General features: G+C 60.3%; 52 protein-coding genes (2 of these 52 running past the window's edge). 16 read left to right on the top strand and 36 right to left on the bottom strand.

What is annotated here, in order from left to right; genetic code table 11:
• The 7 genes from ACVI1L_RS18920 to ACVI1L_RS18890 form a co-directional block, all read right to left on the bottom strand.
• Nucleotides 1-1,007: the 5' portion of a branched-chain amino acid ABC transporter permease gene (locus ACVI1L_RS18920; RefSeq protein ID WP_456783532.1), read on the bottom strand. It extends 13 nt beyond the left edge of the window; 1,007 of the gene's 1,020 nt are visible here — the first part of the coding sequence; the start codon lies at nucleotides 1,005-1,007; its stop codon lies off the left edge, out of view.
• A 2-nt stretch (nucleotides 1,008-1,009) separates the two neighbouring features.
• The gene (locus ACVI1L_RS18915; RefSeq protein ID WP_456783531.1) at nucleotides 1,010-1,888 is read right to left on the bottom strand and encodes a branched-chain amino acid ABC transporter permease; all 879 of its coding nucleotides are present in this window, start codon (nucleotides 1,886-1,888) and stop codon (nucleotides 1,010-1,012) included.
• Nucleotides 1,889-1,901: 13 nt separating this feature from the next.
• Nucleotides 1,902-2,615, bottom strand: a complete 714-nt coding sequence (locus ACVI1L_RS18910) for an ABC transporter ATP-binding protein (protein ID WP_456783530.1) — start codon at nucleotides 2,613-2,615, stop codon at nucleotides 1,902-1,904.
• Complete coding sequence (locus ACVI1L_RS18905; protein WP_456783529.1) at nucleotides 2,612-3,409, bottom strand: ABC transporter ATP-binding protein; 798 nt, start codon at nucleotides 3,407-3,409, stop codon at nucleotides 2,612-2,614. The genes ACVI1L_RS18910 and ACVI1L_RS18905 overlap by 4 nt, the downstream gene beginning before the upstream one ends.
• Nucleotides 3,410-3,931: 522 nt before the next feature.
• Complete coding sequence (locus tag ACVI1L_RS18900) at nucleotides 3,932-4,123, bottom strand: hypothetical protein (protein ID WP_456783528.1); 192 nt, start codon at nucleotides 4,121-4,123, stop codon at nucleotides 3,932-3,934.
• Between the two features lie 31 nt (nucleotides 4,124-4,154).
• Complete coding sequence (locus ACVI1L_RS18895; protein WP_456783527.1) at nucleotides 4,155-5,006, bottom strand: alpha/beta fold hydrolase; 852 nt, start codon at nucleotides 5,004-5,006, stop codon at nucleotides 4,155-4,157.
• 32 nt (nucleotides 5,007-5,038) lie between these two features.
• Complete coding sequence (locus ACVI1L_RS18890; RefSeq protein ID WP_456783526.1) at nucleotides 5,039-5,617, bottom strand: TetR/AcrR family transcriptional regulator; 579 nt, start codon at nucleotides 5,615-5,617, stop codon at nucleotides 5,039-5,041.
• A 204-nt stretch (nucleotides 5,618-5,821) separates the two neighbouring features.
• On the opposite strand from ACVI1L_RS18890, the gene ACVI1L_RS18885 reads away from it, so the two are divergent.
• The 5 genes from ACVI1L_RS18885 to ACVI1L_RS18865 all read left to right on the top strand — a co-directional run bounded on the left by ACVI1L_RS18885 (nucleotide 5,822) and on the right by ACVI1L_RS18865 (nucleotide 12,866).
• A complete protein-coding gene (locus ACVI1L_RS18885) occupies nucleotides 5,822-6,925 on the top strand; it encodes an efflux RND transporter periplasmic adaptor subunit (RefSeq protein WP_456783525.1) in 1,104 nt (367 codons plus the stop codon).
• The gene (locus tag ACVI1L_RS18880) at nucleotides 6,925-10,035 is read left to right on the top strand and encodes an efflux RND transporter permease subunit (protein ID WP_456783524.1); all 3,111 of its coding nucleotides are present in this window, start codon (nucleotides 6,925-6,927) and stop codon (nucleotides 10,033-10,035) included. The genes ACVI1L_RS18885 and ACVI1L_RS18880 overlap by 1 nt, the downstream gene beginning before the upstream one ends.
• Nucleotides 10,036-10,164: 129 nt before the next feature.
• Entirely contained in the window at nucleotides 10,165-10,422 is a 258-nt protein-coding gene (locus ACVI1L_RS18875; protein ID WP_456783523.1) for a DUF3551 domain-containing protein, read from the top strand.
• Between the two features lie 301 nt (nucleotides 10,423-10,723).
• The gene (locus ACVI1L_RS18870) at nucleotides 10,724-11,884 is read left to right on the top strand and encodes an iron-containing alcohol dehydrogenase (protein WP_456783522.1); all 1,161 of its coding nucleotides are present in this window, start codon (nucleotides 10,724-10,726) and stop codon (nucleotides 11,882-11,884) included.
• A gap of 103 nt (nucleotides 11,885-11,987) precedes the next feature.
• Nucleotides 11,988-12,866: an alpha/beta fold hydrolase gene (locus ACVI1L_RS18865; RefSeq protein WP_456783521.1), complete on the top strand. Its 879-nt coding sequence runs from the start codon at nucleotides 11,988-11,990 to the stop codon at nucleotides 12,864-12,866.
• Here the strand turns inward: ACVI1L_RS18865 and ACVI1L_RS18860 are convergent, their stop codons facing one another.
• The 10 genes from ACVI1L_RS18860 to ACVI1L_RS18815 form a co-directional block, all read right to left on the bottom strand.
• A complete protein-coding gene (locus ACVI1L_RS18860) occupies nucleotides 12,867-14,030 on the bottom strand; it encodes a lactate 2-monooxygenase (protein ID WP_456783520.1) in 1,164 nt (387 codons plus the stop codon).
• A gap of 19 nt (nucleotides 14,031-14,049) precedes the next feature.
• Complete coding sequence (locus ACVI1L_RS18855; protein ID WP_456783519.1) at nucleotides 14,050-14,994, bottom strand: ketopantoate reductase family protein; 945 nt, start codon at nucleotides 14,992-14,994, stop codon at nucleotides 14,050-14,052.
• 118 nt (nucleotides 14,995-15,112) lie between these two features.
• Nucleotides 15,113-16,324, bottom strand: a complete 1,212-nt coding sequence (locus ACVI1L_RS18850) for an ABC transporter substrate-binding protein (protein ID WP_456783518.1) — start codon at nucleotides 16,322-16,324, stop codon at nucleotides 15,113-15,115.
• Nucleotides 16,325-16,566: 242 nt separating this feature from the next.
• Nucleotides 16,567-17,358: a class II aldolase/adducin family protein gene (locus tag ACVI1L_RS18845; RefSeq protein ID WP_456783517.1), complete on the bottom strand. Its 792-nt coding sequence runs from the start codon at nucleotides 17,356-17,358 to the stop codon at nucleotides 16,567-16,569.
• 21 nt (nucleotides 17,359-17,379) lie between these two features.
• Nucleotides 17,380-18,201: a class II aldolase/adducin family protein gene (locus tag ACVI1L_RS18840; protein WP_456783516.1), complete on the bottom strand. Its 822-nt coding sequence runs from the start codon at nucleotides 18,199-18,201 to the stop codon at nucleotides 17,380-17,382.
• A 616-nt stretch (nucleotides 18,202-18,817) separates the two neighbouring features.
• Entirely contained in the window at nucleotides 18,818-19,774 is a 957-nt protein-coding gene (locus tag ACVI1L_RS18835) for a hypothetical protein (protein WP_456783515.1), read from the bottom strand.
• Nucleotides 19,775-19,876: 102 nt separating this feature from the next.
• Nucleotides 19,877-21,973, bottom strand: a complete 2,097-nt coding sequence (locus ACVI1L_RS18830) for a PQQ-dependent dehydrogenase, methanol/ethanol family (protein ID WP_456783514.1) — start codon at nucleotides 21,971-21,973, stop codon at nucleotides 19,877-19,879.
• 271 nt (nucleotides 21,974-22,244) lie between these two features.
• Entirely contained in the window at nucleotides 22,245-22,703 is a 459-nt protein-coding gene (locus tag ACVI1L_RS18825; RefSeq protein WP_456783513.1) for a DUF2141 domain-containing protein, read from the bottom strand.
• Nucleotides 22,704-22,771: 68 nt separating this feature from the next.
• On the bottom strand, nucleotides 22,772-24,913 hold the full coding sequence (locus ACVI1L_RS18820; protein WP_456783512.1) for a molybdopterin cofactor-binding domain-containing protein: 2,142 nt from the start codon (nucleotides 24,911-24,913) through the stop codon (nucleotides 22,772-22,774).
• A gap of 18 nt (nucleotides 24,914-24,931) precedes the next feature.
• Nucleotides 24,932-25,390, bottom strand: coding sequence for a (2Fe-2S)-binding protein (locus tag ACVI1L_RS18815; RefSeq protein WP_456783511.1), 459 nt, complete (start codon nucleotides 25,388-25,390; stop codon nucleotides 24,932-24,934).
• 206 nt (nucleotides 25,391-25,596) lie between these two features.
• Here ACVI1L_RS18815 and ACVI1L_RS18810 point away from each other — a divergent pair, with 206 nt between their 5' ends.
• The gene (locus ACVI1L_RS18810; protein ID WP_456783510.1) at nucleotides 25,597-26,529 is read left to right on the top strand and encodes a LysR substrate-binding domain-containing protein; all 933 of its coding nucleotides are present in this window, start codon (nucleotides 25,597-25,599) and stop codon (nucleotides 26,527-26,529) included.
• 122 nt (nucleotides 26,530-26,651) lie between these two features.
• Here ACVI1L_RS18810 and ACVI1L_RS18805 read toward each other — a convergent pair whose 3' ends face one another.
• Nucleotides 26,652-27,320 (bottom strand): TetR/AcrR family transcriptional regulator, encoded by a 669-nt coding sequence (locus ACVI1L_RS18805; protein ID WP_456783509.1) that lies wholly within the window; start codon nucleotides 27,318-27,320, stop codon nucleotides 26,652-26,654.
• Nucleotides 27,321-27,536: 216 nt separating this feature from the next.
• Here ACVI1L_RS18805 and ACVI1L_RS18800 point away from each other — a divergent pair, with 216 nt between their 5' ends.
• Both ACVI1L_RS18800 and ACVI1L_RS18795 read left to right on the top strand, forming a co-directional pair.
• On the top strand, nucleotides 27,537-28,478 hold the full coding sequence (locus tag ACVI1L_RS18800; RefSeq protein WP_456783508.1) for an alpha/beta fold hydrolase: 942 nt from the start codon (nucleotides 27,537-27,539) through the stop codon (nucleotides 28,476-28,478).
• Between the two features lie 75 nt (nucleotides 28,479-28,553).
• On the top strand, nucleotides 28,554-29,537 hold the full coding sequence (locus tag ACVI1L_RS18795; protein WP_456783507.1) for an NAD(P)H-binding protein: 984 nt from the start codon (nucleotides 28,554-28,556) through the stop codon (nucleotides 29,535-29,537).
• A gap of 57 nt (nucleotides 29,538-29,594) precedes the next feature.
• Here the strand turns inward: ACVI1L_RS18795 and ACVI1L_RS18790 are convergent, their stop codons facing one another.
• Together ACVI1L_RS18790 and ACVI1L_RS18785 are read right to left on the bottom strand one after the other, a co-directional pair.
• Complete coding sequence (locus ACVI1L_RS18790) at nucleotides 29,595-30,053, bottom strand: winged helix-turn-helix transcriptional regulator (RefSeq protein WP_456783506.1); 459 nt, start codon at nucleotides 30,051-30,053, stop codon at nucleotides 29,595-29,597.
• A 228-nt stretch (nucleotides 30,054-30,281) separates the two neighbouring features.
• The gene (locus ACVI1L_RS18785) at nucleotides 30,282-31,979 is read right to left on the bottom strand and encodes a long-chain-fatty-acid--CoA ligase (protein WP_456783505.1); all 1,698 of its coding nucleotides are present in this window, start codon (nucleotides 31,977-31,979) and stop codon (nucleotides 30,282-30,284) included.
• 399 nt (nucleotides 31,980-32,378) lie between these two features.
• Between ACVI1L_RS18785 and grxD the strand changes: the two genes are divergently transcribed.
• Nucleotides 32,379-32,708, top strand: coding sequence for a Grx4 family monothiol glutaredoxin (grxD, locus tag ACVI1L_RS18780; RefSeq protein WP_456783504.1), 330 nt, complete (start codon nucleotides 32,379-32,381; stop codon nucleotides 32,706-32,708).
• 189 nt (nucleotides 32,709-32,897) lie between these two features.
• On the opposite strand, the gene ACVI1L_RS18775 is transcribed toward grxD, so the two are convergent.
• Nucleotides 32,898-33,359 (bottom strand): winged helix-turn-helix transcriptional regulator, encoded by a 462-nt coding sequence (locus tag ACVI1L_RS18775; protein ID WP_456783503.1) that lies wholly within the window; start codon nucleotides 33,357-33,359, stop codon nucleotides 32,898-32,900.
• Nucleotides 33,360-33,541: 182 nt separating this feature from the next.
• On the opposite strand from ACVI1L_RS18775, the gene ACVI1L_RS18770 reads away from it, so the two are divergent.
• Genes ACVI1L_RS18770 through ACVI1L_RS18760 form a run of 3 tightly spaced genes read left to right on the top strand, consistent with a single transcriptional unit; the run spans nucleotide 33,542 to nucleotide 37,250 of the window.
• Nucleotides 33,542-34,030 carry a (2Fe-2S)-binding protein gene (locus ACVI1L_RS18770; protein WP_456783502.1) on the top strand — a complete coding sequence of 163 codons (489 nt, stop codon included), beginning with the start codon at nucleotides 33,542-33,544 and terminating at the stop codon, nucleotides 34,028-34,030.
• A complete protein-coding gene (locus tag ACVI1L_RS18765) occupies nucleotides 34,027-36,396 on the top strand; it encodes a xanthine dehydrogenase family protein molybdopterin-binding subunit (RefSeq protein ID WP_456783501.1) in 2,370 nt (789 codons plus the stop codon). The genes ACVI1L_RS18770 and ACVI1L_RS18765 overlap by 4 nt, the downstream gene beginning before the upstream one ends.
• On the top strand, nucleotides 36,396-37,250 hold the full coding sequence (locus ACVI1L_RS18760; protein ID WP_456783500.1) for an FAD binding domain-containing protein: 855 nt from the start codon (nucleotides 36,396-36,398) through the stop codon (nucleotides 37,248-37,250). The genes ACVI1L_RS18765 and ACVI1L_RS18760 overlap by 1 nt, the downstream gene beginning before the upstream one ends.
• Here ACVI1L_RS18760 and ACVI1L_RS18755 read toward each other — a convergent pair.
• The 4 genes from ACVI1L_RS18755 to ACVI1L_RS18740 all read right to left on the bottom strand — a co-directional run bounded on the left by ACVI1L_RS18755 (nucleotide 37,230) and on the right by ACVI1L_RS18740 (nucleotide 41,015).
• Nucleotides 37,230-37,778 (bottom strand): winged helix-turn-helix transcriptional regulator, encoded by a 549-nt coding sequence (locus ACVI1L_RS18755; RefSeq protein WP_456783499.1) that lies wholly within the window; start codon nucleotides 37,776-37,778, stop codon nucleotides 37,230-37,232. The two genes, ACVI1L_RS18760 and ACVI1L_RS18755, sit on opposite strands and share 21 nt — an antisense overlap.
• An 83-nt stretch (nucleotides 37,779-37,861) precedes the next feature.
• Nucleotides 37,862-39,127, bottom strand: coding sequence for a CaiB/BaiF CoA transferase family protein (locus ACVI1L_RS18750; protein ID WP_456783498.1), 1,266 nt, complete (start codon nucleotides 39,125-39,127; stop codon nucleotides 37,862-37,864).
• Nucleotide 39,128: 1 nt separating this feature from the next.
• Nucleotides 39,129-39,926, bottom strand: a complete 798-nt coding sequence (locus tag ACVI1L_RS18745) for an enoyl-CoA hydratase/isomerase family protein (protein WP_456783497.1) — start codon at nucleotides 39,924-39,926, stop codon at nucleotides 39,129-39,131.
• Nucleotides 39,927-39,974: 48 nt separating this feature from the next.
• Complete coding sequence (locus ACVI1L_RS18740; protein ID WP_456783496.1) at nucleotides 39,975-41,015, bottom strand: fumarylacetoacetate hydrolase family protein; 1,041 nt, start codon at nucleotides 41,013-41,015, stop codon at nucleotides 39,975-39,977.
• A 292-nt stretch (nucleotides 41,016-41,307) separates the two neighbouring features.
• On the opposite strand from ACVI1L_RS18740, the gene ACVI1L_RS18735 reads away from it, so the two are divergent.
• Both ACVI1L_RS18735 and ACVI1L_RS18730 read left to right on the top strand, forming a co-directional pair.
• Complete coding sequence (locus ACVI1L_RS18735; RefSeq protein WP_456783495.1) at nucleotides 41,308-42,210, top strand: SDR family NAD(P)-dependent oxidoreductase; 903 nt, start codon at nucleotides 41,308-41,310, stop codon at nucleotides 42,208-42,210.
• A 250-nt stretch (nucleotides 42,211-42,460) separates the two neighbouring features.
• Nucleotides 42,461-42,757 (top strand): YciI family protein, encoded by a 297-nt coding sequence (locus tag ACVI1L_RS18730; RefSeq protein WP_456783494.1) that lies wholly within the window; start codon nucleotides 42,461-42,463, stop codon nucleotides 42,755-42,757.
• A 213-nt stretch (nucleotides 42,758-42,970) separates the two neighbouring features.
• Here ACVI1L_RS18730 and ACVI1L_RS18725 read toward each other — a convergent pair whose 3' ends face one another.
• From ACVI1L_RS18725 to ACVI1L_RS18700, 6 genes are all read right to left on the bottom strand, one after another.
• Nucleotides 42,971-43,984 (bottom strand): NAD(P)H-dependent flavin oxidoreductase, encoded by a 1,014-nt coding sequence (locus ACVI1L_RS18725; RefSeq protein ID WP_456783493.1) that lies wholly within the window; start codon nucleotides 43,982-43,984, stop codon nucleotides 42,971-42,973.
• A gap of 21 nt (nucleotides 43,985-44,005) precedes the next feature.
• Complete coding sequence (locus tag ACVI1L_RS18720) at nucleotides 44,006-45,193, bottom strand: acetyl-CoA C-acyltransferase (RefSeq protein ID WP_456783492.1); 1,188 nt, start codon at nucleotides 45,191-45,193, stop codon at nucleotides 44,006-44,008.
• 14 nt (nucleotides 45,194-45,207) lie between these two features.
• Nucleotides 45,208-46,338 (bottom strand): acyl-CoA dehydrogenase family protein, encoded by a 1,131-nt coding sequence (locus tag ACVI1L_RS18715; RefSeq protein ID WP_456783491.1) that lies wholly within the window; start codon nucleotides 46,336-46,338, stop codon nucleotides 45,208-45,210.
• Nucleotides 46,339-46,359: 21 nt separating this feature from the next.
• Nucleotides 46,360-47,541 (bottom strand): acyl-CoA dehydrogenase family protein, encoded by a 1,182-nt coding sequence (locus ACVI1L_RS18710; RefSeq protein ID WP_456783490.1) that lies wholly within the window; start codon nucleotides 47,539-47,541, stop codon nucleotides 46,360-46,362.
• Between the two features lie 12 nt (nucleotides 47,542-47,553).
• Nucleotides 47,554-48,291 (bottom strand): SDR family oxidoreductase, encoded by a 738-nt coding sequence (locus tag ACVI1L_RS18705; protein ID WP_456783489.1) that lies wholly within the window; start codon nucleotides 48,289-48,291, stop codon nucleotides 47,554-47,556.
• Nucleotides 48,292-48,589: 298 nt separating this feature from the next.
• Nucleotides 48,590-49,222 (bottom strand): DsbA family protein, encoded by a 633-nt coding sequence (locus tag ACVI1L_RS18700; protein ID WP_456783488.1) that lies wholly within the window; start codon nucleotides 49,220-49,222, stop codon nucleotides 48,590-48,592.
• Nucleotides 49,223-49,438: 216 nt separating this feature from the next.
• Here ACVI1L_RS18700 and ACVI1L_RS18695 point away from each other — a divergent pair, with 216 nt between their 5' ends.
• Nucleotides 49,439-49,957 carry a winged helix-turn-helix transcriptional regulator gene (locus ACVI1L_RS18695; RefSeq protein WP_456783487.1) on the top strand — a complete coding sequence of 173 codons (519 nt, stop codon included), beginning with the start codon at nucleotides 49,439-49,441 and terminating at the stop codon, nucleotides 49,955-49,957.
• Nucleotides 49,958-50,075: 118 nt separating this feature from the next.
• On the opposite strand, the gene ACVI1L_RS18690 is transcribed toward ACVI1L_RS18695, so the two are convergent.
• From ACVI1L_RS18690 to ACVI1L_RS18675, 4 genes are all read right to left on the bottom strand, one after another.
• Nucleotides 50,076-51,881: an AMP-binding protein gene (locus ACVI1L_RS18690; protein WP_456783486.1), complete on the bottom strand. Its 1,806-nt coding sequence runs from the start codon at nucleotides 51,879-51,881 to the stop codon at nucleotides 50,076-50,078.
• 160 nt (nucleotides 51,882-52,041) lie between these two features.
• The gene (locus ACVI1L_RS18685) at nucleotides 52,042-53,241 is read right to left on the bottom strand and encodes an ABC transporter substrate-binding protein (protein ID WP_456783485.1); all 1,200 of its coding nucleotides are present in this window, start codon (nucleotides 53,239-53,241) and stop codon (nucleotides 52,042-52,044) included.
• 329 nt (nucleotides 53,242-53,570) lie between these two features.
• A complete protein-coding gene (locus ACVI1L_RS18680) occupies nucleotides 53,571-54,467 on the bottom strand; it encodes an alpha/beta fold hydrolase (protein ID WP_456783484.1) in 897 nt (298 codons plus the stop codon).
• Between the two features lie 61 nt (nucleotides 54,468-54,528).
• The gene (locus tag ACVI1L_RS18675; RefSeq protein ID WP_456783483.1) at nucleotides 54,529-55,320 is read right to left on the bottom strand and encodes a crotonase/enoyl-CoA hydratase family protein; all 792 of its coding nucleotides are present in this window, start codon (nucleotides 55,318-55,320) and stop codon (nucleotides 54,529-54,531) included.
• Nucleotides 55,321-55,573: 253 nt separating this feature from the next.
• Between ACVI1L_RS18675 and ACVI1L_RS18670 the strand changes: the two genes are divergently transcribed.
• On the top strand, nucleotides 55,574-56,770 hold the full coding sequence (locus ACVI1L_RS18670) for an acetyl-CoA C-acyltransferase (protein WP_456783482.1): 1,197 nt from the start codon (nucleotides 55,574-55,576) through the stop codon (nucleotides 56,768-56,770).
• A gap of 144 nt (nucleotides 56,771-56,914) precedes the next feature.
• Here ACVI1L_RS18670 and ACVI1L_RS18665 read toward each other — a convergent pair whose 3' ends face one another.
• Nucleotides 56,915-57,177, bottom strand: the 3' end of a protein-coding gene (locus ACVI1L_RS18665; protein ID WP_456783481.1) for a molybdopterin cofactor-binding domain-containing protein. The gene runs 1,987 nt beyond the window's last position; the window shows 263 of its 2,250 coding nt (coding positions 1,988-2,250); its start codon lies off the right edge, out of view; it ends in the stop codon at nucleotides 56,915-56,917.

The raw sequence follows: 57,177 nt of genomic DNA, 5'->3' as shown, positions 1-57,177 counted from the left end.
CATTTTGGGACCAGATTCTGAGCGAGGAGAGCCACCTGCCTCGCGCCATGCGGCACCAGGAAAATGACGAGGAACAGCAGAACGCCGAACACCGCGCCCGAGAGCCCCTTGGAGATGCCTTCGGCGACGTTGGGTACGAAGATGATGAAGGCGCTTCCCACGATCGAGCCGGGCAGCCAGCCGACGCCACCGACCACCATGCCGAGGAACAGCGAGATCGCGAGCTGAATGGTATAGCCATCGGGTGCAACGAACTGCACCGTGATGGCGCCAAGTCCCCCGGCAACCCCCGTGATGCCAGCCGAGACGCCAAATGCCAGCGTCTTGTAGAGCGCGACGTCGACGCCCATGGCGGAGGCCGCGGTCTCGTTGTCGCGGATCGCCATGAAGGCTCGGCCGGAGCGGCAGCGCAGCAGGTTCACCGATGCGACGTAGATCGCGATCGTGATCGCCAGCGTGAAGTAATACAGCCACATGTCTTGTGACATCGGGAGGCCGAACGGCGCATCGGGCTTGGTCACGACCAGGCCCTGAACGCCGCCGGTCCAGTCTTCGAAATAACCGAGCTTCAGCAGCTGCGGCATCGCCGTGGCAAGCGCAAACGTCGCGAGGGCCAGATAAACGCCTGACAGCCGGAGCGCGGGCTGGCCGAACAGGAAGCCGAAGCCGAAACAGATCACGCCGGCGATAGGGAGCGTGAGCGCATAGTTGATATTGAAATGTTCCATCAGGATCGCAGTGGTATAGGCGCCGACAGCGTAGAACGCGCTCTGGCCGAGCGAGAACTGGCCGCTTCCGCCGGTCAGAATGTTAAGTGCCAGCACCGCGAGCCCGTAGATCAGCAGCATCGTCATTTGGAAAATGACGAAGTTCTTCCCGAACAGCGGGATGATGATGAGCGCGGCGAGCACCACCAGCGAGGTGCCGGAGCCGAGCGTCATTGCCCGCTTCGGAACCGCCTCGATCGCCTGGTGACCTTCGGCAACTACTTCTTCTATAGCGCTCATGATCAAACTCGCTTGACGATGGGCCGGCCGAACAGACCAGCAGGTTTGACGACCAGGACGGAGATGATCAGCGCCAGCGCGATCGGAAGTTTCAGCTCATTGCCGACCCCAGGGATGTAGGTCCCGGCGAGGTTCTCGAATATGCCCACGAGGAAGCCGCCGGCCACAGCGCCGAACGGACTTGTCAGTCCGCCGAGCACGGCGGCCGAAAACCCGTAGATCAGCACGCCAAGCATCATGTTGGGCTCGAGGAACACGACCGGGGCGATCAGCATGCCGGCGATCGAACCGATCGCCGCCGCGATACCCCAGCCGAGCGCGATCATCCAACTCGTGTTGATGCCGACCAGCCGCGCCGATTCAGGCACCGACGCGGCAGCGCGCATCGCAAGACCGATCCGTGTGTACTGGAAGAAGAAGTAGAGTCCGATCAAAAGCAGCACGGTGACGCCGATCATGCCGGCCTGGTGGGTCGAGATGAGCTGACTACCGAGGAATGATGAGGAGCCGAACGGCGTGGGATACTGCTTGATGGTGAAGTCCCAGATCAGGCCGGCCGAGGAGTTGATGATCGCAAACAGCGCGATGAAGCCGGCGACGTTGGTCAGGATCGGCGCCTTCGCCAGCGGCCTGAACAGGATGCGCTCGATCGCGATACCGCCCACGAAGGAGAACGCCAGCGTGATTACGAAGGCGACCCAGTAAGGTACACCCCATTGCATCAATTGCCAGGAGATGAAGGTCGAGAACATCGCCATCTCGCCTTGCGCGAAGTTGAGGTGGTCGATCGCCTGGTAGATCATGACCACGGCCAGCGCCATGCAGGCGTAGATCGCGCCCGTGGCTATGCCGGCCAGGACCTGGTTGGTGAACAGCTCCATTGTCCCGGCTCCCTCAGCAACCCAGATAGGATTTGCGGATGTCTTCGTTGTTCGCGATGTCCTTAGCATTGCCCGACATCACGATGCGGCCGGTCTCGATCACATGGGCCTGGTCGGCGAGCTCGAGCGCGAGCTGCGCGTTCTGCTCGACCACCAGGATCGACACCTTGTCCTCGCGATTGATCTTGCCGAGGATCTTGAAGAGGTCGCGCACCACCAGCGGCGCAAGGCCGAACGACGGCTCGTCCAGCAGCATCAGCCGCGGCCGCAGCATCAGCGCACGGGCGACCGCCAGCATCTGCTGCTCGCCGCCCGACAGTGTGCCGGCCTGCTGGGTGTGCCGCTGCTTCAGCACCGGGAAATGCACATACATACGCTCAATGTCGGAGACGATGCCGGCGCTGTCCTTGCGGGTGATGGCGCCCAGCTGGAGGTTCTCCTCCACCGTCATTGTGGTGAAGGTGCCGCGGCCCTGCGGCACATGGGCGATGCCGAAGCGCACGATGGTTTCGGTCGAGCGATTGGTCAGAGGCGTGCCGTCGAACTCGATCGCGCCGGTCGAGCGCACCATGTTGCAGATCGCCCGCAGCGTGGTGGTCTTTCCGGCGCCGTTGGCGCCCAGCAGCGTCGTCAGCGACCCCTCGTTGAGCGAGAAGGACAGGCCGTGGAGCGCCTGGACCTGGCCGTAATAGGCGTGCAGGTCCTTGACGTTGAGCAGCGTCGTCATTGGTCCTTGCTCCCGAGATAGGCCTTGATGACGTCGGGATCGGCCTGCACCTGGGCGGGTGTGCCTTCCGCGAGCTTCTTGCCGAAATTCAGCGCGACGACGTGGTCGGCGATTGACATCACGAGACCCATGTGGTGCTCGACCAGCAGCACGGTCACGTGGCGCTCGTCGCGGATGCGGCGAATGAGGTCGCCGAGCACGTAGACTTCCTCGTGGTTGAGGCCGCCGGCCGGCTCGTCGAGCAGCAGTATCTTCGGATCGGCCGCCAGCGCCCGCGCCAGCTCGACGCGCTTCTGGGTGCCGAAGGGCAAGCCGGAAACGATGGTGTGGGCGACGCCCTCGAGGTCGAGATAAGCGAGGATCTCGTGCACCTTCTTGTTGACGTCGGTCTCGCTGCGCCGGACCCAGGCAAGCCTCAGGGAGTCGCTGATGATGTCGCTGGAGGTCCTCGAATGCGCGCCGATGCGGACGTTGTCCATCACCGACAGATTCGGAAACAGCGCCACGTTCTGGAAGGTGCGGCCGATGCCGATCTCGGCGATCCGGTGCGGCGGCCGCGACAGGATGCTCACGCCCTCCATCAGGATGTCGCCGGATGACGGCTGGTAGAGCCGCGACAGGCAGTTGAAGAGCGTGGTCTTGCCGGCGCCGTTGGGGCCGATCAGGCCGAGGATCTGTCCATGACGCATGTCGAACGACACGCCGTTCAATGCGATGATGCCGCCGAACACGACGCTGACGTCGCGAACCGCGAGCAGGGGCGATGTCCCCTGCGCGAGCTGTGCCCGCATCATCTCGTCTCGCCTTTGTCGTTCAGCAACTTGGTGGGCGACCACGCTCCGCAACGACAACGGCTATCAGAACCCCTCCGCTTCTCGCGCATTTTCCCTCCTGATTGTGTCATTTTTTTTGGGATAGCGAATTCTTGGAGCGCCTCGTTTTCTAAGGAGTTCTTCGAGACTCCTCATGAGTTCTGCTCTCAGCAATTCCAGCCGGAGTGAGCTCTACAGTTCTAAATAAGAACTGTCAACTGGATAGGATCATCTCTCGCATTTTGAGGATTTCGACCATAAAAAACTCTATAGTTCTATTTTAGAATGTATATGGTCCGAGCTCAACGATCTCTCCTGCGATGCGTGCGGTAAAGCACAGATCTCATCCTGGAGCACGGCAAGTCCTGAGCGGGCGGTAAGCCAACCGGGACCACGCCGGCTCACTGCCGCAGGCTGACGCATTCCCGTACGCCGATGCGACGCATGATCAGAGAGGTCAGCTTGCCTGACGGTCGGGAGATTGGTGTCTCTCGTGATCGGCGTTCACGATTGCAATTGATGAACGCGATCATCCGGCCCGACCAGCGTTGCTCGGGATTGGATCTGAAGACCTTCGATTTCGCGCTCGAGCCTTGCGACGCGATTTTCCAGCCTTAACAGGTAGTCGCCATGCGGATCGTCCATGCTGAGGGCCTCGGCCCACTCGTTCATGACCTGCCAAAAGCGCTTGAACATTACTGCGCACTCCTGTGGTTGACCATTGAGGTCAGTCGGTTGCCAAGATCACGCGAGCCAGCTCCGTCGGATTTTCGACAGCTGAGAAGTGGCCCGTATCCTTCAATGTCAACATCCGCGAGGCAGGGATCAGCAACCGCGTGCGTTTGCGCTCCTCTGGTCGAGACCAATCGCTATCGCCATAGATGAGCGTCACGGGGGCCGAGATCTGTCGATAGTAGTCGCGCGCCTTGCTCCAGGAGCGCCAACCTGCCAGCACCTTGCGTGCGGCCCGCTTGTACCCCGCGCGACGGGCTACCTCGCCGAATTCAGCAAGCAAATCCGCCGGCAGTTTGCGCGGGTCGTGATATCCGCCGCCCATGATCTTGCCGAGCACGATCTTGTTTTCGAGCGATGCATTGATCGCCCCGAGCACCGGGATCTGCAAGCTTCCGATGATGAAATTCGCGAACCAATTGCCGCGTCGAATGCCGTCGCCGTAGCGGCTCTCATAGTCGTAGGGGTTGATTGCATAGACCCGCTTCACCCGCTGCGGAAGCGAGGCGGCCACCGTGAGGACCAATGCTCCACCGATCGATTCGCCAACGAGCGTCACGTTGGAGAGGTCGAGCTGCTCGATGAAGCGAATGACGGCGCGCCTGAAGTAGGGTTCGTCGAAGCTTGCGTCCGGATCGATCGGAGAGTGGCCGTGCCCCGGCAGGTCAATGGCGTACACCGTGTGCGATCTGGCGAGCAGGGGCGCAAGACTGCGGAAGTATTCGAGCTGCGTCCGGATCGTATGGATGAGGAGCAGCGGAGGCCCGCTGCCAGTCTTTTGATAACGTACGCTCAGCTTGTCCGATAATTTGAGCAAGCTTGGTTTGGCTTCGGTCATGCTGAGCATTCGATCTCTCCGTGCCTTGAGGGCGCACGCTTTCAAGCGGTGGCGACGTCGCGAACCTGTTTCGCCGCGGCATCCAGAACGGCCTGAGCCAGATCTGGGTCGTTGAGGACGCGCGATAGCGTGACCGCGCCGACCATCGTCGCGAGAATGGCCATCGCCTTGCCGCGCGCGTCCTCGTCGCCCGCTCCGGCGATGAAGCGGCCGAGCACGTCGAGATGCGCTTTGATTCCCGCTTCGAATTCCGCCTTCACCTCGGGGCCCTGACGGGCGGCATCCGAGCCAAGCGCCACGATCGGGCAGCCGTCCATCTTCTCTCCGCGATGGTCGCCACTGAGGTAAAATGCGATCACCGCACCGAGTGGATCGTCAGGATGTGCCGCGGCCGCGTCTGACCATCGGCCGGACGCGCTCTCCAATGCACGCTTGGACGCCTCAACCGCCAGATCCTCTTTTGATGCGAACTGCTTGTAGAAGGCGCCTTGGGTTAACCCGGCACCCTTCATCAGATCCTTGAGGCCGATGCCATCAAAGCCGCGCTCCCTGAAGAGGCGACTTGCCACGTTGATCACGGTTTGGCGGTTCTCGGCCGCCTGGGTGCGACTCACTCGCATCATGGATCTCCATTTGGATTTCGTTCGCCTTCTATATCCGATATAGAGTTCGGACGCAATCTATCAACCCCTAAGCCTTAACCGCAGCGTTTGGACTGATCTGCATGGGATCACGTTTCCGTTAGCGACCGAAAATAGATTGCGATCGACATCTAAGTGGATTATAGAAGTCGCATGAAATCTAAGTTCGAAAGGAGATGGGTTATGAAGAGGGGTATTGCGGTGTTGGCTGGTATTTTAGTGCCGGCGGGGGTGGCGACGTTCGTTGCTCTTGCGATTCCCGCCCACGAAGCCGCCGCGGTCATCGATCCCAGGCAGGAGCCCCCGATGGTCCGTCTGGTGACCGCTGCTCGGGTGGCTGGATCCGAACGCGGTTTCACCGGGACCATCGGCGCAAGAGTGGAAAGCAATCTGGGCTTTCGTGTCGCCGGAAAGATCGTCGAACGACTCGTGAATGTCGGTGAGCAAGTCAAATCCGGCCAGCCGCTGATGCGGATCGACGAAACCGATCTCCGTCTGGCGGTCGCAGCGAAGCGCAACGCCGTCGCCGCTGCGCGTGCAGTTGTCGTTCAGACCGACGCCGACGAGCGGCGCTACGCCAATCTGGTGAGCGACGGATGGACTTCCAAACAGCGCTACGAACAGGCGAAGGCCGCGTCGGACACCGCCAAAGCGCAGCTCGCCGCAGCCGAAGCCGACGCCGGGGTCGCCGAGAACCAGGCGACCTATTCCGTCCTGGTGGCGGATGCGGACGGCACAGTCACCCAAACGCTCGGCGAGCCGGGACAAGTGGTCTCCGCCGGCCAAGCGGTCGTTCGGCTGGCACAGTCCGGTCCTCGCGAAGCTGTAGTCGCGCTTCCAGAAACGACCCGGCCGGCGATTGGCTCGCTCGCTGATGCAAGCCTGTATGGCAGCGATGGGCGCCGCTATGCCGCACATCTTCGGCAGTTGTCGGATTCCGCCGATCCCCAGACCCGCACCTATGAGGCCCGCTATGTGCTCGATGGCGACGCCGCGGCGGCACCGCTTGGCGCCACCGTCACCATTCGGCTTGCAAGCCATGAGAATCAGCCGGAAGTCCAGGTGCCGCTGGGAGCGGTGCTCGATGACGGCAGAACGACAGGCGTTTGGGTCTTCGACGGCGCTACTTCGACTGTCCGCTTTCAGCCCGTCAAGCTTCTGCGAGTGACCAGCGAAACGGCCGTTATCTCCGGATCAAACACTGGTGACCAGATTGTTTCCCTGGGCGCTCATCTCCTGCACGAGGGCGCTCGCGTCAAGACCGCCTCGGAATCAAGGAGCAACTGATGAGCTTGAATCTTTCCGCGGTCGCCGTTCGCGAGCGGGCCGTCACCCTGTTCTTCATCGTCTTGCTGGCGGCCGCAGGCGTCTACGCCTTCCTCATGCTCGGACGCGCGGAGGATCCTTCCTTTACCATCAAGACTCTGACGGTCACGACAGTTTGGCCGGGCGCGACGGCGCGCGAGATGCAGGACCAGGTCGCCGAGCCCCTGGAGAAGCGGATTCAGGAACTGACCTGGTACGATCGGGTGGAGACGACCACGCGGCCCGGTTATGCGTACATGACGGTGACGCTAAAGGACAGCACGCCGCCCTCGAGCGTGCAGGAAGAGTTTTATCAGGCTCGCAAAAAGCTCGGAGATGAAGCCCGCAAGCTGCCCTCCGGCGTGCTGGGCCCCTTCGTCAACGACGAATATTCGGATGTGAGCTTCGGACTCTATGCCCTCAAGGCCAAGGGCATGCCGATGCGCGAACTCGCTAGGCAAGCCGAGATCATCCGTCAGGATCTTCTGCACGTGCCCGGCGTCAAGAAGATCAACATCCTCGGCGAGCGTCCCGAACAGATCTTTGTCGAGTTTTCCTATGCCAAGCTGGCAACCCTCGGCGTATCGGCAACGGATATCGTTGCCGCCTTGCAGCGGCAGAACACGTTGACCCCGGCAGGCTCGATCGACACCAAGGGGCCGCAGGTCTTCATCCGGGTCGACGGCGCTTATGACAGCGTCCAGGCGATCGCCGACACCCCGATCGTCGCTGCCGGGCGGACGCTGAAGCTGTCCGACATTGCCGAGGTCCGCCGCGGTTATGAGGATCCTCCCACCTACATCATCCGACACCAGGGTGAGCCCACAATCATGCTCGCGGCGGTCATGCAGGAGGGCTGGAATGGTCTGGCGCTCGGCAAGGCGCTGGAAGAGAGGTCCGCAGCGATCGCTAGGACACTGCCACTCGGGATGACTCTGGCCAAGGTCAGCGACCAGGCCGTCAACATCAGCTCGGCGGTCGACGAATTCATGATGAAGTTCGCGATGGCGCTCGGCGTGGTGCTGCTGGTGAGCCTGCTGAGCCTCGGCTGGCGTGTCGGCATCGTCGTGGCGGCGGCCGTGCCCCTGACGCTCGCCGTCGTGTTTCTCATCATGCTGGAAACCGGCCGGTTCTTCGACCGCATCACGCTCGGCGCCTTGATTTTGGCGCTCGGTCTCCTCGTCGACGACGCCATCATCGCCATCGAGGTGATGGTGGTGAAGATGGAAGAGGGCATGGACCGCATCTCGGCGGCGGCCTATGCGTGGAGCCACACAGCAGCGCCGATGCTTTCAGGAACGCTCGTGACGATCGCGGGCTTCCTGCCGGTGGGCTTCGCCCGCTCGACCGCCGGCGAATACGCCGGCAACATCTTCTGGGTCGTGGGGTTCGCCCTCATCGTCTCCTGGATCGTCGCGGTGATCTTCACGCCGTATCTTGGCGTCAAGATGCTGCCCGCGATCAAGCCGGTCGAAGGCGGTCACCACGCGATCTACGGCACGCCCAACTATCAGCGCCTGCGAGGCCTCATCACCTTCGCCGTCCGTCACAAATTCCTGACCTGCAGCATCGTCGCCGTCGCCTTCGCGCTTTCCGTCGTCGGCATGGGTGGCGTAAAGCAGCAGTTCTTCCCGACCTCCGATCGCCCGGAAGTGCTGGTGGAGGTTCGCCTGCCGGAAGGCACCAGCATCGGGACGACGACGGCCACCGTCGAGAAGCTCGAGGGTTGGCTGCACGATCAACCCGAGGCCAAGATCGTCACGAGCTATATCGGTCAGGGTGCACCGCGCTTCTTCTTCGCGATGGCGCCCGAGCTGCCCGATCCGGCCTTCGCGAAGATCGTCGTCCTGACGCCTGACGCAGAGGCGCGCGAGGCTTTGAAGCACCGGCTCCGACAGACCGTGTCACAGGGCCTTGCGCCCGAAGCCAATGTGCGCGTCACCCAACTCGTGTTCGGACCTTATACGCCCTTCCCGGTGGAGTTCCGGATCATGGGACCGGATCCCGCTCAATTGTATGCCATCTCTCAGAAGGCTCTCGAAGTCATGCGTGGCGTTCATGACGCGCGGCAAGCAAATCGGGATTGGGGCGATCGCACGCCCGTGCTCCGCTTCATCCCGGATCAGGATCGCCTCAACTTGATAGGCCTTTCGCCGGCCGAGGTGGGCCGTCAACTCCAGTTCCTGCTCACCGGCATGGCCGTGACGCAGGTTCGTGAAGACATCCGCAATGTCCCCATTGTGGCGCGCAGCGCCGGCGGCGAGCGACTCGATCCGGCGCGTCTGGCGGATTTCTCATTGATGAGCCGCGACGGCCGCTCGATCCCGCTCGACCAGGTCGGCCATTCGGAGATCCGACTCGAAGAGCCGATCATGAAGCGCCGCGATCGCACGCCAGTCGTCACCATTCGCTCCGATATCAATGAGGCGACCCAACCTCCGGAAGTCTCAAAGGAGATCAAGACGGCCCTGGAGCCGCTGATCGCATCCCTTCCGGCCGGCTATCGTATCGAGCTGGGCGGATCGATCGAGGAGGCAACCAAGGCCAACGACGCGTTGGCGACGATCTTTCCGGCCATGATTGCCGCCATGCTGATCGTCGTCATGCTTCAGGTGCGGTCCTTTTCGACGATGGCGATGGTCGTCCTGACGGGACCGCTCGGCCTCGTCGGCGTCGTGCCGGCATTGCTCATCTTCAACCAGCCCTTCGGGTTCAACGCGATTCTGGGCCTGATTGGACTGGCGGGCATCCTGATGCGCAACACTCTGATCCTGACCGAACAGATCAAGGAGAATCTCGCCGCCGGCCTTGACGACTATCACGCCGTCATCGAAGCCACGGTGCAACGCACCAGGCCGGTGATCCTCACCGCATTGGCTGCCGTGTTGGCCTTCATCCCGCTCACACATTCCGTCTTCTGGGGATCGATGGCCTATACGCTGATTGGCGGCACCGCGGTCGGAACGGTCCTGATCCTGCTCTTCCTTCCCGCGCTCTATGCCACGTGGTTCAGGATCAAACCGACCGCAGATGGGACGCATGCGGAAACGACGGAAGAAGCCGAAGCACGACCGGCAATGGCTGCGGAATAGAAGGCTCATCAAATCATGAATCGTCGAGAAGACCAGATTCCGACGAGGCGGAACATGAATGATGCTCAATCCGCAACCGCTTCCGAAAACGCGCCGTGATTCGGCGCCTAAGTACAAATCACAGCCTGAGTGCAGGAGACCACCTTGAGCAAGCTATTCACCCTCCTCTCGATTGTCTTTGCCGGCCTCGCTGGCGCAGACTATTTAAGCGTTGCGCCGGCAGCCTCAACAAACGCCTATGGATACTGTCTCCAGGACTATTCGTCAGACATGCGGACGTGCAGCTTCCATACGCTCGAACAGTGCATCGTCGTAATTTCCGGTCGCGGTGGGAGCTGCGCTCGCCATCGCCGGCCATCCGAGGGGTCCATAATGGCGGCGAACTAAGCCAAAGCTGGCCGCTATATGTTCTGGCCGAGCTAGGCTTCCTCGCGTAGCTGTGCTGAACGACTGCCTGCATCGCGGGTCCAACGTGGTGCCTTCCGGCAGGAAGACGTCGCCGATGCTCCGGGGTGAAAATGCTGGAAGATGCAATTTCCAGACTGCACTCGCGGCGCGCACGTTACAGCTAGGGCCGTCTGGCGAGCGCACCAACTGGCCTCGATCCGTTCCTTGGAAAGATGGTCGTTGCACCCCGTCACTATTAATACTAAAGTGACTTATATTCAAAAACAGTCCGAGGAAACAAATGCGCAAGGTTGGGACACATAACTTTCCTGAGATCGACCGTGTGGTTTACGGCAAGCCTGCAGCCGAGGCTTTGAATGATGAAGCGGTTCGGCTGAATGCCAATCGCGTTTTCCTCTTGGTCAGCCGTACCCTGAATACGAAGACCGACGAGATCGAAAAGATTCGCCGCGCGCTCGGCAACAAGCATGTGGCGACCTTTGACGGAATCGCGCAGCACACGACCCGCAAGCAGGCCGCCGAGGTCGCGCGTCAAGCGAAGGAGGCGCAGGCTGATCTGGTGGTAGCCGTCGGCGGAGGCTCTGCGGTCGACCTCGCGAAGATCGTCATCATGGCCATGGAACATGACATTTTCGATGAGGCAGGCTTCGACCCATTCGTTATGGGACCTGGCGTGCCCTTCTCTCCATTCCGTGCGCCCACAGTGCGGCAGATCGCAGTGCCGTCCACGCTGAATGGCGGCGAATACAATGCCGGCGCGCTCGTCACGGACGAGCGCACCAAGCTGAAGCAGATATACTTCCACCCACAGATGTCACCCGTGGCGGTCATTCTTGATCCCGATCTGAGCCTTCATACGCCCATAAACCTGTGGATGGGATCCGGCACACGTTCGATGGATCACGGCATCGAAGCCCTGTGCTCGCCAACGGGCACGACATTGGCGGATGAAGTGGTCCTGGCGGGCATCCGTCTTTTGCGCGAGGGTATGCTCCGCACCTTGGAGCAACCGAATGACATGGAAGCGCGTCGCCAATCGCAACAAGGCTCATGGCTCGCCGCTTTCGGTCTGCAGGCGCGCATTCCGATGGGGGCAAGCCACGGCATCGGACACGTGCTTGGTGGCACTTTCGATGTTCCTCACTATTACTGCACGCCCGTCATCATGCCGAGCCTTCTTCGGTATAATAAGGCCTTTACAGAGGACGCGCAGAAGCGCCTGGCCGCTGCCCTCGGCAGCCCCGATATGGAAGCTGGAGACGCCTTTGCTGGTTTCGTCAAAGCCCTCGGACTACCTACGCGTCTGGCTGACGTCGGCGTCGGCGAAGACAAGTTCGAGAAGATCAGCAAAATTGCGATCAATCACCGCTTCGTTCAAGCCAATCCGCGGCCGTTCAGGAGCGAAGCCGATATCATCGATCTACTGCGAATGGCCGCCTAACTGAAGCGGCTTGTGCGATTTGTAGACCTGAGATTCATGCGATCGCCAGAAGGCTGGTGTTCTCTCGTGTCTCCGGGCCCTCTTATCGATAGACGGAGTGACGATGACTGCTCTCGCTGATTTGTTTCCCGGATTTGAGTCGGTGTATGCCGAAACAAGTTCGGGGCGTATCTTTACGCGGGTTGGCGGTAAAGGGCCGCCACTTCTGTTGCTGCATGGATTTCCTCAAACTCATGTGATGTGGCATCATCTAGCACCGGCACTCGCCGAACGATTTTCGCTCGTCATCGCTGACCTTCCGGGATACGGCGCATCAGACGTTCCTAAGACCGACGCCGACCATACTCCCTACACGAAGCGGGCAATGGCCCGAACGATGGTCGAGATGATGGAAAGTCTCGGCCACTCCCGTTTCTCTTTAGTCGGCCACGACCGGGGAGGACGTGTCGGCTATCGTCTGGCGCTCGATCATCCCGAACGCCTTTCGCGACTTATCGTCCTCGACATATTGCCTACCTACAATTACTGGACGAGTCTTAGCCGTCTTTCGGCGCTTCGCATCTATCATTGGACGTTTCTCGCTCAGCCTCATCCTCTACCCGAGGCGCTGATCTCGCGAGACCCGGACGGATTCTTCGGCCCGGTGTTCGCGGAGGGCTTTGCTTCCCAGGCAGTGGAACACTATCTCAGCGCGTTGCGCGATCCCGAACGCGTGCATGGCCTCTGCGAAGACTACCGGGCCGGCGCCGATGCCGACTTCGACCATGACAAGAGCGATCTTGATGCCGGGAGAAAGATCACAACGCCCCTTCATGTCATCTGGGGAAGCCGCGGCATTGCCGCAGCAGGCGCCCAACCGTTGATCGTCTGGAAACATTGGGCGACGCAGGTCACGGGAGAAGCCGTCGAGGCGGGTCACTTCATGTGCGAGGAAGCTCCGGATGCCACCCAGAGAGCTATCCTGAAATTCCTCGCCGGCTAATCAGGCGACCGGCAGCAGCGCGGACAGCCGAAGATCGGCGATGCCAGGATATCCATCGACTGCCATCAGCAAGTCCGCCTCGGCGAGAATGCATCGCAGTACGTGAACGATCCCCTCGACGCCGTCGAGTGCGAGTCCGTAGGCATACGGCCGGCCGACGCCAACGGCCGTCGCGCCCAAGGCCAGAGCCTTGACGACATCAGTGCCTGAGCGAATTCCCGAGTCAAAAAGAACCGGCGTGTTGCCGGAGGCCCTGACGATGCCGGGCAGCAGATCCACCGCCGCGATGCCGCCGTTGGCCTGGCGGCCGCCGTGGTTCGAACAATAGATGCCATCGACGCCGCCGTCGATGGCACGTCGCGCGTCATCGGGATGACAAATGCCCTTCACGATCAAGGGCAGCTTCGTCAACGAGCGTAACCAGGGAAGGTCATCCCAGGTCAGAGGATGTCCAAAGATCGTCCCCCATCTCATGATGGCAGCGGCAACATCGCTCTCGGGCGGCTTTGCGAGACTGGCGCGAAATACAGGGTCCGAGAAATAGTTGGCGAGGGCATGCCCGCGCAACTGAGGGAAATTGGCCTGATTGAGATCCCGCGGACGCCAGCCGGTCACCCACGTGTCCAGCGTCACAACGATACCCTTGAAGCCGGCGGCCTCCGCCCGGTGAACCAGGCTCTCGGCAATCGCGCGATCGGTCGGCGTATAGAGCTGAAAGAAGCCCGGCGTCTCGCCGAACTCCGAGGCAACCTGCTCGAGCGGAGCGTTGCTCAGGGTCGATGCAATCATAGGCACGCCAAGCTTGCGCGCGGCCGTTGCCGTCGCAATATCACCGCGCCCATCCTGCGCGCACAAGCCAATGACGCCGATCGGGCACAGGAATAGGGGTGTCGGAAGCCGCATTCCAAAAAGATTGACCGACATGTCGCGGTTGGCAGCGCCCACGAACATGCGTGGGATCACCCCCCAGCGTTCGAAGGCGGATACGTTGACATTCTGGGTATGCTCGTTCCCGCAGCCACCTGCCACATAGGATACGACCCACGGCGGCATTGCGGCATGAGCCCGTGCCTCGAGTTCACGAAAATCGACCGGAAGCTTCGGCAGCACCCCGTGCAAGCCCGAACGATAGATCTCAAACTGGTAGCCGCCATAGTCAATCACGCCGACCTCCCTTGCCGTGTCATTTTGCAGAATGCAGACGCGGATGCTCGCGAGCCTGACGCGCCTCATACGACTTCACATGGGCATAGGCGGTGCTGAGGAGGATCGGGACCTCGCCTCCACCAACGCGACCAAGCAGATCACCGAGAATATGATCGCCCTCGGTCGGTGCTCCTCGCTCGATATCGCGTGCCATGGATGCCATGAGCGGCGAGCCCGGCGTTGTGAGAATGGAACGCACGCGCTCGATATAGGCCGGACGCGGTCCAAATCCCTGCCTGGCCGCGATTGCACTGGCTTCGCCAAGCAACCCGATCACCAGGTCGGATGCGCCCGCAGCTACGATGTCCCCCATCGAGGCGCGCATCAAGCAGGTCGCGCCGGCGATGGTTGCGATCATCACCCACTTCTCCCACATGGCCTGCAGAATCCCGTCGCTGAGCTCGGCGTCAAAGCCGGCACCCGACAAGGCGCCGACGATCTCGGGGCGACGTTCAGATCGCGTCCTGCTCTGTTCGCCAAAGCTCAGCGTGTGTAGGTCCGTCAAGTGCAGAATTTCACCGTCGGCTGAAAGCGCCGCTGAGATGGCACACTGGCCCCCGAAAACGTTCTTTTCACCGAATCGGGCGTTCAACACGTCGAGATGACGCAAGCCATTCAACAGAGGTATGATGACCGAGTTCTTGCCCACCGCCGGAGCAAACGACTCGATCGCGCCGTCGAGATCGTAGGCCTTGCAGCTCACAATGATAAGGTCATACGAGCCATTCAGCCGGTCGGACGTGATGGTCTGAGGCGATGCCAGGTGCAGATCGCCGAGCTTGCTCTTGACGACCAGCCCGCCTTTCCCGAGCGCTTCCGCGCGCTTCGGCCGCACCAGGAACGTGACGTTGCGTCCTGCCGACAGCAGCCTCGCGCCAAAATACCCCCCCAGAGCGCCGGCTCCAATGACCAATATCCGCAAGATTCATCTCCTCTTCAATTTGAATGATCGTCGTCTCCTGCCGAAGGCATGACGCGGGCTCCTTCTCCGCAGCGCGACAACGGCGTCTCAGTAACCATCCCCTTGCCGGCAGGCGCGCCTAGTCCGCGGCGCTGACAAGCTTCCCAAAGGGAACCCAGCTCTTGCCGTCGAACCTCTCGAGCTGCAGCGAGGTCCACGCCTGGTTATTGTTCACACTGGTATTGATGGTGCTGCCGGGGAGTGCCATCGACGGCGAAAAATTCCTCAAATTCAGCGCCTGCTTCATGATGTTCTCGCGCGTCAGGTCATCGCCGCACTGCTGGAGGATCTTCTCGAGGATTTCGCCCTGGACGATACCGGCAGTGTAAAGCGTCTCCGCGACATCACCGCCTGGAACGTACTTGGCCAGAAGCGCACGATAGCCTTTTACCTTGGGATCGTGCTCCCAGGCCGGATCCATGGGGTCTTTCAGGAACGTGCTCGACACCACCCCCTTCGCGTTGTCGAGGCCCGCCGCGGCAAGCGTACCCGCTACGGACGTGGTTGAATTGATAATGACAGTCAGGGGATTCCAGCCGATTTCTCGACTTCTACGCAGAGCCTGCGCCGTGAATTTCGGTGAGCCTGCGATGAAGAACGCTTCGGCTCCCGAGCTCTTGAGCGATACGACCTGAGACTCCACGGTCGGATCAGCCGCTTCGTAGGACTTCGCCACGACCAGTTTGCCGAAGTCGTCCTTCATGTAGGAGCGGAAAGCGCCGACAAAATCCTTTCCGAGATCATCGTTCTGATAGAGAATGGCAATGCGCGAACCCGGCATCTTTTCAGTTATGTATTTCGCGTACACTCTGCCTTCGGTATCGTAGCTTGGCAGCCCGGTCGTGGTGTAAGGATACTCGGCTTGATTGGTGAATTTGTTCGCGCCTGAGACAACGAAGAGGTGCGGCACCTTTTTGCTGTTGGCGTATTTTACATTCGCAGAAATGCTTGCGGTCCCGAGTGGGCTGAACAGAAATGCGACCTCCTCGCTTTCCACCAACTTGCGGGTCTGTTCGACGGATTTGCTCGGTGAGTACGCATCGTCAAGCGCGATCAGCTTGATCTTGCGGCCGTTGACGCCTCCCTTGTCGTTGATGAACTCGACATAGCCTATCAATGCCTTTCCTAGGCTGCCGAGGGCCGAGGCAGGACCACTGAAAGGAAACGTCGCGCCGACCCTGATCTCCATTGCGGTAACCCCGACTGGATCTTCGGCCTCTGCCTTCTGCACAAACGACACCGGCGCGACTGCAAGCATCAGCATCGCTAGAACGACTCTCTTCTGCCACATCGATACTTTCCCCACAATGAGACGCTCTCGGCGTCAAATGGCGTTTCCGTTCTGCGCTCCCCGTCTGACCGCGGGGTTGCGAGAATATTGAGATCGGATCTGACTTCCCCTCGCTCTCTTCAATCAGCCAACATTCGGCGGCCCTCTCGCGAGAGAACTCGCGCTAGGCGCGATGACTACAACCGTCTGATCGTGCGGTGAGAGACTCTGGCCGCAGGCTGCGAACCGCGCCGGCACCGCTTTTAGTCCCTGTAGCGGGAACCCCTTGCGTCCAGTGCGCGACGATAAGCCTCGAACGAATCTTGCCCAAAGGAGGTCTTTTCGTCGAACCCCTTCGCAACTTCGCTTTGCATCTGGCGTGTCGTACGACGCAGGATCTCCTCCGACAGAGGCCGCCAGCCCTTCCCGAATGTTGCAGCCGCGAGTTGCACCTCGCATGCGCGCTGCAGGATCGTCATGCGGAACAGCGCCTCCGCGGCGGTTCTTCCACACGTCAGAAGACCGTGATGTCTCAGGATCATGCAGTTCTTGCTGCCGAGCGATTTGACGAGGCGCTCGCGCTCGCCGAGATCCGTCGAGATGCCCTCGAAATCGTGATACGCAATTTGCTCATAGAGCATCGCGCCGTAAAAGCTGTGATAGGAGAGCCCTTCATCCGTGCAAGCAACAGCCACACCGGCCGTCGTGTGCGTGTGGGCGATGAAATGGGCGTCATCGCGTGCGGCGTGGATCGAAGAATGGATCGTGAAGCCCGGCGCGTTGACGCGCCCCGGAACTTCCTCGACTCTATTCCCGTCAAGATCGATCTTGATGAGATTGGAAGCTGTGACTTCGTTGTACGCAAGCCCGAACGAGTTGATCAGAAAGTGCTTATCAGGACCGGGCACCCGAGCTGTGATGTGATTGTAGATGTGCTCGCACCAGCCCAGATAAAAAAACACATGATACAGCGCAGCGAGGTCCTCACGGACCAGCCGCTCTTCGGCGGCCAGAGCGTTCTGGCGGATTTTTCCAGGTGAGGTTTGGACGTTCATGCGATCCCTCCGCGCAGCAGCTCAATCGAGCAAATCCGGCTGTTCTTTTACGATCTTCGAATACAGGGTCTGGAATTGAAACCACCCTGCTCTGGGCGAACCAAGGATAGAGAAAGCCTGGTTTGCGGATGTTTCAGGAATGACCTTGAGAGCTTGGCCGGTTCGCGCCGCGGCCGCCTCGGCAAGAAGCTGAACCTGGCACGACCGCTCCATCGTGATGAACCACCAGACCGCCTCATCCACGCTCTGCCCGACGGTCAACAGGCCATGGTTTTGCAGGATAGCCGCCTTGTGCGGCCCCAACGCCTTCGCGATTTGCTGGCCTTCGTCCATTTCGACTGCCACGCCACCGTAATCTTCATATAGAGCATGATCGTTATAGAAGGCGCATGCGTCCTGCGTGATCGGCTCCAGTTTCCGCGCTAGCGTTGAGAACGCCCGGCCATGCGTGGAGTGCGAATGCGCCGCACCGATCGAGTCCGGACGTGCCGCATGAACGCTTGCGTGAATCGCGAAAGCAGCGGCGTTGACGGGATGGTTGCCCTCGACCACTTCGCCTTTGTGATTGACCCGAATGAGATCTGACGCCTTGATCAACCCGAAGCTCATACCGAAGCCGTTCACCCAGAACGTGTCCGTGAACTCCGGGTCACGCACGGTGATGTGACCCGCAACGCCCTCGTCGAACCCGAATTTCGCAAAAAGCCTGAGGCCGGCAGCCAGCCGTTCCTTTCTGTGCTGTCTCTCTTCGGCCAGACTCTTGAAGACGGGGGGCTGGGGCAGCCCCACATTGATCTTCGCTACGGGCCCCGTATGTTGATCTTGCCGCTGGGGTGCGTTCATGATTGTGCCCTCGCCTCTGGTTTCCGTGGGTCGGCCTGTCGGACGGGCCTGGGGTTTGTTCGATGCGATCTGATAACGATCTAGATTGCGCTATCCAGCGTCCGCCGCGTTTCCACTAGACTGGCCAGAAAGCAGCAAGAAAGAAAATTGAAATCGATTGTGAATCGTTGAAATGCGCTCAGCGCAAGAAGTCGAATGCACAATCAACCCTTCCCCGTTGGAAATCCGCCCGTTTGTGCGCGTTAGCGTGACTCCAACGTTCGCAAAGCTTGCGGCCAAATCGTCAGCGCGACGTCTCAGGCCGGAACGCCTCGACCTCGATGTACCGACACTCGCAGACTGGTAGTCGCAGCGGCAACTGTGCTGCCGCTGGTCGACGCAATCCGGAGCCATGCTGGGCGCGCCAATAACCGCTCCCCGAGATGCGAGTATCCGCCCAGCGGGAGCACGTCGTGTAGTTCGAGGCGTGGGCCCAGACGTTGACCTTAAGTCGAGCCAAAACTCATCGTGGTGACATTCGTTCCCGCGTGGTGGCTCGTTAGTAGCGAGTTCCGTCGATGGACGACCGCCGTAAGGGACTGCCACCCCTGCACAGCTCCGGGGGTCTCGTGTTGGGTCAGGGCGCGTCGATCGAACGCAACTGGAAGGTCAGCGTCTGGCCCTTCTTGGAAGGATCCATGAGATAGCCGATCTGGCCTTCCGCTACCCAAAGCATATTGCCGACCCGCGCGACGCCCGTCGGTCCGGCGAATTCTTTGATCGTGTTGATTTCGGCCCGATCTCCGACAATCGTGACTTTCGAAAGCGGACCGGCACCTTCAACCATCACGAAACCGGTCTTGTCTGCCCTAAGACCATCCGGAAACTTGATTGGGCGTGATGTCTCAAGCTTCGTGACGGCGCCCGCGACTCCCGATTTGGATTCGATGCGGAAGAGCTCGCCGCTTTGGAAGGTGTTGACGTACAAAGCTCCATCCTGTCCAAACGCAATGCCATCAAGACCACCCTTCAGCTTGTCGTCTTGCACCCAGACTTCAAGCTCGGAAGATCCCTTCTTCAAGCGAAGGATCTGTGGCTGCAGAGTATTCGTGACGTAAAGCGCGCCATCCGGCCCAATCGCGAGATCGTTACAGATCGAGGGTTTTGCAGGAAATTGGGCGCTGATCTTTCCCTCTCCGGTCTTGAGGTCAAACCCCTTAACGAACGAACCTTCGATCGTGTTTGGACCTTTGACGCCGAGCGGTGTGGCGTCGTTCGAACAGACCCAAAGAAGGCCTGATTTCTCGTCGGCGAGAACGCCGAACGTCGATCGCGTATCGAATGTCCCGGGCTTGATCCAGGCTTCGGCCTCGGAGGCGCCGGGCTTTACGCGCGCGATTCCGCCGTTAGTCAAGCTGCTGGCGAAGAGCGTTCCATCCGCGGTCGCTGTCAGACTTTCCGGAAACGGAGATCCAGATGGAATCGCGATCTGCGATGGAGCCTCACTTGCAAATGAGGCCCCGGCTATGCCCACCAGCGCTGCGACGGCCATTCGGGCGAGGTTTTGAAACAAGTCCGTTTTCTTAGCTGACATGCGCTCCTCCGAGTTAGTGTGTATGTTCGACGTTCAGTTCTGGCGGCGCCTCGTCAAGGCCGAGGCGGAAGCGGCCCGCAGGGCCGCTTCGAAGGGAGCACTCTACTTACCGCGCATCGCATCGGCCGTGCTCTGGATGAAGGCCTTTAGCTTCTCCACATCGTCGGCGCTGAGCTTGCCGGTGAAATCGGGCATGCCGCGCGACATGGCCGGCCCCTTGAAGACGAACTTTTCCAGGTTCTCGATGTAGGCCTTTTCCAAATAGACCAAGCTGGGCAGGTTGCCGCCAAGATGCTCCTTGCCGGGCTCGCCGTGACACAGCAGGCAGTTGCTCAGGTACAGCCCGAGGCCGGGCGCCACGTCGGCGGGGTTGTACTTGACGCCGGCGACCAGCTCACCCAGGCGATGGGCGGGAAAGTCGGGCAGAGGCGCCTTGCCGCCCGCGGCGAAGGTGTACACGGTGCCCGGCGCCCGCTTTTCGCTGTAACCCGCGGATAGCCCGTACGTGCCACCCCAGCCCACCGCGATGGAAACGTACTGCTTGCCGTCCACCACATAGCTCACGGGCGCCGCCACCACGCCGCCGCCGATGGGCGTCTCCCAGAGCACTTTGCCGTCGCGCGCGTCGAAGGCCATGAAGCGGCCATCCGCGGTGCCCTCGAACACCAGGTTGCCCGCAGTGGCGAGGGTGCCGCCGTTCCAGGGCGCCGAGTGCTCATGCGTCCAGGCAGCCTTCTGTTGCACAGGGTCCCAGGCGACAAGTCTGCCGAGGGTCGGGCCTTTGGGCTGCTTCGCGTTGATGAACGTGGCCAGATTCCAGCCCGTGCCGCTCTGTATCTGGCTCGGGGTGCTCTTGTTGAACTTCCAGTCCTTGTCGTCCATCAGCGTGAGAGGTATGGACTGCACCGGCATGTACACCAGGCCCGTGGAGGGGTTGAACGACATCGAGTGGAAGCCGCGCGCGCCGTGCGCGCTGGGGGTGATCTCGCGCGGCCGGTCGCCCTTGCGGGCGATGGCGGTCTCGATCGGCCGGCCCTTGTCGTCGTAGCCCGTGGCCCAGTTCACATCGACGAAGTTCTTGGCGGAGATGAACTCGCCGTTAGTGCGGTCGATCACGAAGAAGAAGCCGCTCTTCGGTGCATGCAGGATCACCTTGCGCGGCTTGCCGGCGATCGTGATATCGGCCAAGATCATCGGCGGCGTGGAGTCGAAGTCCCAGCTTTCGCCCGGCGTTTCCTGGTAGTGCCAGACGTACTGGCCGGTGTCCGGGTTGAGCGCCACGATGGAGGCAATGTACAGGTTGTCGCCGCCCGCGGGGCTGCGCTGGCTCTGCGCCCACGGCGTACCGCTGCCGGTGCCCACGTACATCAAGTTCAGCTCGGGATCGAAAGTCATCGTGTCCCAGGCATTGCCGCCGCCGCCGAATTCCCACCACTTTCCCGCGGGGTCCCACGTCTTGGCGGCCCTCGCCATCGACTCGTCCTCGAAAGGCTTGCTCGGGTCGCCGGGCACGATGAACCAGCGCCACTTCTGTTCGCCGGTGTTCGCGTCGTACGCGGTGATGTAGGCTCGCGCGCCCATCTCGGCACCGCCGTTGCCGATGATCACCTTGCCGTTGAACACGCGCGGAGCGCCGGTGATGGTGTAGCTGAACTTGTGATCGGCAACGGTGTCCTGCTCCCAGACCTTGCGGCCAGTGCTCGCATCCAGCGCGATCAGCCGACCGTCGAAGGACGCCACGAACACCTTGCCTTGCCACAGCGCCACGCCGCGGTTGACCACGTCGCAGCAACCCTTGTAGCCCTCGTCGCGCTTCACCTGCGGATCGTAGGTCCACAGGCGCTTGCCGGTGCGCACGTCCACCGCGTGCACTACGCTCCACGACGCCGTGACGTACATGACGCCATCCACCACCAGGGGCGTGGCCTCCACGCCGCGCGTGGACTCCAGGTCGTACGACCACACCAAGCCCAAGTCTTTCACGTTGGAGGTGTTGATCCGATCCAGGCGTGAGAAGCGCGTCTCCGCGTAGTCCAGGCCGTGGCTCGGCCACTCGGTTGTCGTGAGTGCATTGGCGCGGATAAACGTTCCATCGACCTTGCCCGCCGGTTTATCGGCCGACAGCGCCGCGGTGTGGGCGGTCAGCGCAAGCACGGCCAACAACGCCGCGGCCGTCCGCTGCGCGAATGAGGTTTTCATGGAATCCTCTCCTTATCTTTTTTGTCGGGTGTGGTGGTCACCCGCTGAATTTTGACCTGATCGCTAGCGGTCTTTCGCCGAGCCTACGCTGGCTCAACGCCGAAGCCGAAAGGTCTGGGGGGTGTTTGCTGGGCCGCGACGATGCCGGAGCAGCGCAAGCCCTTGCCCAAAAACGCCGCCGATGTCCGCGCATTGACGATTCAGCTGCAAACCCGGGGTCTTGCCAGCGGCCCGCGCCGGGCCGCTGGCACAAAGTCACAACCCACCTTGCTTACATGTCTACATCGACATTGAGCGTCAGGTCCGTGGCCGGCATCGTGAAGGCACCGTCCTCGAAGGTCGGCACGCGCATCGGGGGCCGCGCGTTGGTCGATATCGCCCACTGCTCGGTGGGCTGGCCGACGGGGCTGACGTCCATCATTTGGTTGTTGTTCACGTCGTGCATGATGGAAGCCGCATAGCGGCCGGGGGGAACGTCTGGGAAGCGACACGTGACTTCCCCGGCCGCGGCCGGCACCCAGACGATCGCCTTGGCGGTTTTCGGGTTCATGGGGTATCCCTCGCTGCTGCTGTACAGCCAGCAGCCAATCTTGCCGTAAGGCGCCTCCGCGCCTTTGACCTTGATGATCAGATCACCGGCCCAGGCCGACGATCCCAGCAGCAGTGTGGCGGCGCAGGCGGCACGCAGGGATGCACGAACTGGGAACGAGCGCGAGGAGTCAAAAAACATGTAAGAGATCCCCCCTCAGGGTTAAGGTTATATACTGCTTCGAAAAAAACTCGGGGCGATTCCTCGCCTCAAGCCATCTTTATCGCCTCGGCCGTCAGCGGCAGCTTGCGCAGCCGCTTGGAGGTGAGCGCGGCGACCGCGTTGGCGAGGACCGGCATGATCACCGCCGTGGCCGGCTCGCCGATGCCGCCGGGCGCCTCGGTACTGTCGACCAGCACGATGTCGATCGCCGGCACTTCATTCATGCGCACGACCGGGAACTCGTGGAAGTTGGTCTGCTGCACCCGGCCCTTTTCCAAGGTGATCTCCTGCATCAGCGCCGCGCCCATGCCGAAGATCACGCTGGACTGGATCTGCGCCTCCACCGTATCGGGGTTGATCATGCGGCCCAGGTCGGCCGCCACGATGACTCGGTGCACTTTGACTGCACCCTGGTCGTCCAGACTGATCTCGGCCACCTGGGCCATGTAGGTGTTATAGGCTTCCATCAGGGCGATGCCACGAGCCCGGCCGGCGGGCAGCGGCTTGCCCCAGCCCGATTTTTCGGCTGCCAGTTTCAGCACTTCGACAAAGCGCGGCTGGTTGCCCAGCAATGACAGGCGGTACGCGTAGGGGTCTTGGCCGGCCTCCTTGGCAAGCTCGTCGATGAAGCACTCGTTGGCAAACACGTTGAGCGGGTTGCTGACCGAGCGCCAATAGCCCACCCGCAACCCCGCGTCGTGCTTGACCACGTCGTGGCGCGTCGCCGCAATTTCATAGGGCGCGACGGCCGATTCGGTCATCGTCGGGTCCTGAACCTTGAGCGGGATGCTGAATACGCGGAGGCCGACAGACTGGGAAGCCATGCGAAAGGTCATGGCCGTCGGCTTGCCGTCCGACCCCAGGGCGGCAGCGACGCGGTGCACCGCCTGCGGCCGGTAGAAGTCGTGGGTCATGTCGTCCTCGCGCGACCACAGCAGCTTGACCGGCTTGCCCACGGCCTTGGAGATCTGCGCGGCCTGAACGACGAAGTCCACTTCCTGGCGACGCCCGAAGGAGCCCCCGAGGAAGGTGGTCTCCAGGGTGACGTCCTCGGGTTTGATATCCAAGGCCTTGGCCACCGCAGTCTGCGTCAAATCTTGCCACTGCGTCGGGCCGATCAGGTGAACGCGCCCGTTGTTGTAATGTGCAGTGAAGTTCATCGGCTCCAGCGCCGCATGCGACAGCAGGTGGCTCACGTACTCAGCGCGCAACACCCGCGATGAGGCGGCGATCACGGCATTGGCGTCGCCATTCGCCTTGAACAGTTTCGGCGTGCCGCTGTCCAAAGCCGCCCGGGTGCCGGCCAGCATAGAATTGTGGTCGAGCGCGGCGCCCGCGCCCTCGTCCCACTCGATGACCAGGGCCTTGCGGGCCTGGTTGGCGCGCCACCAACTGTCGGCCACCACCGCGACGCCGTCGGGGATCTGCACCACGTCCACCACGCCAGGTATGCCTTTGGCCTTGGCCGAGTCCACCGTCTTGACAGTGCCGCCGATCACCGGGGATTGCTCAAGCGCCGCGTAAAGCATGCCGGGCAGCTTGACGTCGATCCCGAAGCGGGCCGTGCCGTTGACCTTGGCCGGCGTGTCCAGCCGCCGCGTGCTTTTGCCGACGAGACGAAAGTCCTTGGGGTCCTTCAGCGGCGGCTTCTCCGGTACCGGCATCGTGGCCGCCGCAGCCGCGAGCTCGCCGAAACTCGCCTTGCGCCCCCCGGGGCCCATGACGAAGCCATTGCCCGTCCTGACCTGATCGCGCGTCACCTTCCAGCGCGCGGCCGCCGCGCCGGCGAGCATCTCGCGCGCCTGCGCGCCCGCGATACGCAGGCGATCCCAGCCGTCGCGCACCGAGGTGGAGCCGCCCGTCAGCTGCAGGCCGCCCACCAGCGCGTTGCCGTAGGCCTTGGCGTTGGGCGGAGCGACCTCCACCTTGATGCTGGCGAGGTCGACACCGAGCTCTTCGGCCAGCAGCATGGGCAGCGCGGTGTAGACACCCTGGCCCATCTCGGAGCGGGCGGTGATGAGGGTGATGCTGTTGTCGTCGGCGATGTGCACCCAAGCATTAAGTGTGTGCACGTTTCCGGTGGCTTTGGCATCGAGCGGACTCGGAAGACTGACACCCAGCAGCAGGCCGCTGGCGATGGCCGAAGTCTTCAGGAAATCGCGGCGTGAGGGTTCGGTGAAGTTGTTCATTCGTTTTCCCCGGAAGACTCAGCCTTTGCGCATCATGGTGGCCGCGTCCTTGATGGCGGCCTTCACGCGCGGATAAGTGCCGCAACGGCAGATGTTGCCGCTCATAGCCTCGTCGATGTCGTCGTCGCTCGGGTTCTTGTTGTGGGCCAGCAGCGCCGCGGCGCTCATGAGTTGCCCTGACTGACAGTAGCCGCACTGCGGCACGTCGTGCTTGATCCAGGCTGTTTGCAACGGATGACTGTTGTCAGGCGACAGGCTCTCCACGGTGGCCACCCGTTTGCCCAGCACGGCCGACAACGGCGTCTGGCAGGAACGCACCGGCTGACCGTCGAGGTGCACCGTGCAGGCGCCGCACAAGGCCATGCCGCAGCCGAACTTGGTGCCGGTCAGGCCGATCTCGTCACGAATGACCCACAGCAAAGGGGTGTCGGGTTCGGCGCTGGCCGAAACGGCTTTGCCATTGAGATTGAATTTCACGCTCACAAACTCACCAGGCTTTCTCCCTGTTTCTAACCACCCAAGTTGACGGCGCTATGCCGAGCTGCTCGGGTTCGGGGACAACGACCCTGTACTTGAATCTAAATTGCGCTATGGAGCGTCGCTTGCTTCCGCTAAGCTGGCCAACAGACAGCAGGAAAACAATTGAATTCGATTTTGGATCGTTGAACTAGGCTCGCGGAAAAATGTCGAATGCACCATCAGCCCTTCCCCCGTTGGCAAGCCTTCGCGCATTCGAAGCTCTCGCACGGTCCGGCAGCGTCAAACTCGCTTCCGAAAGTCTGAACCTCACGCCGTCCGCGATCACGCATCAAATTCGTACGCTCGAAGCGCACTTCGGGATTCAGCTGGTTCAGCGCAGCGGTCGGAATATCGAACTCACCGAAAACGGGGCGATCTATGCCAGTGCCGTCCTGAGCGCTTTCAACGAATTATTTCGCGCAAGCGACCTCTTGGAGGATAGAAAACGCGGCCCCATCGTCCGTGTCAGCGTAACGCCCACGTTCGCGATGCTCGCTGCGCTCCCTCACCTCGAGAGATTCCGCGTCGATAATCCGGGGCTTGATTTGAGATTGGAGGCCAAGAATACCCTGGCCGATTTCGAGAGAGACAACATCGACGCCGCGGTCCAATTTGGCGAGCCTCCGTTCGGCAGCCTGACCTATCATAGGCTGCTCAGATCGCGCGCTGCCCCATGCGCGGACCCGAAGCTATTGGATCGCTTCGCTCCAATTCAACACCCGGAAAACTTGACGAAGCTGCCATTGATAAAGATCGCTACGGCGCCAGATCTTTGGCAAACATGGTTTGAGGAGTACGAACCGCAGGTCGCTACCAAGGAACCGGACCTAGTCGGCGACAGCCTCTTGACGGCGATACAGATGGCCAGGTCATCGATGGGCGTAGTACTGGCACCTTTTCCTCTGGTCGCACCGCTGGTCAGCAGCGGCGCTCTGGCAGTCATAAAGCAATGGGGCACGAAAAGCATGGCGCTGAGGGATTTCTACTTTACCCATCGGAGGGTCGACGGCTCGTCTGAGAAAATCAAAGCTGTCCATAAATGGCTGAAGGCTGTGGCCAAGGCCTTGGAGACCGATGCTAGAAAGTTCGGGGTTTAGGACAATCCAGGTCCTTGAGCGCGTTCTGCCCAAGTCCGCTATCCGGCGTATTTGCACAGGTGCCGAGTTCGCTGGCTCCGCAACACAGGCCCTATGGGTCTACGCTCTGGATGACAAGTTGTTTACGCCAGGTGCTTAGATTTTTCGCGCTTCCGGGGCCTTTTCGAACCCGGGTGCTTGGTCCGGGCCGAGAATTTGCGCGGTACTTTCGTGATTTCATGGACCTTGGGCTCGTTACCCAGGACATGCTCGCGAGCCACGCTCATTATTTCCGATGCGAATTCCGCATGATCCACCGCCCGGGCCAATAACAACGCACCCACGATCTCAGACACGATGGCCATCGCTTCTCGCTTCGATGGGCCGTTCACGTCCCCGGACAGAACGTCGATCATCTCTCTCAAGCCGTTTGAAAACGTCCTTCGGATGCCCACACCGGCCCGCGGAACCTCGGCACCGAGCGAGGGAAGCGCGCAACCGTTCCCGATATCGTCGCGGTGTCGGTCGGTGAGGTAGTAGTCGACGATGCTCAAAAGGCGTTCTCCGGGACCCGAGCGATCGGCCGCCTTCCGCCATTGCTCCACTGATCCGTCCATGGCTCGGGCGAAAGCTCTTTCGATCAGATCACGACGAGATTTGAAATGGAGATAGAAGCCGCCGTGCGTCAGACCGGCAGACTTCATGAGCCCGGCAACCTTGACGCTTTCGATTCCCCGCTCGCGGATCCGAGCCGAAGCGCACTCGACGATACGAGCCGACGTTCCGGCTCTATGACCCTTCTCGTAGCGCATGATGTCTCGCAACGGGCAATTGGCCGATCAAAATTCGCGACCAGATCTCCGCGCCCGTGCGGGCCATTCGCCGGTCCAATCGCGACTCCAGCTCATCGTATTGCAACCCAATACAGTCCAACACGGCAAAAGCTGCTGCCACGCCTATTCAACATTGAATTACCGACCTCCGGCTATGGATGATAATCATCATCCAGAATTTACGAGGATCTGGCAATGACAAGGATTGCTGCGCCTTCACCCAATCGCCCCGGTGCTCCGGTGCAGATGGGCCAGAACTTTGAGTCGAGCGAGATCCGCAAGCGGGTGGTTCGGGCCAACGGGTTGGAGTTTCCAGTCCTCGAAGCCGGGGACGGGCCGCTGGCGCTTTGCTTGCACGGCTTTCCCGATCATTCGCAAAGCTGGGTTCACGTCTTGGGCCGTCTCGCGCAGGAGGGATATCGGGCCGTTGCTCCGGCGCTGCGCGGATTTTGGACCGGTGGCGCTGCACCCGACGGATCCTACCGTGCCGCCGCGATTGGGCAGGACGTCCTCGCCCTCATCGAAGCTTTGGGCGCCGAACAGGCATATGTCATCGGTCACGATTTCGGAGCACGAGCGGCCTATTCCGCGGCAAGTCTCGACGCCTCGCGGATTCGCAAGCTTGTAGGGCTGGCGGTTCCGTATGGGAAAGGCTTGTCGCAGGCGTTCCTAGCCGACGGCGATCAACAGCGACGAAGCTGGTACATGTTCTTCTTCCATACGCGTTTTGCCGAGCCGGCCGTTCAGCTCAACGACTTCGCCTTCCTCGATCGGCTTTGGCGGGAGTGGTCGCCCAGCTACAAGATGCCGGCTTCGGACCGCATCGCGCTGATCGACACGTTCAGACAGCCCGGAGTCGTGCCCCAGACGCTCACCTATTACAGGCAATTGTTTACCCCGCCACCCGAAACGGAAGCGCAGGCCCTCGAAGCTCGCGCGAACGGACCGATCGCTGTCCCAACCCTCTATCTGCACGGGGAGGAGGACGGCTGCATGTCAGCGCGGCTTAGCGACGATATGGGTGCAGCGTTCACGAAGGGCTTCGAACGCGTCGTCATGCCCGGCCTCGGCCATTTCCTGCATCTCGAGAAGCCCGAGGCGGTTCTGGGCCACATCTTGCCTTTCCTCAAGAGCTGATGGCCTCAAGGCGCGCCGCGCGGCCCACCTTTCCGTTCGAAAAACGTCCCGGTCACATCTTCCAAGGAAACGCCGATGTCCAAACAGCATCCCATCTTGATTACTGGCGCCGGCGGAGATGTAGGCTCCATCAGCAAGACGATGATCAATATGCTCATCGAGAAGAAGCATTCGGTGCGTGCCTTCGTGCGCAAGGACGATGAGAGGGCGCAAGCTCTTCGACAGCTGGGCGCCGACGTATTTGTTGGAGATCTCCTCAACATCGCCGACGTTGCCGCCGCGCTGAAAGGCTGCCGCCGGGTCTATTTCAGCATGAGCTTGAATCCCTATTACACCGATGCAACGATCTTGATGGCTGCCGCCGCGCGCGCACAAGGAGACCTCGAGGTCTTTCTCAATATTTCAGAGTTCGAGCAGTCCTATATGGACTTCACGCGGATGACGGCCCCTTATGAGGCACGGCGGGAGTGGTTGGGAGGACTTGTCACCGACTGGTCGCCGCAGCAGAGAGCCCATTGGACCTCCGAACAGGCTCTGAGTTGGTCCGGCCTGCCGGTGGTCAATATCCGGGCTACGATGTTCGTTGAAAACCCGATTCTTGCCTGGTTTCCGCTCAAGCAGTTGTTGAGCGCAGGCGAGCTCCATCTCCCCTTCGGCAAGCACAAGATCGCCCCGATTGCCGCCTACGACGTCGCCGAGATTTGCACCAGGATCTTGGTCGATCCTTCGCCGCACGTATCGAAGACCTACGAGCTCACCGGCCCGGAGGCGAAGGACATGCAGGGCCTGGCCGAGGATTACGCTTCGACGTTGGGAAGACCCGTTGCCTACGTTCCTCAGGATCTGAACGCCTGGATCGAGGCCTACATCAATGGTGCTCTGGCAGCTCGCGTCCCGCATACCGCGGAGCACCTGAGGACGATCACTCGCCTCGCCGCGAGCGGACGCTACGAGGCCGTCACCGGCGAACTCGAACATCTGCTCGGACGCGCTCCGAAGAGCTTCAGATGGGCCTTGGAGCGATCACCCCGGCTCCTCGAAGCCCGAGCTAAAGCCTGATCGCAACGAATTCTGTCCGAAGCTGCCTCCCGGGCCCCTCGCATAGTGGCTGGCGGCTCAGCTTCTTGCGCCTCTCGCTCCCTTCGCCGCCGACTTGCTTGCGGATTTCACGCGTTGCACCGGACGGCGGAGCAAGGCCTCGGAGGCTTGCTGCAGGTGGCGGAAGCACTCATCGTGCTGCAGGCCAGGATTCAATTTCCCGCCGAGGTGCCGCAAGCCCCATCGACCGAGAGCCAATACGATGACGCCGAGCTCGCGGCCCGGATCCGTCAGGGTATAGGCAGCTCTGGGAGGGTGATCGCTGTAGAACTCGCGGCGCACGAGGCCGTGTTCCTCAAGTATCTTCAAGCGATCGGAGAGCACATTGGGAGCCATGCGGGGCAGGCGCTCCTGAAGATCCTGAAAGCGCATGGTGCCAGGAAGCAAGTCCCTGATGATGAGGAGCGTCCACCGCGCGCCGACGATGTCGAGCGTTCGGGCGACCGGACAAGTTGCATCGAGGCTGTTTCTTGCCATCCAAATGGGGTCCCAGAATCCTTAACTTGTCGAAATATAGTCAATATTCCCGAAATTGAAACTGCGCCGATGTCCCGAGAGCGACGATCTGCGGGCCCGCGTTCCGCACGACCAGGTTCGCTGGGACGGCCGCAGCTCCAATGGCGCCGGCCAGGCGCCTGCGACGCCGACCGCGCCCATCGATCGGTCTTCCTCTTTGTGGCGCCGTGAGATTCTTCGCGCGTGCTCTTAGGAAGTCTGCGGCCCGCCGCTTGCTTGCACTTCACTCCTCAGCTCGCGGCGCAAGATTTTCCCAACATTACTCTTCGGAAGTTCAGACCTGAACTCGATCAGCTTCGGAACCTTGTATGGCGTCAACTGCGTCCCGGCAAAACTGACGAGCTCCTCCGCGGTCAGCTGGGGATCGACGCGAACAACAAAGACTTTCACTGCCTCGGTGGATTTCGCGTCGGGCACGCCGATTGCGGCACACTCCAGGACTCCTGGGTGGCTCGAGATCACCGCTTCCACTTCGTTCGGATACACATTGAAGCCCGAAACGATGATCATGTCCTTCTTGCGGTCCACGATCTTAGTGAATCCGTCGGCCGACATGACACCGACGTCACCCGTTCGAAAGAACCCGTCAGAGGTCATTACCCGGGCGGTCTCATCGGGCCTGTTCCAGTAACCGGACATCACCTGCGGGCCCTTTCCGCAGATCTCGCCGGCCTCTCCAATCGGGAGTTCGTTTCCTTCGTCGTCGCGGATCGAGATATAGGTCGATGGAAGCGGCAAACCGATCGTGCCGGAAAATTCCGTCATGGTCGGCAACGTGGCCGTCAGTGTGGGTGACGTCTCGGACAGTCCGTAGCCTTCGGAAAGCACACAGCCCGTCACCGCAAGCCACTTGTCCGCAACAGCTCTTTGGGTAGCCATTCCTCCACCTATGGCCATCCGCAGCTGCGAAAAATCCACGTTCTTGAACTCGGGATGGCGCAGAAGCCCATTGAACAGCGTGTTGACGGCCGGAAAACTGTGAATCTTGAATTTCCCAAGCTCCCTAACGAGCCCTTCGATATCCCGCGGGTTTACGATCAGAAGATTGATGCCGCCGACCCGCACGGAAAACAGGAAGCAAACGGTAAGCGCGAAGATATGATACAGCGGTAGTGCGCATACTGTCAGCAAAGGTTCGCCCGCGGGAACGCCGCGGAAGGCAGGCTCGCTCCATGCACAAATCTGAAGGACGTTGGCCACCATATTTCGATGCAACAAGGTCGCTCCTTTCGAAACGCCGGTGGTGCCTCCCGTGTATTGCAGGAAGGCAACGTCGTCTGGACCGATATCGGGTCTCCTCAGCTTCGTCTTTCGACCTGCCGACAGCGCTGCGTTGAACGAGACGGCGCCCGGCAGTGCATAGGCCGGGACCATCTTCTTCACCTTCCGCACGACAAAGTCTACGAAAAGGCCCTTTGGACCGAGCAACTCCCCCATCGAGCAGATGACAATGTGCTTGACGTTCGTTCTTGGCAGCACCTTTTCCAAGGTCGCAGCAAAGTTCTCGAGTATGAAGATCGCCTCCGCGCCCGAATCGTTCAACTGATGCTCGAGCTCTCGAGGCGTGTAGAGAGGATTCACATTCACAACCGTGCAGCCCGCACGCAAAGCCGCCGCGCCAGTGATCGGGTTCTGGAGAACGTTCGGCATCATCACCGCAACCCGACTCCCCTTTACCAGGCCTTTGTTTTGCAGATAGGCGCCGATTGCAGCCGACATCTCATCGAGCTCACGGTAGGTGATTGTCTTGTCCATGCAGATTGCCGCTTTGCGATCCCCAAACTTCGCGAAGCTCTCTTCGAACATTTCAATCAATGACGGAAATTGATCGACGTCGATATCCGCAGGGACGCCGTCGGGGTAATTCCTCAGCCAAAAACGTTCCACGTTAGTTCCTCCCAATATGGACCGCCTTTGCGGTCTCGATCTCTTCGCCGAATGCGCCACAGCCAGGAAGACACGCAGTCGGTGTCCGGACACAATGCAGTCAGTCGAGCCGTCGGCGGTTTCCCCTGAACAGCAGGCAATGACCTGAGAGAAGGGCAGATCCAACCGCCCTCCCGACCGGCTCTTTAGCGCGAAAATTCTGAAAACCTAAGTTCCTTTTCAGTATTGACTTTCTATTGAAATTAAAGTGACCTTCTTGGAAGGCAAAGCTGGGCTCGCGAGAGATCCCGCTCGGCTGACCGCGCCACATTCATCGCAGAAGGACATGTCCGGCAGGACGCCCTTTCGTTCTCACGCGAAAGGTAACGACCGGGACTAACGAACGTCAGGAGAAGACGGATGGAGATCGCAGAGTTCATAAGCAACGAAGTCAATTCAAACGAAGTCGTGCTGTTCATGAAGGGATCGCCGAGCTCGCCCGCCTGCGGATTCTCGGCGCAGGTTGTTCGAATCCTCGATCATCTGAGCGTGACGTTCAAGTCGCACGACATCTACCAGTCCGAGGAATTGCGGCAGGGAATCAAGGCGTATTCGGACTGGCCGACGATTCCACAACTCTACGTGCGCGGCGAATTCGTTGGCGGCTGTGACATCGTCACGGAAATGTTCCAGTCGGGCGAATTGCAACAGTTGCTGTCGGAAGAGCACCAAGTCGCGCACTCGTCCTGAGCTTGCCGCAACAATGCTAAGCCCCGTCTGTTTCGCAGGCCCTCGCAATTGTCATGATGACAGCGTGGTCATCAGCTCTAGGGACAGCTGACCGTCCATGCGTCGGGTGGCAGTATGCCTCGCAAGGACGTAGCTCGCTCTCTCGCTGGCGATCGACCGCCCAGCGTCCGCCCCAGGCCTGCTGGGTCGCTATCGTGCGAATTTGGATATGCGCCATCTCACTAGGTCGTCGGCGCCTGGGCCGGCTCTCGGCCGAACATCCCTCAAGCGGGTAGTCGCGCCCGTGTCTTCCTCAACAATCACCAACTTCACCGTGCTCCCCCCGTTCATGTTGATGAATTCGAGTGGAGGTCCGCCGCTCCCGGTCACTCCCCATTTGTCGCCGACCTGAGCGAGTGCCTGAATCACGAGAACCATGTCCCAGCCTCGCACGGACAGGACATACTCATGGCGATCGGGTCCAGTCTGATAGAGACGACGCTCGATCAATCCGTTTCGTTCGAGATGTTTTAGCCGATCAGACAGCGTGGCATGGGTAATGCCGCTCGACTTCTTGAAATCCTCGTACCTGCTTATGCCCAACGAAAGGTCACGTAGGATCAAAAAGGCCCAGCGGTCCCGACGGCGTCCAGGACACCAGCGATCGAACACGCCATTCCTTCAAAGCTTTTCAATCGCATCCGTCATTGGCCCGTTCAAGCACTACACAAAGGCACCCGGCAGAGGAGTCGCATCAGAAAGGGCCAGGCGGCGGCAAAAATCACTTGCCGGTAGTCACTATTATTATTAGAGTGACTATAAGTAAAGCATCAAACATAGCCGCGGGAGGAATTATGCCGGTCCAAGCCGTTCCGCATGAAGTGACAATCGAGATCAATGGTTCGCGCAGGACGATGAGCGTCGAGGCGCGCAGATTGCTTGTCCATCTCATCCGAGAGGATCTCGGGCTCACCGGCACGCATGTCGGGTGCGACACTTCTCAATGCGGAGCCTGTACCGTCGAGATCGATGGACAGGCGGTGAAATCTTGTACCGTCCTCGCCGTCATGGCCGACGGCTTCTCCATCACGACGATCGAGGGCGTGACCGGCGGCGGCGATCTCGACCGGGTTCAGGCGGCGTTTCAAGATCACCACGCGCTTCAATGCGGCTTCTGCACACCAGGCATGGTCATGAGCGTGCGGAATCTGTTGAAGGAAAACGCCAATCCCAGCGAGCGCGAGATACGACACGGTCTTGCCGGAAATATCTGCCGGTGCACCGGCTATCATAACATCGTGCGCGCCGTCGAAAGCCTCGCATCGAAGGGGGACGTGGCATGACCATTTCGACCGGAAAACGACTCGTCGGCCAGCCGCTCAGGCGACGCGAGGACCGCAAACTGCTCGCCGGCAGGGGCCGCTACGTCGACGACATCAAGTTGCCGGGCATGCTACACATGGCGATCCTCCGATCGCCACACGCGCACGCCGCGATCAGCAGCATCGATCTGTCACACGCAAAAGCGGCGCCCGGAGTTCGCCTGGTTCTTTCCGGCGAGGCGCTTGCCGACAGGATCGGTCCTATCGTGCCCAACTGGATTATACCCGGCAGCAAAGTGCCGGTCCGCCCAGTGATCGCGACAGGCCGCGTTCGCTTTGTCGGAGAATGCGTGGCGCTGGTGGTGGCGGAGACGCTGGCACAGGCCTACGACGCAGTCGGGCTGATCGAGGTCGATTACGAGGTGCTGCCCGCGGTGACCGACGAGGCGGCCGCCGTCCAGCAAAGCGCGCCGCAGCTTCACGAGAACGTACCGGGCAACGTCACGACCCTCTACAAGGTCGAGGGAGGCGATTACGCCAAGGCAAATCAGGAAGCGGATCAGGTCATCAGTCTCCGCGTCATCAATAACCGCTTGATTCCGACGTGCATGGAGACGCGCGCGGTCATCGCCGCACCAGAGCCAGACGGCACGCTCACGGTTTATATCGGCAGCCAGGTTCCTCATATGCACCGGCGCTGGATCGCGGAGACGGTCGGCATCCCCGAACATCAATTGCGCGTGGTCGCGCCGGATATCGGGGGTGGCTTCGGTGCCAAGATGCATCTATACCCGGAAGATCTGCTCTGCCCCTATCTCGCTCGCGAATTGAACGTACCGGTGAAGTGGTGGGAGACTCGCTCGGAGAGCCATCAATCGACCAGCCACGGCCGCGCCCATACCGAGGATATCGAGGTCGCTTTCAAGAACGATGGCAGGATCCTGGGCCTCAAGGTCAGCACGCTTGGGAATGTCGGAGCGTACCTGTCAAACATGGCGACCGGCGGCCCGACCGTGAACACGGTCAACTTCGGAACCGGGACCTACAAGATCGACAATTACGAAGCATTTTCCCGGGTCGTCGTCACCAATACGGTGCCAGTAGACGCCTACCGCGGTTATGGCCGGCCCGAAGGAGCTTACATCGCGGAGCGCGCCATCGATGCCGTAGCGCGTCATCTCAATCTCGATCAGGTAGACGTCCGACGAAAGAACTTGCTTCATTCGTCCGATTTCCCTTACCGGCCGTATGGCAGCACCGGCGTGATGTACGACAGCGGCGATTATCAGGCATTACTGGACAAGGCGCTGGCGGCATTCGATTACAAAGGACGCCGCGAAGAATGCGAGCGCTTGCGCGGGAACGGCGTCTACCGCGGCATTGGAGTCGCTGCCTACACCCATATGTGCGGCATGGCTCCATCACGCCGTTTGGCTCCCGGCGGGTTCAACCGCGGAGGTTGGGAAAGCGCTCGCGTCAGCATTGATTCCAGCGGCCGGGCCACTGTTTACTCCGGCTCAATGAGCCAGGGGCAAGGCCATGCCACGTCGCTCTCGCAAATCGCTGCGGACGTTCTGCAAATTCCGATTGACGATATCGAGATCGTTCAGGGCGACACGCGCCAGGTGCAAGCCGGCCACGGCACCTTCAACTCACGCTCCATGGCGGTCGGCGGATCCAGCGTTCACGTGTCTGCCCACCAGGTCATCGCAAAGGCCAAGAAGATCGCTGCGGGCATGCTGGAGGTGGACGAGAAGGACGTTTCCTATTCGGCGGGCGCATTCACTGTACCCGGCACCGATATCGCGCCGCTGACCTTCTCCAAGGTGGCGCGCATGGCTTATGTCGGCCATAAGCTGCCCGACGGAGTAGCCCCCGGCCTCGACGAGACGGTTTTTTATGATCCTACCGGCATGGGCGCGCCGTCAGGCGTCCACCTCGCCTATGTCGAGGTCGATCCCCAAATTGGAACGGTCGACATTCTCGACTATGTCGCGGTGGACGATGTCGGGACGTTGATCAACCCGCTTCTGGCGGCCGGCCAAATCCATGGCGGCGTTGTGCAGGGTATCGCTCAAGCCCTTTATGAAGAAGTCAGCTACGACCCCGACAACGGACAGCTCCTGACCGGTTCGCTGCTCGACTATGCCGTTCCCCGCGCCGAGCATGTCCCGAACATCAGATCCTTGTTCCAGGAGACGCCGTCGCCCACCAATCCGATTGGCGTGAAAGGTATCGGTGAGAGCGGCTCGATCGCTGCTCCGCCCTGCATAGTCCACGCCGTGCTTGATGCACTGTCGCCATTCGGCATCAAACATCTCGATATGCCTCTCACGCCCCCACGAATCTGGGCCGCAGTACGCAACGCACGCGCAGGAGCCGCCTGATGATCCCCGCTGCATTCGATTATGTCCGCGCGTCTTCCCTCGCCCAGGCGATCGAACTGTTGCGCGACAATCCCGACGGAGCGAAGCTCCTGGCCGGCGGCCATACCCTGCTTCCAGCGCTGAAGTTACGGCTAGCTTCGCCCGAACTTCTGATCGACATCCGAGGCATCACCGAGATCAAGGGGATCGAGATCGGCGATACCCATATCAAGATCGGCGCGCTCACGACCCACGCCGAGCTGTGCGCTTCCGAACCCTTGAATCAAATATTCCCGGTCTTCCGGGAGGCCGCCAGTGTTCTGGCCGATCCCCAGGTACGAAACCGCGGCACGATCGGCGGTTCGCTGGCGAACGCCGACCCGGCGGCGGACTGGCCGGCCGTCGTTTTGGCGCTGCGGGCGGAAATTGAAATCGCTGGCGCAGCCGAACGCCGCACCGTACTGGCCGAAGACTTTTTCGTCGATATCTTCTCCACGGCCCTAGAACCCGACGAAGTGCTTGCCGCTATCCACATCCCGAGGCCGAAACCGGGCACGTGTTACACCTATCGGAAGATCCGGCATCCGGCGAGCGGGTTTGCCGTCGTGGGGGTCGCAGTAGGCGTGCAAATGCAGGGCGGTATCGTCGCCGACGTTTCCATCGGTATCACCGGTGCAGCGAACCACGCCTTCGTGGGCAAGGCAGCGTCCGAATTTCTCACCGGCAAGGCTCTCTCTCAGGCCAACATCGATGAAGCCGCCAAAATGGTCAGTGAGATCACCGAATGCCTCTCGGACCGATATGCGCCGGCCGAATATCGTGCGGACTTGATCCGGATCGAGCTCGGCCGAGCTCTACTTGCGCTTTCCTCTTGAGACGGCACCAGCAGGCTTGGCTGCATTGCGGCCACCTGGAGCGCCGCCAAATCGCGTTCGATTGAAGCGCACGGCACCTGTGCCGGGGACGATCTCGACGTCCTCGAGCCGCAAAGGCCGGCCATCCGCCCTTTTCAGCTCCGGATATTTAATCGGACGTCCCGCCGCGCGATCGAGAAACACGACCTGCGGTCCCTCTGGCTCCGCGAGCCAGTCGTCACCCCATTTCTTCAAGGCAAGGTAGGCCGGAAAAAAGTCTCGGCCCTTGTCGGTGAGGACATACTCATATCGTCCCGAATGTTCGGGCAGAGGTACCCGCCTCATAACGCCGGCATTTACAAGCTTCTTCAACCTGACGCTCAGGATGTTTGGGGCGATTCCGACGTACATCTCGAACTCGTCGAAGCGCTTCACACCGTAGTACGCCTCCCGTAAAATCAGGATAGACCAGCGGTCCCCGACGATTTCCATGGCTCGCGCAACGGAGCATTCCTTGTTGGCGAGACGGCCCTGCTTCGCACTGGACATCGGTTTTCACCTCCAAACCCAGCCCCATACCAAATCGAGCGGGATTCGTGTATGTCCAGTTCGAGCCTTTTCGCGTCTATTCCTCAGGCGGCCTGTCCGGGCTCGCTTTTCGTCTTGGTGGTCACGTCGGGCCCCAGGGCACGCCTATGAGAGACCAAAACGCCCGCTTCGCTCAATCGCTTCAACTCTTCTTCGCTGATGCCGAATTCGCTGAAAACCGCAAAGTTGTGTTCTCCCTGAAAGGCCGGCGCTCCAATCGGCGACAGTTGGTCGACCGAAAAGTGCCACGGTCGCCCCGGCAACCGGTATTCCCCGCCGCTTCGATCGGGAACGCGTTGGACCGCGCCCCAATAGTCGCTCCACTCTGAAGATGCGAGCTCCTTAATGGAGCGGATCTCACCCATCGCGATTTTGGCTTCGTCGAACTGCGCATCCAGCGTCGCCATGTCCGGAAACGTCAGTATCCAGGACTGGATGATCTGATGCAGCAAACCGAAGTTCAACCGGCGCGCCGCCGCCGTGGCGAACCGTGGATCCTCGATCAGATCGACGCGACGCATCGCTCTCAGCCAGGACGGAAACGTCAGGCTGCCGATGATGCTCGTTGCGACGGTGAACTCTTCGCCTTGCGGCCCTATGAAGAACGAGCAGTCGGTCGCCCCCAACACCGCCGGCTCCGCGCCGATGTCGTCGTCGGACAGATCGACGTGGGCTCGTTCGTTGACCGCCAGCAGCGTCGCCGCCATGGCGATGTCTACATACTGGCCCTGCCCGGTCTTCTGTCGGCTGTTGAGAGCCGCGAGGATCGCGATCACTCCCTGCAATCCGGTGTAGACGTCCGCATGCGAGAGGCTGTCGGTGCGCGGCTCGGTCAACGCCTCGCCATAGTGACGAATACTGTTATGAGTAAAGCCGGCCTCGGCCTGCACGGTCGGCGCGTACGCCATCCGGCTGCGCCAGGGGCCACCCTGCCCATATCCGGTGATGGAAGCGTAGATCAATTTCGGGTTGCGCTTGGATAGCGTATCGTAGTCGAGCCCGAAGAAATTCAGCGTGCCTGCGCGGAAGTTCTCGACCACGACATCCGCCGTGTCACAAAGCTTCAGGACCAATTCATAGGCGCCCGGCAGGTTGAGATTGATGCTGACGTTGCGTTTGCCGGCATTCTGCTGCGCGTAATAGCCTGACATCCCATCCGTGGACGGAAACGCGAACCGACTGACATCGGGGCTTGGCGGTTCGATCTTGATGACCTCGGCGCCGAGATCCTGCAGCGTCCTCGCGCACAGGGGGCCCGCCAGGACGCGGGAGAAATCCACGACTCGAATTCCACTGAGGGGACCACTCATGTCAGCGCCCCGCGAACTTTGCGAGACCAGGACCGTTCTTGCGATATGACGCAAGGCCGGTCTTCAGATCCTCCGACGCCCATATCGCGGCCTGCACTCTCGCCATTGCCTCGTCGGCTGCCGCGACGCCTTCGTTGACTGCGATGTATGCGAGCTCCTTGGTGGCGGCATGCGCGACCGTGGGGCCCTGCGCAAACTCCTCCGCGATTGCCATCGTCGCAGCCTCCAAGGATTCCTCCGGCACCGTTAGATTGATCAGCCCCCATTTCTCAAGCGTCGGTGCGTCGTAGCGGCGCGCCAACATCGACATTTCCTTGGCACGCTGCGCGCCGATCCGTTGCACCTGACGCTGGATCCCGCCCAGCAACGGATGCAGCCCCAGCGTCGCCTCGACCGAGCCGATCTTCGCCGAGCTAGCCGCGATGATGTAGTCGCAGGATAGGGCGAGTTCGAGCCCACCACCCAGGCAGACACCGTGGATGCTCGCAATCAACGGAACCGGCAACAGCTCCATGAAGCGCAGGAAGTCGACGTTCGTTCGCCGCAAATTCGCGCCGCTCCGTTCGGCATCGTCGGCCGCTACTTGCGTCTCGAAAATATCCAAATCCGCGCCGGCTGAGAAATGGCGCAACCCGCTGCGGATGACGATCGCACGGCTTCCGGACTTCTGAGCCGCCTCAACCTGCTGAACGATCGCACTGAGGAACTTGGGGCCGAGCAAATTGTACGGCCGGTAGACCATGGTCAGAACCGAGATATTTCCGCGCTCGTCGCGCGTTACCAACGCCTCTTCAGACAAAGCCGCCTCCCTGGTCGTCGACGCCGCTCCGTAACGGCCTTTATTTCCCTATAAGGGGATTTTCACATCATGACTTGCATTTTGCAAGCCTCCATTTTCCGGCGCATCCTGACGCATGACTCTGTTTCTCAAGACTCCGATCTTCTCGACCTCGAGCTCGATAGTATCCGAATGCTCGAGGTACCATCCGAGTTCGAGACCACAGCCATTGCCGACCGTACCCGAGCCGATGAACTCACCCGGCATCAGCGTCTCATCCCGCGTCACGTGCGCGATGATTTCTTCGAACGAAAACAGCATGCCTTCGCTTGTACCTCGCGAACGGGTCTCCCCGTTGACGCGCGCCTCCATGGTGAGCTTGTAAGGATCGCCTATTTCATCTGGCGTCACGATCCAGGGCCCGAGCACGTTGCCGCCGTCAAAGCTCTTGCCTTTGGCTGGCCCCAGCCTGCCTTCCATCTCCACCCGCTGGGCGTCGCGCGCGGAAAAATCATTAAAGATCGTGAACCCGAATATGTGATCGCGCGCTTTCGCTTTGGAGATGTTCGCGCCCTTATTCTTGGTGATGATGCCGAACTCCAACTCGTAGTCCATCACTTGGCTATAGCGGGGCCATCTAACAGTGGTGTTGGGGCCTCCGACGCTAAAGCGGTTCGTGATGTAGTAGATCGGCTGCCTGCGATAGATTTCCGGCAGTTCAGGCAGAGGCGCCGCCTGAAGGCGGGCGAGCTCAACCGCATCGCCGGCCTTTCGTGCCTGTAGCTTGAGGTGCCCGATCGGGCCTTGAACGATATGCACGGGAAATGACATGCCGTCGCGCATTTGACGCGGCTCCGGCAGAGGGGCGAGAAGTTCGGATGCGGCGACATCGGACGACAGATCTCGATCCTGGCCGTATCGGCTGAACAGGGCCGACGCCGCATCGAGCGACGCATCGCCGTTGTCGATGAACTCGAGCATCGAATTGAAGGCAGGATTTGCCTTGCCGGCACGCTCGGATGCGGAAGCGAGATCAAACAGCCGTGTATCGCCGGCATGAACCAACGCGACCTTATTTCGACCGTTGGACCGATGGGTAGCTAGTTTCAAGAGTCCCTCCCGTGATCTGACATTCTCGTTTCTTGGGACTGAGCATATCTGGTGGCTATTGTTTTACAAGTCATACGGCCAGTGAGCCTCGGACGTCTAGCCGTGACCGGTATCAACATGAGCGCCAAGCCGCCAGCGCCATCGCCGCGGCCGGTAGTGGGGCGGTCTCTACTGCAAGCCACGCGAAGATGGATCGTTGCGTAGCCTGCATTGCCAGCGTATAAAATAGTCTGATATGCCCATAATTGGACGCCGCTGGTGCGGGTAGGCACGGTCTACGCGAGGAGTAAACATGCAATCCCCCATCTTGATCACCGGCGCCGCCGGAACCATTGGCCATGTTGCGTGCAAGCTGCTGGTCGAACGGGGCTCGAAGGTACGAGCCCTCGTCCGCAGCGAGGACGCTCGATCGGCCAAGCTGGCCAACTTAGGGGTTGAGATCGTTGTTGGCGATCTTCTCGACCTGCATGCCATGCATCGAGCGATCGAAGGTTGCGAGCGGGTCTACTTCGGTATGGCCGTTTCACCTTCATATCTGGAGGCGACCGTCAACGCCGCAGCCGTCGCGAAACACCACAAGGTAAGCGCGTTCGTGAACATCTCTCAGATGACCGTATCGCAGATGAGCATCAATTCGACGACCGACAGCCCGCAGCAAAAGCTGCACTGGCTCGCAGAACAGGCGTTGAATTGGTCCGGACTACCCGTCGTACATGTCCGCCCCACGGCATTCCTGGACACCTTTTTCCTTCGACTGTCCGCGAGCTCCATCCGCGACCATGGACAAATTCGTCTGCCTTTCGGAAACGGGAAGACTTCGCCGATAGCGAGTGAAGATGTTGCGCGCGTGATCGCAACCATCCTCGAAGACCCAGCCCCGCATATCGGCAAGATTTATGAACTGACGGGACCCCGGTCACAGGACATGAACGGAATTGCCGAAGAGTTCTCCAAGGCGCTCGGAAGCCCGATCACTTATGTCAACGTTCCCTGGGAACCTTGGCGCAAGCAGTTGGAGGATAACGGAAGATTGCCTCCCCATGCGCTTTCCCATCTTGCGACAATGGCTCTTCTCAAACAGCAGAATCGATACGACAGGTTGACATCGGATGTCGAGAAGATCACCGGCAAGCCGCCGCTCAGCGTTTACGATTTCGTTCTGCGCCACGCGGGCTTTTATATGACCGGAGGTTAAGCGAGACCGCGTCAAGATTACGATGTCTTCGCGGTGCATCATCGTCGGTGCATAGCAGCGCAAACCGGCGGTCCATGTCAGTTACGGCAACCGAAACCGATCTTGAAAATCTGATCGTCCCGTCAAATACGAGGTTTATATATCTTAGATAGTGACTTATAATTTGATAGTTGCGACACGACCAAGCCCCCGATAAGGGTTGGCAAATCGACGGGCGTGTCACCACTGCCTCTAAGCTTGGAGTCCAGACATGAAGGCTTACCTCTGCAAATTCATTCCGCCGCGGGCCGATTTTATAACGACGATGACGGCCGACGAAGCAAAGTGGATGAAGCAGCATGGAGCGTTCTTGGACGATCTGCTCGCCAAAGGAATAGTCGTCGCTCACGGCCCCGTCATGGATCCGAGTGGCGGTTATGGCGTCTCACTCTACCAGATCGCCGACGATGAGAACATCGAAGCGATTACCTCACAGGATCCCATAGTGAAGAACGGCGCCGGACACTATGAGCACTATCCGATGCGTCATTTGGCGGCTCGGGGCTAAACCCCGCGTCCATCACCTTCAGAGCCAAATGCCGAGCGAATCCGGAGCTTGTCTCTCGGATGCGCGCTCGAGTGCGATGCAAAAATCGGCCGAGTAAGCAGCGACACCTCTCTTTTCAATGATCGGCGTGGCTGACGAACATACAAGGTGTAAGGGAACAGGACGCTAGAATATCGAGCGTCCTGTTCGTTAACCCAGTACTTCTCAGAAGCGTCAGGCGATTGCGCGTACCGGGACGGAGCCCGCGCTCACACCATCGAGAAAGCCTGTCAGCCGCTGCCGGATGATGCGTTCGGCACCATCCATGATGCGATCGATCAATTCCTTGACGGTCGGAATATCGTTGATCAGCCCGACAACCATGCCGCAGCTCCAGGCCCCGGCATCCATGTCGCCCTCCAACATCACCTTGGGGTAGACGCCCGCAACCTGGTCGAGAATATCCTCGATCTTCAAGCTCGCGCCCTTCTCGCGCTCGATCTCGATCAGCTCATTGACGCCCTTGTTTTTCAACACGCGCTCGGTGTTGCGTAGCGCGCGCATGACGAGAACGGTGTCAAGCTCAGTCGCCTTGACCAGTGCTTGCTTCACATTGTCGTGGACCGGCGCCTCCTTGGTGGCAACAAAGCGCGTGCCCATGTTCATGCCCGCCGCCCCCATGGAGAGGGCCGCGACGAGGCTGCGCGCATCCGCCATGCCCCCCGACGCAACGAACGGGATCTTGAGCTCGTCGGCCGCACGAGGCAGCAGGATCATGTTTGGCATGTCGTCCTCGCCGGGATGGCCACCGCACTCGAAGCCATCGACGCTGACCGCATCGCAGCCGATCTTCTCGGCCTTCAGCGAATGCCGCACCGAAGTGCATTTATGGATCACCTTGATGCCGGCGGCCTTCAGCGCCGGCATGTACTCCTCCGGGCTGCGTCCGGCGGTCTCGACCGCCTTGATGCCACCTTCCTTGATCGCGGCGATATACTCGGGATAGGGGGGCGCGGTGAAGCTCGGCAGAAAAGTAAGATTGACGCCGAACGGCTTGTCCGTCATGTCCCGACAGCGCGCGATCTCCTTGGCCAGCAGTTCGGGCGTCTTCTGGGTGAGGCCGGTAATGAGGCCGAGACCGCCGGCGTTCGACACCGCGGCTGCGAGTTCGGCGAACCCGACATAGTGCATCCCGCCCTGAATAATCGGATGTTGGATACCGAACAGTTCAGTGATCGCTGTCTTCACGATGATCTCCCGCTATGCCGTTCAATGGATGATTTCGAAAAGGCCCGCCGCGCCCATGCCGCCACCAATGCACATGGTCACGACGCCATACTTTGCCTTTCGTCGTCGCCCCTCGATCAGAAGGTGGCCAGTGAGCCGCGCGCCGGTCATGCCATAGGGATGTCCGATCGCGATCGAACCGCCGTTGACGTTGAGCTTGTTCGGGTCGATGCCGAGCTTGTCGCGGCAATAGATCACCTGAACGGCATAAGCCTCGTTGAGCTCCCAAAGATCGATGTCGTCGATCTTCAGGTTGTGACGCTTCAGCAGGCGGGGGATCGCAACGACCGGGCCGATACCCATCTCGTCCGGCTCGACGCCCGCTGCAACGAAGCCTCGGAAGATGCCGAGCGGCTTGAGCCCCTTCTTGGCCGCCATCTTATCGCTCATGATCACGCATGCCGAAGCACCGTCCGAAAGCTGGCTCGCATTGCCGGCGCTGATGGTTTTGCCCTCGAACACCGGCTTGATCTTAGCGAGGCCTTCTGCCGTTGTATCGGGACGCGGGCCTTCGTCCTTGGTGAGGGTCACCTGTTCATAAGAGACCTGCTTGGTCTCCTTGTTGACGAGCGCCATTTTCGTCGTGATCGGAACGATCTCCTGGTCAAACCGGCCGCTCTGCAGAGCAGCTCCGACGCGGCGCTGGCTCTCGAGGCTGTATTCATCCTGCTTGTCGCGGCCGATCTTGTAGCGCTCGGCGACTGTTTCTGCCGTCTCGAGCATCGACATGTACATGTCCGGCTTCATCGCCATCAATTCATCATCGACCATGTGAAACTTGTTCATGTGCTCGTTCTGCACCAGGCTGATCGACTCGATGCCACCGCCGATCGCAATGTCCACGCCATCAAGCATCACAGAACGAGCCGCCACGGCGATCGCCTGCAGGCCCGACGCGCATTGCCGGTCGATCGTTGTTCCGGCAACAGTCACCGGCAAGCCCGCACGGATCGCCCCCTTGCGGGCGACGTTCATCACCATCGTGCCTTGCTGCATGGCGCAGCCCATTACCACGTCTTCGACCTCGCCCGGCGCAATGCCGGCGCGCTTCACCGCCTCGGCCATGACGTGACCGGCCATGGTCGGTCCCTCCGTGTTGTTGAGGGATCCACGGTAGGCTTTGCCGACCGCGGTACGAGCGGTGGAAACGATTACTGCTTCTGTCGTCATACTCGCCTCTTTTCTTACGCGGCCGCGCCCAGTCGTGCATAGCGCAGGACGTGGAACGCGGGGTCGCCGAACTGGATGTTGATGGAAGAGATCCGCTTGAAATAGTGGCCCACGTTGAGCTCGTCGGTCATGCCCATGCCGCCATGCAGCTGCACAGCCTGGTCGGCGACGAACTTGGCCGCATAGCCGATCTTCGTCTTGGCGCCGGAGGCGAGCCGCGAGAGCTCGGCTTCACCGCCACTGATGCTGAGATTGAGATGCTGCATCAGGGAGAGCGCCTCCTGATGGGCGATGAACATATCGACCATCCGATGCTGCAGCACCTGAAACGAACCGATGGTGGCGCCAAACTGCTTGCGGGTCTTCGAATATTCCAGTGTGGCAGAATTCAGTTCGCCAATGGCACCGACCGCTTCCGCACAGAGCGCGCCGATGGCGCGGTCGCGGCAGGTCTCCAGGGCGGCAACGCCCTCCCCTTCCTTGCCGAGCAGCTGCCCGCGGACATTGCGCAGACTGATCTCGGCGGCGCGACGGCCGTCGATGGTTTTGAAGCTCTGCAGATCAACGCCGGGCGCCCGGCGGTCGACTACAAACAGACTGACGCCACCGTGGTCCTTTCGACTACCCGAGGTGCGCGCTGAGACGACAAGGTAATCGGCCCAGGGCGCCGCAATCACCGCCGACTTTCCGCCGTTCAGGACATAGTCATCGCCCTCACGTCGCGCGGTGGTCGTCACGTCTGCGAGATCGAACCGGCCCCCCTTCTCCGTCCAGGCCAGCGTCCAGATCTTTTTGCCGTCAATGATATCGGGGATGAAGCCCTGCTTCTGCGCATCATCGCCTAGTCGTTCGATCAGGCCGCCGGCCAGCACCACCGTCTCGACGAACGGCTCGACGACAAGATGGCGCCCGAATTCATGCGCGATGATCATGGTCGATAGCGGGCCACCGCCGAGGCCGCCGGCATCCTCGGCGAAGGGTGCCGCCAGCAGGCCGAGTTCGGCAAACGCCGCCCATTGCTTGCGGCTAAACCCTTGTTCGTCGGCGACGATCTTGCGGCGCGCCTCGAAATCGTATTGATCGCGCAGTAGTCGCTGGATGCTGGACCGCAGCAATTCCTGCTCTTCAGTAAACTGAATATCCATCCGACCCTCTCGATACGCCGATTAGAGACCAAGCACCGCTTTTGCGATGATGTTGCGCTGAATCTCGTTCGACCCGCCGTAGATGCTGAGCTTGCGAGAATTCAGGTACTTCTCCGACGCGGTGTGCCCGTATTCGGAGCCGGGCATGAAGTGATTGGCGCCGGCCGGATGCTCTCGCAGTGCGAGCCCGAAACTGCCGATCGCACGATGGGTCAATTCGGTGATCTTCTGGAAGATCTCGGTGCCACGGATCTTGAAGAGTGATGCAGCCGGTCCAGGGTCGATGCCGCGTGCCATCTGAGCCACGACTCGCAGCTCGGTCGCCTCGAGCGCCAGAACGTCCAGTTCCACAAGGGCGATCTCGCGCAGGAAGTCGAGATACGTCGGATCGTCTGACGGGACCTCGGCTTCTACGATCTGCTTCAGTTTGTTGATGTAGCGCGTCGACCGGCCGATGCCGGCCATGCTGGTTCGTTCGTTGCCCAGCAGGAACTTGGCGTAGGTCCAACCCTTGTTTTCCTCGCCGATCAGGTTTTCGACTGGGACACGGACGTCCTCCAGAAACACGTCGTTGACCTCGTGGCTGCCGTCGATCGTGATGATCGGCCGCACAGTCACGCCAGGCGACTTCATGTCGATCAGCAGGAATGAGATGCCGGATTGCGGCTTCGCATTCGGATCGGTCCGAACCAGGCAGAAGATCCAGTCCGCATGCTGAGCGAGCGTCGTCCAGGTCTTGTGGCCATTGACGATATAGTGATCGCCGTCGCGCACGGCCTTGGTGCGGACGGTTGCCAGGTCCGAGCCAGAGCCCGGCTCGGAATAGCCCTGGCACCACCAGTCCTCGCCAGACAGAATACGCGGAAGAAACTTCTTCTTCTGGGCCTCGTTACCGAACGTGTAGATGACGGGCCCAACCATTGTGACGCTGAATGCCAAGGGCGGCAGCGTGCCGGCGCGGCTGGTCTCCTGTTCGAAGATGAAGCGGCGCGTAATCGGCCAGCCCGGCCCGCCATACTCCTTGGGCCAGAGAGGCGCAATCCAGCCCTTTTGGTGCAGAATGCGATGCCAAAGCAGCGATTGCTCCTTGGTCAGGTCGGTCTCCGGGTTCGGGACGCGCATTTCCGCAGGGTAGTTTTCCGCGATGAAGGATCGCACCTCGTCGCGAAATGCGGCATCCTCTGGAGAAAGCGCCAGCTCCATACTATTTGCTCCTCACCACTTTTCGCCGAAAGGACGAATCTCCAGCTCGAACGTCCACGCGCTTTTCGGCTGCTGGTAGAGTTGCCAATAGGATGCAGCAACGGAGGACGGCGGCATCAATGCCTCCGGATCGTCCAGCGCGTTTGGCCCGAGAGCCTCTAGCCGCCGCTGCCGAACCCATTCGGTATCCACACCGGAATCGATGATCAGATGCGCGACGTGGATATTCTTCGGGCCAAGCTCGCGGGCCATTGCTTGCGCGACCGCGCGAAGACCGAATTTGGCGCTTGCAAACGCGGCATAACCGCTGCCGCCGCGGAGGGAGGCGGTCGCCCCGGTAAAGAAGATATTGCCGCCCCCACGCGGCAGCATTAGCCGGGCCGCCTCACGGCCGGCCAGAAAGCCGGAATAGCAGGCCATCTCCCAGACCTTGCGGAAAACGCGTTCAGTGGTTTCGAGAATCGGGAAGTTGACGTTCGCGCCGATGTTGAAGATGCAGACTTCCAGCGGTGCATGCTTGTCTGCATCATTCAGGAAGGAGACGATCTCGTCTTCCTTGCGAGCGTCGAGCGAACGGGCGTGAATCTCTCCGCCGGCAGCCTCGATGTCCTTGACGAGCGGAGCCAGCTTTTCGCCGTTACGACGGCCGGCGAAGACCGTGAAGCCTTCTGCGGCAAACTTTTTGGCGATCTCGCCGCCGATGAAATCGCCGGCGCCGATGACAGCCGCGGTTGCGTTTCTTTTCTGCACGGGCGTGCTCCCTGTGAGGTGATACGTCGCTTGCGAACGATTTCACCGTGAACCCGCCGGACCACGTTGTCGACGCGCTCTCGGCATCATGGAAAAAACATACCGTTCTTTTTTAGAACTCGTCAATTCATATTTGACGTTAGCGCTTCGAGGTCGCAAGGCGAGCAACGCTCCTAATCCGGTGGTCGCGCTCGACCGGCGAGCGCCGTCGAAAGCCCTACCTACAAGGTCCGCTGCGATCATCGACGGCGAGCAGCGACGAGTCTCATTTCGTGATCGTCGAACTTCGATGCAGATATCACTTGGTCTTGGAGGTGGTCCCGCCGGTTTGTTCGACAATGGATTCCTCCACGTCCCGCAACTGGTCCTTTCCGAAGAACATTTCCTTGTCGACGAAGAATGTCGGCGAGCCGAACGCGCCGCGGCTCACAGCGTCGTTGGTCAACTCGATGAGCCTCTTCTTCACATCGTCTTCCTGCGCACGCTTTGCCACGCGACCGATATCGATGCCTGAAGAGATGAATGCGCTCCGGAAAACCTCAGGATCGTCCATCTTCTTCGGTTCTTCCCACATGTGATGATAAGCGGCCCTGAAATAGGGCTCGAACACTCCCTCGAACTGCGCCGCAACCGCGCAGCGCATCAACATGAGGGTATTGACGGGAAAGAAGGGATTGGTGCGGAATTTCGTCACGTTATGACGGCGGATAAACCGCTGCGTCTCGAGCGCCTGGTACTCCGGCTTGTTCTTGATTCCACGCAGGGAATCGAAGGGCGACATGTTTCCGGTTGCCTTGTAGATGCCGCCAAGAAGAACCGGAACGTACTCGAATTTGGCTCCGGTACGCTGTTCGATGCCCGGGATTGCGACCTCAGCCAGATAGGCGTTCGGACTACCGAAATCGAACAGGAACTCTACTTTCGGGGGCATATCGGCGCTCTCCGGATAATTCGATGATTGGCACATTCGATGAGGTCGCTTGGCTTCTTACAGTTCTGTTTTAGAACTGTCAAACCGAATCCCCCTCGATTTGGTAGACTTATCTGCAGGGTATTGTTTGGGGATCAGTACCTATCTAGAATGGTGCGATCGATCGCTCTCTCCGCAGATTCGTGGGAGAATGATTGGGGTTATTGGAGACCGCGGATGAAATGGAAAGAACTTGAGGAAGAGCCATGTTCGATGGCCAGGACTATCGGGGTAATCGGCGACCGATGGACACTGCTTATCCTGCGCGAATGCTTTCTGCGTACTCGCCGCTTCGAGGGATTCCAGTCCGCTTTGGGAATAACGCGCCATCTACTTGCCGAGCGGTTGAAGAAGCTTGTCCGGCAAGGCATTCTCCGCCGAGTCCCCTATCAGGAAACGCCCAAGCGCCACGAGTACATACTGACGCAGAAGGGCCTTGATCTCTATCCGATCATGATGGCGATCGTCCATTGGGGCGACACTCACATGGTAGACGAACGCGGTCGGCCGCTGCTACATCAGCATCGCAACTGCGCTAAGAACTTCGACCCCGTCATGGTTTGCTCCGAGTGTGGCGAGCCGATTTTGGCCAAAGAAGTGCACACGCATCCGGGCCCAGGTGCCAGGCGCCCCCTTGCGAAAAGCGACGTGAAAGCGCCGGCCCCAAAACCCAAGGCGCGGCGCAAAGCAGCCTGATCACCCCTGCCCTGCGAAGTCAGCCAAGCCGCTAAGCAAGCAATGACCGAGTAGCTAACCGTTTCACCGCGATCAGCTTCCATATGGGCCACCGGCCGGGCGCTCGATGAGCGAAAGTTCAAACTCGGATCACGTCTGGGTTCGGGGCCGAGCAGTAGAGAGATTCAACCTGGTCCGATCGGCACTTCAAGACGGCGCGTTGATTGACATATGCCTTGTCGGTGATCTCTCCAGCGGCAATTGACGGCGGCTCCTTGAGCAGCACGAACGAGTGGGCCTTCTCGCTGCTGCCAACGGTCCGATTGTACTCTTGGAGGCGATCCTTGAGGAACTGCACCACGACGGGATTGGTGATCAGGTCGGAAGACGGCTGCGAAGAGATCCGCGCCGCCTCCGTCGGGTTCAGCCAACAAAGCAGACCGCAGTATTCTCGGTTCTCGCCTGCAATCACCACATCCGACAGCACGCCGCGGGTAGCCGCCAGAATTGCGGCGCGCATGTTCCCGATCGACACCCAGGTCCCGTTCGCCAGCTTGAAGTTTTCGGAAATCCGGCCCGTAAAGCGAAGTCCAGATTCGGGTTTCTCGGGGTCCATGAACGAGACTGTGTCGCCGATGCGATAGAAGCCTTCTTCATCGAAGGCTTGCTCCGTCAAATCCGGCCGACCGAGATAACCAGGCGTGACGTTGGGACCTTTGACCCGCACCTCGTATGTATCGGAAACGGGAAGCAGCTTAAGCTGCAAACCGGGCGCGGGAAGGCCGATTTCCCCCGGTCGATCGGTAGCCCAATGGGTCGTACTGATCGTTGGAGCTGTTTCCGTCGTGCCGTAGCCGGACATGACAGGAATACGCCGGTCGGTAATCGATGACGTCAACCGGTAAAGACGCTCGAGCGTGTTCTGCGAGATGGCTGCGCCAGCGTAACTGATCCGATCCAGCCGCTTCAGTATGCGCGCGCCAAGCTCGGAATCCTTCTCGATGGCATCGCAAAGGAAATTGTAACCGGCCGGCACGTTGAACATGGCGGTCGGTGAAACCTCTTGGAGATTGAGGAGCGTTTTTTGGAAGAGTTGCGGCAACGGCCGGCCGTCGTCGATGTAGAGCGTCCCACCATTCTTGAGTATGCCGTGCAGAATGACGTTGCTTCCCATGGTGTGGTGCCATGGCATCCACTCGACCTGGACAGGCGCTTCGGACGGGGTCACCAGCAAGCTGCCCATTTGCAGAGAGCTCGCCATCATGCGGTGAGTATTCAGGACGCCCTTGGGAAGGCCCGTCGATCCCGATGTGAAGAGGACTTTTGCGACGGAATCGCAAGATACGGAGCGGGACGCGCGTTCGAAGCCATCATAGTCACTCCTCTTCGTCGTCAGGTCGGAAAAGCGCACGGTTTCGGGAGCACCGTCCACGCTGATCCAGCTTGCTGCTTTCAGTTCCGGAATGGAGCGGGCAGCGGAGAAATCGCGTCCACTTTGCACGAACACGAACTTCGGACGCAGCACCTCCGCGATATCCTTCAGCCGCGCCAGCCCGCCGGGCATCAACGTGTAGTTCGGCGAGATCGGCGCAAAAACCACGCCGATGGACATTGCGGCGAAAGAAATCACCGCGTTCTCTATGGAATTCCCGGAGAGGATGGCGAGGCTATCTGAAGGCTTCGCATCCATTTCGATCAGGCTTTGGCCGACCGCCTGAACCAAGGACCAGGTCTGGCTATACGTAATCTCGTCCCACTCGCCGCTTGAATTGCGTTGAGCCAGGAAAATGCGATCGGGAGCGGCTTTCGCCCATTTCGGCAGGAAGTCCGTGATCCGCCAGTCGCACTCCCCCAGCTCGATCGGCGAGCTCAAGATAAGTGTACCGTCGCTCCGACGCTGCAGAGAGACCTCTTTGGGCGCGAATACAGGTGCGTTCGTTGACATTGAGGATGATCCCATGATTTACCATAGCGCTGCCCCGCACACTCGCGTGTGATCCCGCTTCTGACGGCCGACCAACTTGCGGACTTGTGCGAACGGCTTACCCCAGGAGGTCGACGGCGCATTCGATCGCGCGCCGGTTTTCCATTTTCTGGGCGATCGACTACTCGGATTTCGAGTCAAGCACATCGCCAAACAACTGATAGGTCGTTCCAGTCCAGCGCTGCAGCCGCATTTGCGTCCACATCATGTTGGAGTTTTCGCTGGTGTTGACCTCGATTCCCGGCAGTGCGACGGGGACAATGACGTTCTTGAGGTTCTTTGCTTGCGCCAGGATGTTCTTGCGGGAGAGGTCGTTGCCGCATTGCTTCAGGATCCGCTCGAGCAGAATTCCCTGCTGATATCCGACCAGATAAGTTCCGTTGGTAATGTCGGCACCGGACAGATACTTCTCGAAGAAGTTCTTATAATCTTGTAGGCCGGGATCGTTCTTCCACGTCTCGTCTGCGACGTCCTTGGTGATCGTGCCGGCGATCACGCCGATCGATTTGTCGAGTCCGGCCGGCGCGATCGTGCCACCAACAGATGCGGAAGGGAAATTGATGATTACGGTCGCCTTCCATCCAATCACCGAGGCCTGCCTGATCGCCTGCGCCGCAAACTTCGGTGTCCCGGCGATCACGAGAGCCTCCGCGCCCGAACTCTTGAGATTCGTGATCTGCGAATCGATCGTCGGATCGGCAACCTCGTAAGAGGCGGTCACGACCTTTCGATCGAAATCGCCCCCGAGATACGCCTTGAAAGCATTGACGTAGTCCTTACCGAGGTCGTCGTTCTGGTAGAGGATTGCGTATTTCGCGTTGGGAAGCGTCTTGGTTAGATACTTGGCGTAGATCTTCCCTTCGGTATCGTAACTGACAAGACCGGTCGTCGTCAGGGGATAATTCGCGACGTCCGTGAACTTGGATGAGCCGCTGACGATTGCGATGCTGGGCACCCCTTTCGCCCTGAGATATTTGGCCGTAGCCGAGATGCCGGGCGTGCCGAGTTGGCCGAACATGAAGGACACTTCATCGCTCTCGACCAGCTTGCGCACGTGCTCCACCGCCTTGGGCGGACTGTATGAGTCATCGTAGGCGATGTAATTGATCTTGCGGCCGTTTACACCGCCTCGGTCGTTCAGCGATTGGATGTAGGCGATAAGACCCTTGCCCACGAGCCCGATCGGTGACGCCGGTCCGCTGAAGGGGAAGACCCCTCCAATCTTGATCTCAGTTTCGGAAATGCCGGGCTCTTCCGCCGCGGACGCGGGACCGCTCAAGAGCACAGCTAGAGCTATCGCGATTTTCCAATTCGCTATCATCGAGCATCCTCCCCACGCCCCCCCCGTCGGGGCACGCCAGTATGTTGGTGACCTTCTGCTTTGCGCGCTCGCCCGCCGGTCGTCGGCTCCGCACCGACCGGAGTGACAGGCTAGAGGTCTAGCGGACCATACCGTTCTTTTTTGGAACTCGTCAAGCTCATCCATCACTTAACAGCTGCGATACGATCAGCTGAGACTGTTCTTTTTGGCCATCCGGGCGCGACAACCTCCACGCATCTGTTCGAGTAGTTACTTCTGTACTGGAACTCACTGCATTGTGCCCGAGCGACCGCCTCACGAGGACTGGGTAGCCGGCACTGGAGCGCAGGTCATTGGGTACTGCCGATGAAAAGCTCGATCAGCGCAATCACGGTATCGGGCGCGTCTTCCTGGCTAAAGTGTCCCGCATTCGGAATCTTTATGATCGGCCTCCCCGGCCAAATCGCGCGAAAATCGGCGATCTGTGTGTCGGGCGCAATGGCGCGATCTTTCATGCCCACGGCGAGCATCGCCGGCTTGGACTTCAGCTTGTCAATGAGTGGAAAGCCTTCCGCGAGGTATGGCCGGATTCTGCCGAGCAGTGCATCGAGCGGAAACTCGATCGCACCGAGACATTCTTGTTTGGTCGTAAATGGCGAACCGTAAGCCGCGAGCCAATCGGCGTTGACGACGGAGAGGTTCTCCAGGCCCTGGATCTTCATGACACTCAGGATGTTGACATCCAGGTGCCCGAGTACTTCAGGGAGCGTGCCGGCCGTGTGATGATTAAAGACGAACTGGAACCACGGCGTCAGCCCTGGAGGAGCATTGCCGTAGCCAGTAAGTGTGTTGAGCAAAAATAGCCGCTTGACGCGATCGGGATAGCGTAGCGCGAACGCCGAACCGATCAATCCGCCCCAGTCCTGGATAACGAACGTGATGTTCCTGAGATCTAGCGCTTCGACCAACTTGGTGAAGTTCTCGACGTGGGTTCTGAGCGAATATTCCCGATCTGGAGGCGTCTCGCTCTTGCCGAAACCCATATGGTCGGGAACGATTACTCTACGTGAAGCCGCAAGCGGCGGGATGAAGCGTCGATAGAGATAGCCCCACGTCGGCTCACCGTGCAGACAGACGATGGGATCGCCATTCCCCTCATCGACGTAATGCATTCGGAAGCCGTTTCCTTCGAAGAAGTGAGGCTGGAAGGGCCAGCTTCCACCGAAAGTCTCGAGAGCGTCGATCATCGTTGCGGTGCAACTCGTTTTGAACGGTAATTCAAGCTTTTCAGGCGTTGTGCCGCGCGGTTTATTTCCCGCGGAAGACCGCCGAACGACGTTCGATGAAGGATTGAATGCCTTCCATCATATCTTCGCTACCGAGAACTCGATCCTTGATCTTGGGGATGTAGTCGATGGCATCCCGCTCGGCGGCCTCGATATACTTCAGCGCGGCTTGCTTTGTGACCTGTATGCCGAGCGGCGCATTCTTGACGATCGTCTGCGCCAACTCCATCGCCCGATCGATCTGGCTTCCGGGCTTGACCACTTCCTGCACGAGGCCAATCGTGTGCGCTCGCTCAGCACCGAACTCGTCGCAGAGGAAAAGGTGATACATCGCGTCACCCCAACCCGCGCGCGTCAGGAATCGAAAGTGAGCGCCGCCGAAAGGTGCTATTCCTCGCTTTGCCTCCATCTGGCAAAACCGGCTATCCGAAGCAGCGACAACGATATCTCCGGCAAGCATCATTTCGATTCCGATCGTATAGACGATGCCCTGCACTGCCGTCACGATCGGCTTGCGGCATCGTCCCTTGAGCGCAAATGCATCGATGTTGCTCGGAGAAATCTCTATTTTCTCGGCGCCCGGGCCGAAGAATTTTGGCATGTCGAGACCTGCCGTGAAGTCCGTTCCTTCCGCGCAAACGACGCCCGCCCAGTAATCGTTGTTGCTGTCCAGCAACGTCATCGCATTCGACATCTCCACCATCATGGCGGGCGTGAACGAGTTTTTTTTCGCCGGATTGTCGATGACGATCTTGAGGATTCGATCGTGAACTTCTGTGCGGACCCGGCCAGACGGGGGCTCTTGATCGCTCATTTGTGTTCCTCCAGACGCGTCAAACAACACCGCGTCGCCAAAGCCCACCTTCCTGGCGGGCGAGTTGACAATGAGCTTCGCAAGCCGGCTACAACAATCTTGTGCCGACCCTATTCAAGGATGAATGCGACCGCCGAGGGGGGCCCATGCGGCGATGAGAGTTGTTGAGAGCGCCGATGGCAGGAGCATTGCAATTCGATCGATACATCATATGATGGTCGTCAGCCAAAATTAAACAGCGAGGAGCATCTCCGTGACCGAAGCCGCCGATCCCGTCGTCATTGTCTCCGCCGCCCGCACCCCGCTCGGCCGCTTCATGGGCGAATTGTCGCCGCTTGCCGCGCACAAGCTCGGATCGCATGTGATCGGAGCGGCGCTGGAGCGCGCCAAGCTTGCGCCCTCAAAGGTGGACGAGGTCTTCATGGGCTGCGTGCTGCCGGCCGGCCAGGGTCAGGCGCCGGCGCGCCAGGCAGCACGTAGCGCTGGCCTGCCCGATGCGACCGGTGCCACCACCGTCAACAAGGTCTGCGGTTCCGGCATGAAGGCGACCATGCTGGCGCACGACATCATCCACGCCGGCTCGGCCGAAATCGTTGTCTCCGGCGGCATGGAGAGCATGAGCAACGCGCCCTATCTGCTGGCCAAGGCCCGCGGCGGCTATCGCGCCGGTCATGACCGCATCATCGACCACATGATGATGGATGGCTTGGAGGACGCCTATGAGACCGGGCGCTCCATGGGTGATTTCGGCGAGGCGACCGCGGAAGTCTACCAGTTCACTCGCAAGGACCAGGACGCCTACGCCATGGAGACGCTCAGCCGCGCGCGCAAGGCGGTCGAAGGCGGCGCGTTCAAGGCCGAGATCGCGCCGATCACGCTGACCGAGAAAGCGGGTCCCCGCATCGTTGCCAACGACGAGCATCCGCTGAAAGTCGATCCGGCTAAGATTCCCGGATTGAAGCCAGCGTTCCGTGCCAATGGCACCATCACGCCGGCGGCCTCCTCCGCGAACGCCGACGGCGCCGCCGCGCTCGTTCTGACGAGGCGCTCGCTGGCCGATCGCGATGGATTCCCCGTGCTGGCCGAGATTAAGGGACATGCCACCCACAGCCAGGAGCCGCAATGGTTCACCACGGCGCCGATCCCAGCCATCCGCAAGCTGCTCGACAAGGTCGGCTGGGCTGCCTCCGACGTCGACCTGTATGAGATCAACGAGGCCTTTGCCGTGGTGGCGATGGCGGCGCAACGCGACCTCGGCATTCCCCGCGAGAAGCTGAACGTCAATGGTGGCGCCTGCGCGCTCGGCCATCCGATCGGCGCCACCGGAGCCCGGCTGATCGTGACGCTGCTGCACGCGCTCGAGGCAAACAACCTCAAGCGCGGCGTCGCAGCACTCTGTATCGGCGGCGGCGAAGCGACCGCCATTGCCGTCGAACGCCGTAGCAATTGAAAGTCTAAGCGCCGGTAGCCAGCCTGGAGCGTCGCGAAATTAGCGGCGCAACTAGCGTCCCACCAGATGGCGCCTAGGAACAGTCGTCGAAGCGACGGCCCGCCAAGCGGCCGTCGCGGACCGAGATTTCTGACAATCAGTTCCTCAAGCGAAATTGACGCTCTTGTTTAGAGGCAATTCGCGTACTCGCTTCCCGGTGAGAGCAAAGATCGCGTTGGCGAGAGCGGGTGCCGCCGGCGGAACGGGCGGTTCTCCAATTCCTCGCACTTCCCCCCCAAGCTCCAATCCCTTGACAATGATTTCGGGTGCCTGATGGAATCTCATGGCCTCGAATAGGTGAAAATTGGTCTGGACCGGCGCAAAGTTTTCGTAGGTCAGCTCGCAGTTCATGGCGTGGCCCAAGGCCC

The sequence above is a fragment of the Bradyrhizobium sp. USDA 4516 genome (assembly GCF_054055915.1).
The sequence above is the reverse complement of the archived record's forward strand: the minus strand, read 5'-3'. Positions and strand labels throughout refer to the sequence as shown.

Bases quoted from the DNA above. Each gene is read 5' to 3' on its own strand.
- ACVI1L_RS18680 (WP_456783484.1), bottom strand. From the start codon at position 54,467: ATGATCGACGCTCTCGAGACTTTCGGTGGAAGCTGGCCCTTCCAGCCT.
- ACVI1L_RS18770 (WP_456783502.1), top strand. From the start codon at position 33,542: ATGCCGGTCCAAGCCGTTCCGCATGAAGTGACAATCGAGATCAATGGT.
- ACVI1L_RS18845 (WP_456783517.1), bottom strand. From the start codon at position 17,358: ATGAACGTCCAAACCTCACCTGGAAAAATCCGCCAGAACGCTCTGGCC.
- ACVI1L_RS18795 (WP_456783507.1), top strand. From the start codon at position 28,554: ATGTCCAAACAGCATCCCATCTTGATTACTGGCGCCGGCGGAGATGTA.
- ACVI1L_RS18890 (WP_456783526.1), bottom strand. From the start codon at position 5,617: ATGCGAGTGAGTCGCACCCAGGCGGCCGAGAACCGCCAAACCGTGATC.
- ACVI1L_RS18865 (WP_456783521.1), top strand. From the start codon at position 11,988: ATGACTGCTCTCGCTGATTTGTTTCCCGGATTTGAGTCGGTGTATGCC.
- ACVI1L_RS18800 (WP_456783508.1), top strand. From the start codon at position 27,537: ATGACAAGGATTGCTGCGCCTTCACCCAATCGCCCCGGTGCTCCGGTG.
- ACVI1L_RS18750 (WP_456783498.1), bottom strand. From the start codon at position 39,127: ATGAGTGGTCCCCTCAGTGGAATTCGAGTCGTGGATTTCTCCCGCGTC.
- grxD (WP_456783504.1), top strand. From the start codon at position 32,379: ATGGAGATCGCAGAGTTCATAAGCAACGAAGTCAATTCAAACGAAGTC.
- ACVI1L_RS18790 (WP_456783506.1), bottom strand. From the start codon at position 30,053: ATGGCAAGAAACAGCCTCGATGCAACTTGTCCGGTCGCCCGAACGCTC.
- ACVI1L_RS18910 (WP_456783530.1), bottom strand. From the start codon at position 2,615: ATGACGACGCTGCTCAACGTCAAGGACCTGCACGCCTATTACGGCCAG.
- ACVI1L_RS18830 (WP_456783514.1), bottom strand. From the start codon at position 21,973: ATGAAAACCTCATTCGCGCAGCGGACGGCCGCGGCGTTGTTGGCCGTG.
- ACVI1L_RS18735 (WP_456783495.1), top strand. From the start codon at position 41,308: ATGCAATCCCCCATCTTGATCACCGGCGCCGCCGGAACCATTGGCCAT.
- ACVI1L_RS18810 (WP_456783510.1), top strand. From the start codon at position 25,597: ATGTCGAATGCACCATCAGCCCTTCCCCCGTTGGCAAGCCTTCGCGCA.
- ACVI1L_RS18915 (WP_456783531.1), bottom strand. From the start codon at position 1,888: ATGGAGCTGTTCACCAACCAGGTCCTGGCCGGCATAGCCACGGGCGCG.
- ACVI1L_RS18695 (WP_456783487.1), top strand. From the start codon at position 49,439: ATGAAATGGAAAGAACTTGAGGAAGAGCCATGTTCGATGGCCAGGACT.
- ACVI1L_RS18685 (WP_456783485.1), bottom strand. From the start codon at position 53,241: ATGATAGCGAATTGGAAAATCGCGATAGCTCTAGCTGTGCTCTTGAGC.
- ACVI1L_RS18710 (WP_456783490.1), bottom strand. From the start codon at position 47,541: ATGGAGCTGGCGCTTTCTCCAGAGGATGCCGCATTTCGCGACGAGGTG.
- ACVI1L_RS18870 (WP_456783522.1), top strand. From the start codon at position 10,724: ATGCGCAAGGTTGGGACACATAACTTTCCTGAGATCGACCGTGTGGTT.
- ACVI1L_RS18700 (WP_456783488.1), bottom strand. From the start codon at position 49,222: ATGCCCCCGAAAGTAGAGTTCCTGTTCGATTTCGGTAGTCCGAACGCC.
- ACVI1L_RS18840 (WP_456783516.1), bottom strand. From the start codon at position 18,201: ATGAACGCACCCCAGCGGCAAGATCAACATACGGGGCCCGTAGCGAAG.
- ACVI1L_RS18885 (WP_456783525.1), top strand. From the start codon at position 5,822: ATGAAGAGGGGTATTGCGGTGTTGGCTGGTATTTTAGTGCCGGCGGGG.
- ACVI1L_RS18805 (WP_456783509.1), bottom strand. From the start codon at position 27,320: ATGCGCTACGAGAAGGGTCATAGAGCCGGAACGTCGGCTCGTATCGTC.
- ACVI1L_RS18895 (WP_456783527.1), bottom strand. From the start codon at position 5,006: ATGCTCAGCATGACCGAAGCCAAACCAAGCTTGCTCAAATTATCGGAC.
- ACVI1L_RS18730 (WP_456783494.1), top strand. From the start codon at position 42,461: ATGAAGGCTTACCTCTGCAAATTCATTCCGCCGCGGGCCGATTTTATA.
- ACVI1L_RS18880 (WP_456783524.1), top strand. From the start codon at position 6,925: ATGAGCTTGAATCTTTCCGCGGTCGCCGTTCGCGAGCGGGCCGTCACC.
- ACVI1L_RS18835 (WP_456783515.1), bottom strand. From the start codon at position 19,774: ATGTCAGCTAAGAAAACGGACTTGTTTCAAAACCTCGCCCGAATGGCC.
- ACVI1L_RS18905 (WP_456783529.1), bottom strand. From the start codon at position 3,409: ATGATGCGGGCACAGCTCGCGCAGGGGACATCGCCCCTGCTCGCGGTT.
- ACVI1L_RS18690 (WP_456783486.1), bottom strand. From the start codon at position 51,881: ATGTCAACGAACGCACCTGTATTCGCGCCCAAAGAGGTCTCTCTGCAG.
- ACVI1L_RS18675 (WP_456783483.1), bottom strand. From the start codon at position 55,320: ATGAGCGATCAAGAGCCCCCGTCTGGCCGGGTCCGCACAGAAGTTCAC.
- ACVI1L_RS18850 (WP_456783518.1), bottom strand. From the start codon at position 16,324: ATGTGGCAGAAGAGAGTCGTTCTAGCGATGCTGATGCTTGCAGTCGCG.
- ACVI1L_RS18755 (WP_456783499.1), bottom strand. From the start codon at position 37,778: ATGTCCAGTGCGAAGCAGGGCCGTCTCGCCAACAAGGAATGCTCCGTT.
- ACVI1L_RS18715 (WP_456783491.1), bottom strand. From the start codon at position 46,338: ATGGATATTCAGTTTACTGAAGAGCAGGAATTGCTGCGGTCCAGCATC.
- ACVI1L_RS18720 (WP_456783492.1), bottom strand. From the start codon at position 45,193: ATGACGACAGAAGCAGTAATCGTTTCCACCGCTCGTACCGCGGTCGGC.
- ACVI1L_RS18760 (WP_456783500.1), top strand. From the start codon at position 36,396: ATGATCCCCGCTGCATTCGATTATGTCCGCGCGTCTTCCCTCGCCCAG.
- ACVI1L_RS18825 (WP_456783513.1), bottom strand. From the start codon at position 22,703: ATGTTTTTTGACTCCTCGCGCTCGTTCCCAGTTCGTGCATCCCTGCGT.
- ACVI1L_RS18900 (WP_456783528.1), bottom strand. From the start codon at position 4,123: ATGTTCAAGCGCTTTTGGCAGGTCATGAACGAGTGGGCCGAGGCCCTC.
- ACVI1L_RS18765 (WP_456783501.1), top strand. From the start codon at position 34,027: ATGACCATTTCGACCGGAAAACGACTCGTCGGCCAGCCGCTCAGGCGA.
- ACVI1L_RS18820 (WP_456783512.1), bottom strand. From the start codon at position 24,913: ATGAACAACTTCACCGAACCCTCACGCCGCGATTTCCTGAAGACTTCG.